We start from the raw sequence: 57671 nt of genomic DNA, 5'->3' as shown, positions 1-57671 counted from the left end.
AACAGCGAGCAGAGCACCAGTTCCTGCGGGGTGCCCGGGGCACGCCCCGCGCCCCCGGCGGGCAGCGCGGGGGCGGGCAGGGCCCGCTTGTCGAGTTTCCCGTTGGGTGTGGTCGGCAGCGCGTCGAGGTGCACGAAGGCCGAGGGCACCATGTAGTCGGGCAGCAGTCCCACGGCGTACGCGCGCAGCCGGGCGGGGTCCGTCGTGTCTCCCGTCTCCGGTACGACGTACGCCACCAGGCGCCGGTCCCCCGGCCGGTCCTCACGGACGACGACGGCTGCTCGCCGCACGTGCTCGTGGCGCAGGAGTGCGGCTTCGATCTCGCCGGGTTCGATGCGGAAGCCGCGCAGCTTGACCTGGTCGTCAGCACGGCCGACGAAGACCAGCTGACCGTCCGCGTCCCAGCGCACCAAGTCGCCCGTACGGTACATGCGCTCACCAGGCGCGAACGGGTCGGCCACGAAACGCTCCGCCGTCAGGGCCGGACGCTTCAGATAGCCGCGCGCCAGCGCCTCGCCGGAGACGTAGAGCTCGCCCACAACGCCCCGGGGGACCAGGCGCAGATGCGAGTCCAGGACGTACAGGCGCGTGTTCCACACCGGACGGCCGATCGGGACCGTGCCGCCCTCCGCGCCCGCACCGGTACCGAAGGTGACCTGGATGGTCGTCTCCGTCGGACCGTACAGATTGACCGGCCGCAGACCCCACACGTCCACCACCGACGCGGCCAGCGAGGACCTCAGGGGCTCGCCACCCGCGAACACCCGCCGCAGAGACGCCACTTCACGCGCCTGCGGCACCTCCAGCACCGCCGCGAGCAGAGTGGGCACGAACTGCGCCACCGTCACCTCATGCTCCCGCATGAAGCCGACGAGCCGTTCCGGCTCCTTGGCCACCTCATCAGAAGCCACCACCACCGCGGCCCCCGACACCAATGGCAACCACGACTCCCACACCGCCGCGTCAAAGCCCGGGGACGTACGAGCCAACACACGGTCCCCAGCCCCGACACCGAACTCGGCCCGCATCCACAGCATGTGGTTCACCGCAGCGTCCTGCGACACCACCACACCCTTCGGACGACCCGTCGAACCCGAGGTGTAAATCACGTAGGCGCCGTCCCCGCCGGAAACCGCGGGGGCCTCGGCATGCGCTGCCTGTTCGTGGTCCACGACGACGTGGGTGAACTCAGGCGGCACGAGGTCCGCCGTCTCCTCCGCCACGACGACCGCGACCGGTCGTGCCTCCTCAAGGACTCCAGCGATGCGCTCCGGGGGCAGGCCCGCGTCCAGCGGCAACCACGCCGCACCGGACAACGCCACACCCACCTGCGCCACCACCCAGCCCACCGAACGCGGCACCACCACACCCACGACCGAGCCGACACCGGCGCCGCTCGCCACGAGCCGCGCGGCCAAGGCACTGGCTCGGGACCACAACTCCCCATAGGACAGCGTGGTTTCACCATCCGCGACAGCCACCGCGTCAGGGTGCGCGGCGGTCCGCTCCCGCAGCAGCGACAGCAGCGTCGCCCCTTCCGGAGTCTCGGTCGCGGTCCCGGCGCCCCAGGCGGCCAGGCGGTCGCGCTCGTCGTCCGCGAGCAGTTCCACGTCGCTCACGCGGGCCTCGGGCTCCGTCACCGCACCGGCCAGGAAGCGCCCGAAGGAGTCGGCGAGGAACCGCGCCGTGGCGGGGTCGAACAGGTCGGCGGAGTACTCCAGCTCGCCGTCCAGGTCCTGCCCCAGCGTGAGGGAGAGGTCGAACTTGGCGGCTGTGGCGGCGACGGGTTCGGGGCGGGCGGTGAGGCCGTCGAGTTCGGTGTGCGGCAGCTCTGTGTTCTGGAGGGTGAGCATGACCTGGAAGAGCGGGTGACGGGCCATGGACCGGACCGGGTTGAGGGCCTCCACGAGGCGCTCGAAGGGCAGGTCCTGGTGGGCGTACGCGCTCAGGTCGCGGTCACGGACGCGCTCCAGCAGGGTGTGGAACGTGGGGTCGCCCGAGACGTCGGTGCGCAGGACCAGGGTGTTCACGAAGAAGCCCACCAGGTCATGGGTGGCTTCGTCGGTGCGCCCGGCGACTGGCGTGCCCACCGGGATGTCGTCGCCGCAGCCGAGGGCGGTCAGCCATCCGGCCAGTGCGGCCTGGAGCACCATGAAGACGCTGGTGTGCGTCTGCCGCGCCAGCTCTGTCACGCCTTCGCGCACCTCGGCCTCGACGCGCAGCGGCACGCTGCCGCCGCGGCCCGTGGACCGGGCGGGTCGCGGCCGGTCGGCGGGCAGGGCGAGCTCTCCCGGGAGGCCGTCCAACGCCTCGGTCCAGTAGGCGAGTTGGCGTGCGGCCAGGCTGTCGGCGTCGTTCTCGTCGCCGAGCAGTGCGCGCTGCCACAGGGTGTAGTCGGCGTACTGCACGGGCAGTTCGGGCCACTCGGGGGCCGTGGCCGTGCGGCGGGCCGCGTAGGCGGTGGTGAGGTCGCGGACGAGCGGGGCCGTGGACCAGCCGTCGGTGACGATGTGGTGCAGGACGAGCAGCAGGACGTGCTCGTCGGCCGCGAGCCGGAAGACGATGGCGCGCAGCGGCGGCCGCTCGGTGATGTCGAAGGTGGCCCCGGCCTCCCGCGCCAGGGCGGCGTGCAGGGCCTCCTCGTCGCCGCGTACGTCCGTGAGGCGCACCTCCAAGGACGTCGCGTCCGCCGCCCGGACGACCTGGTGCGGCTCGCCCCCGGACTCGGGGAAGACGGTCCGCAGGCTCTCGTGCCGGGCCACGACGTCGGCGAGCGCCCCGCGGAGCGCGTCGAGGTCGAGGGTGCCGGTCAGGCGCAGCGCCATCGGCACGTTGTAGGTGGGCGTGGGTCCCGTGAAGGCCTCCAGGAACCACAGGCGCTGCTGGGCGAAGGAGAGCGGGAGGCGCTCGGGGCGCGCGGCGGGGAGCAGGGCGGGGCGCCCGGGCTCGTGCCGCTCGTCCAGGGCCGTGGCGAGCGCGGCGACGGTGGGCGCCTCGAAGAGCGTCCGCAGCGGCATCTCCGTACCGAGGACGGTACGGATCCGGCTCGCCAGGCGGGTGGCGAGCAGCGAGTGGCCGCCGAGCGCGAAGAAGCTGTCGTCGATGCCGACCCCCGGCACGCCGAGGACCTCGGCGAACAGGCCGCACAGGATCTCCTCGCGGGGCGAGCGCGGGGCGCGCCCGGCCTCGGTGGGCGCGAACTCCGGCTCGGGCAGGGCCTTGCGGTTGACCTTGCCGTTGGGCATCAGGGGCAGCGCGTCTAGGGCCATGAACGCGGACGGCACCATGTAGTCGGGCAGGCTCGCCGCGAGGCGCTCGCGCAGGGCGGCCACGCGGTCGGGGGTGCCGACGGCGTAGGCCACGAGCCGCTTGTCCCCCGCCTCGTCCTGGTGCAGGCGTACGACGGCCTTGCCGATGCCGGGCTCCGCCTCGATCGCGGCCTCGATCTCGCCGAGTTCGATGCGGAAGCCGCGCAGCTTGACCTGGTCGTCGGCGCGGCCGAGGAACACGAGCTGGCCGTCGGCGCCCCAGCGCACCAGGTCACCGGTGCGGTACATGCGCTCGCCCGTGGCGAACGGGTCGGCCACGAAGCGCTCCGCCGTCAGGCCCGGGCGCTTCAGATAGCCGCGCGCGAGGCCGGTGCCGGAGACGTACAGCTCGCCGACGACGCCCGGCGGGACCAGCCGCAGGCCCTGGTCGAGGACGTAGACGCGCTTGTTCCAGATGGGGCGGCCGATGGGCGGGATCGTGGGGTCGGCGATCGGGTCGCTCATCGACGCGCAGACCGTCGCCTCGGTCGGACCGTACGAGTTGATCATGCGGCGGTCGCGGTACCAGCGCCGGACCAGGGCGGGCGAGCTGGCCTCGCCGCCGACGATCAGGGTGCCGCCCTCGGGCAGCGACCCTTCGGGCATGACGGCGAGTCCCGCGGGCGGCAGGTCGATGTGGGTGATGCCCTGCTCGGCGACGAGCTCGACGAGCGGGTCGCCCGGCATCATGCGCTCCAGCGGGGCGATGACCACGCGGGCGCCGCTGAGCAGCGCGGACCACACCTCGGAGACGTGGCTGTCGAAGCTGAGCGAGGAGAACTGCAGGACGCGGCTCTCCGGCTTGGTCGCGTACCACTCGACCTTGGACCAGCCGAGGCTGGGCAGGCCCGCGTGCGGCACGACGACGCCCTTGGGCCGTCCTGTGGAGCCCGAGGTGTAGATCAGGTAGGCGGGGTGGTGCGCGCGCAGCGGCGCGGCCCGGTCGGCGTCGTCCAGGTCGGTGGTGGCGTATCCGGCGAGTTCCGCGCGCAGGGCGGGCGCGTCGAGGACGACCGCGGCGCGCCCGTCGAGCGGCAACCGCCCGGCCACCTCGGACACGGTGACGACGAGCGCCGGGTCGGCGTCGTCGAGCATGTACGCGATGCGGTCGGCCGGGTACTCGGGGTCGACGGGCAGATAGGCGGCGCCGGACTTCAGGACGGCGAGGAGCGTCACGAGCATCCGCTCGCTGCGCGGCATCGCCATGGCGACGAACCGCTCCGGGCCCGCGCCGCGGGCCACGAGGAGCCGGGCGAGGCGGTTCACTTCGGCGTTCAGCGTCGCGTACGACAGCTCCGTGCCTTCGTAGGCCACGGCCACGGAGTCCGGGGAGCGGCGCACCTGGTCCTGGAGGAGTTCGTGGATGAGCCCGTCCGGGATGTCCCGGCGGGTGTCGTTCCACCGTTTCAGGAGCAGGTCGCGCTCGGCGGGTGTGGTGAGGTCGTGGTCGGCAACGCGCCGGTCGGGTGCGGTGCACACGGCCGTCAGGAACGCGGCGAGCCGGTCCGCGAACGCCTGGGCCGTGCCGTGGTCGTACAGGTCGGCGGAGTAGTCGACCGAGCCCGTGATGCCTCCAGGCGCGCCGTCGGTGAAGGTCTCCCCCACGTCCACGGAGAGGTCGAACTTGGCGCCACCGCGCGACAGTTGCTCGGCGGTGACGCGCAGGCCGGGGAGGTCCATCGCGGGCAGGTCGGTGTTCTGGAAGGCCAGCATCACCTGGAACAGCGGGTGACGGCCCAGCGAGCGCACCGGGTTCAGGACCTCCACCAGGCGCTCGAACGGCACGTCCTGCTGCGCGAACGCCGCCAGATCCACCTCCCGCACACGACCGAGCAGCTCACGGAACGTCGGATCACCCGACACATCGGTACGCAACACCAACGTGTTCACGAAGAAACCGACCGCGTCCTCAAGAGCTTCATCCGTACGGCCCGCCACCGGCGAACCGATCGGCACGTCGTCCCCCGCACCCAGACGGGCGAGGAGGGCGGCGAGCGCCGCCTGGAGGACCATGAAGACGCTGGTACCGCTGTCCTGGGCGAGCCGCGCGAGGCGCGCGTGCACGTCGGCGTCGACGGCGAAGGGCACGCTGCCGCCCCGGTCGCTGCCCGCGTTCGGGCGTACGCGGTCGCCAGGCAGGGTCACTTCCTCCGGGAGTCCCGCCAACGCGGTCTCCCAGTACGCGATCTGGCGCGCGAGGACGCTGTCGGCATCGCTCTCGTCGCCGAGCAGTGCGCGCTGCCACAGGGCGTAGTCCGCGTACTGCACGGGCAGCGGCCGCCATACCGGAGCCCGGCCCTCGGCACGGGCCGCGTACGCCGTCGACACGTCCCGGGCCAGCGGCGCCAACGACCAGCCGTCGCCCGCCACATGGTGCAGGACGAGGAGCAGGACGTGGCTGTCCGCCGCGACCGAGAACAGCACGGCCCGCAGCGGCAGTTCCGTCGCGAGGTCGAAGCCTTCCTGGACGGCGGTGCGCAGTGCTCCCGCGAGGGCGTCCTCGGTGATGTCCGTGAGGGTGAGCGGCACCGTCGCGGCCGTGGTGGCACGCACCACCTGCTCCGGTTCGCCGTCCCGCTCGGGGAAGACGGTGCGCAGGCTCTCGTGCCGCTCCATGACGTCGGCGAGCGCGGCACGCAGCGCCTCGCGGTCGAGGCGGCCCGTCAGGCGCAGCGCCAGCGGCATGTTGTACGCGCCGCTGTCCGGCTCCAGGCGGTTGAGGAACCACAGGCGGCGCTGGGCGTACGAGAGCGGGAGGTGCTCGGGCCGTGCTCCCGGGAGCAGGGCGGGGCGGTCCTCCAAGGCGGCCTGGTCCAGGGCTGCCTGCTCCAGGGCTGCCGCGAGGGCGGCCACGGTCGGCGCCTCGAAGAGCGTCCGCAGCGGCATCTCCACGCCGACGGCGGTACGGACGCGGCTGGCGAGCCGGGTCGCGAGCAGCGAGTGCCCGCCCAGGGCGAAGAAGTTGTCGTCCACGCCCACACGCTGCTCGTCCAGGCCGAGCACGTCCGCGAACAGGGCGCGCAACAGCTCCTCGCGCGGTGTCGCGGGCGCCCGGCCCTCCTGGTCCGGGGCGAACTCGGGCGCGGGCAGGGCCTTCCGGTTCACCTTGCCGTTGGGCAGCAGCGGGAAGGCGTCGAGGGCCACGACGAGCGACGGCAGCATGTACTCCGGCAGCGTCCGGGCCAGCGCCGCGCGCAGCCCGGCCGTGGCGTCCGCCGCGCCGACGGCGTACGCGACGAGGTGCTGCTCCCCCGCAGGCGTCGAGTGCGGCGCCACGACGGCGCGGGACACACCGTCCAGGGCCTCGATGGCGGCTTCGATCTCACCGGGTTCGATGCGGAAGCCACGCAGCTTGACCTGGTCGTCGGCACGGCCGAGGAAGACCAGGTGCCCGTCCGCGTCCCAGCGCACCAAGTCGCCCGTACGGTACATGCGCTCACCCGTGGTGAACGGGTCGGCCACGAAACGCTCCGCCGTGAGACCGGGGCGCTTGAGGTAGCCGTGCGCCAACGCCTCACCCGAGACGTACAGCTCACCGACAACACCCTGCGGGACCAGACGCAGATGCGCGTCCAGCACGTACAGGCGTGTGTTCCACACCGGACGGCCGATCGGCACCGTGCCACCTGCGACGCCCGTACCGGTACCGAAGGTGACCTGGATGGTCGTCTCCGTCGGCCCGTACAGGTTGACCGGCGACACACCCCACACGTCCACCGCAGCAGCAGCCAGCGACGACCGCAGCGGCTCACCACCGGCGAACACCCGCCGCAACGACGCCACTTCACCCGCCTGCGGCACCTCAAGCACCGCCGCGAGCAGCGTCGGCACGAACTGCGCCACCGTCACCTCATGCTCCCGCATGAACCTGACGAGCCGCTCCGGCTCCTTGGCCACCCCATCCGACGCCACGACCACCGCAGCCCCCGACACCAACGGCAGCCACGACTCCCACACCGCCGCATCAAACCCCGGCGACGTACGAGCAAGGACCCGATCCCCGGCCCCCACACCGAACTCGGCCCGCATCCACACCATGTGGTTCACCGCACCGCGCTGCGACACCACCACACCCTTGGGCCGACCCGTCGACCCCGACGTGTAGATCACGTACGCGCCGTCCTCACCCGACACGGCGGGAAGCTCGGCACCACCCATCCGCTCGTGGTCCAGGACGACATGGGTGAGCCCCGGCGGCACAAGACCCGCCGTCTCCTCCACCACAACCACCGCGACCGGCCGCGCCTCGCCAAGAACCCCAGCGATGCGTTCCGCAGGCAGCCCCGCGTCCAACGGCAACCACGCCGCACCGGACAAGGCGATACCCACCTGCGCCACCACCCAGCTCGCCGAGCGCGGCACCACCACACCCACAACGGACCCGGCACCGGCGCCGGACGCCGTGAGCCGCGCAGCCAAAGCACCCGCCTCAGCCCACAACTCGGCATACGACAGCGCGGACTCACCATCCACCACAGCCACCGCGTCAGGCTGCGCCACAACCTGCTCCCGCAGCAGCGACACCAGTGTCGCCTCCTCCGGGACAGCCACCTGGCTGCCCTGCCCGGCGACGAGCGCGTCGCTGCGTTCGCCGTCCGTGAGGAGCTCGAACATGCCGAGGCGGCGGTCGGCGTCCTGGGCGGCGGCCGTCAGGAACGTCGTGAGCCGGTCGGCGATGCCCTGGGCCGTCGTTCGGTCGAAGAGGTCGGTGGCGAAGTCGATGGTGCCTTCGAGGCCCGCGGCGGCGCCGTCCTCGTCGTGGCGTTCCCGCAGGTTGACCATGAGGTCGAACTTCGCGGCGACCGGTGCGCCCGGCCCTTCCTCGACGCGCAGGCCGGGGAGGTCCACGACGGGCAGTTCGGTGTTCTGGAAGGCCAGCATCACCTGGAACAGCGGGTGACGCCCCAGCGAGCGCACCGGGTTCAGGACCTCCACCAGGCGCTCGAACGGCACGTCCTGCTGCGCGAACGCCGCCAGATCCACCTCCCGCACACGACCGAGCAGCTCACGGAACGTCGGATCACCCGACACATCGGTGCGCAGCACCAACGTGTTCACGAAGAAGCCGACCGCGTCCTCAAGCGCTTCGTCCGTACGGCCCGCCACCGGCGAACCGATCGGCACGTCGTCCCCGGCACCCAGGCGCGAGAGCAGCCCCGCGAGGGCGGCCCGCACCACCATGAAGACGCTCGTCCCGCTCGCGCGCGCGAGGTCCACGAGCTGCGCGTGGGCGTCGGCGTCCACCGTGAAGGGCACGGTGTCGGCGCGGTGGCTGGGGCGGGCGGGGCGGGGCCGGTCGACGGGAAGCGCGAGCTCTTCCGGGAGGTCTGCCAACGCGTCGCGCCAGTACGCGACTTGGCGGGCGAGGAGGCTGTCGGGGTCGCTCTCGTCGCCGAGCAGCTCCTGCTGCCACAGCGCGTAGTCCGCGTACTGCACCGGCAGCGGCTCCCACCCAGGTGCCCGGCCCTCGGCGCGGGCCGCGTACGCCACCGACACGTCCCGCGCCAGCGGCGCCAACGACCAGCCGTCGCCCGCCACATGGTGCAGGACGAGGATCAGGACGTGGCTGTCCGGTCCGGTCGCGCACAGGCGGGCGTACACGGGCAGGTCGGTGGCGAGGTCGAAGCGGTGGCGGGCGGCCTCGGCGAGGTCCGCCGCCAGGTCGGCCTCGGCGCACTCGCGTACGTCGAAGGGCACGGTCGCGCGGGCCGGGTCCAGGACCACTTGGTGCGGTTCGCCGTCGCTCTCGGCGAAGACGGTACGCAGGCTCTCGTGGCGTTCGACGACGTCGGCGAGCGCGGCGCGCAGGGCCGCGCGGTCGAGGCGGCCCGTCAGGCGCAGCGCGAAGGGCATGTTGTAGGCGTCGCCGCCGGGCTCCAGGCGGTCGAGGAACCACAGGCGGCGCTGGCCGACGGAGAGCGGGAGGCGCTCGGGGCGCGGGGTCACGGCGCGTACGGCAGGCCGGGTCCCGGTGGCGCCCTGGCGCGCGCGGGCGGCGAGGCCCGCGACCGTCGGGGTGTCGAAGACGGCGCGCAGCGGCAGTTCGACGTCCAGGGCGGCGCGGATGCGGCTGATCACGCGGGTGGCGAGCAGGGAGTGGCCGCCGAGGGCGAAGAAGTCGTCGTCGGCGCCGACCCGCTCCAGGCCGAGGACCTCGGCGAAGATGCCGCAGAGGGCTTCCTCGGTGGCGTTCGCGGGGGCCCGGCCCGTGCTCGCCGCGGTGAACTCGGGGGCGGGCAGGGCCTTGCGGTCCAGCTTGCCGCTGGGGGTCAGGGGCACGGCGTCGACGGCGATGACGGCCGACGGGACCATGTAGTCGGGGAGCGCGGCGGCCGCGTGGGCGCGCAGCGCGGCCTCGTCGCCGGGGCCGTCCCCGTGCACGTACGCGACGAGGAGCTCGTCGCCCGCGGCGCGCTCGTGGACGACGACGGTCGCCCAGGACACGCCGGGGGCGGTGGCGAGCACGGCCGCTATCTCGTCGAGTTCGACGCGCAGCCCGCGCAGTTTGACCTGGTGGTCGGCGCGGCCGACGAAGACGAGGTGGCCGTGGCGGTTCCAGCGGACGAGGTCGCCGGTGCGGTACATGCGCGCGCCGTCCGCGAACGGGCTCGCCACGAAGCGCTCGGCGGTCAGGCCGGGGCGGCCCGCGTAGCCGCGGGCGAGCTGGTCGCCCGCGAGGTACAGCTCCCCGGTGACGCCGGGCGGCACGGGGCGCAGGGTGCGGTCGAGGACGTACACCTGGGTGTTCCACACGGGGCGGCCGATGGGGACGGTGCCGCCGGTCTCGTCGGGGGACGCGCGGTGGTAGGTGACGTCGACGGCGGCCTCGGTCGGGCCGTACAGGTTGTGCAGCTCGGCGCCGAGAACGTCGTGGAAGCGGGCGGCGAGGTCGGCGGGCAGGGCCTCGCCGCTGCACACCACGTGGCGCAGGCTCGCGCAGTCGGCGGCGGCCGGTTCGTCGACGAAGGCGTGCAGCATGGACGGCACGAAGTGGGTCATGGTGACGCCGTGGCGCCGGATGGTCGCGGCGATCCGGGCGGGGTCGCGGTGGGCGCCGGGCTCGGCCATGACGAGGGCCGCGCCGGAGAGCAGCGGCAGGAAGAACTCCCACACGGACACGTCGAAGCTCGACGGCGTCTTCTGCAGGATGCGGTCGGCGGCGCCCACGTCGTACGCGGCGCGCATCCACAGGAGCCGGTTGACGATGGCGTCGTGCGGGACGGCGACGCCCTTGGGGCGGCCCGTGGAGCCTGAGGTGTAGATCATGTACGCGGCGTTGCGGGGCCGCAGGGGGGCGGTGCGCTCGGCGTCGCTCAGGTCGTGGTCGGCGTACTGCTCCAGCTGGGCGCGCAGGGCGGGGTCGTCGAGGACGAGGGGTGCGGGTGTCCGCGGGAGCTGGGGGGCCAGGTCGGCGGTGGTGAGGACGGCGACGGGGGCCGCGTCGGCCAGCATGTACGCGATGCGGTCGGCCGGGTAGTCGGGGTCGACGGGCACGTAGGCCGCGCCGGACTTGAGGACGGCGAGGAGGGCCACCATCAGCTCGACGGAGCGGGGCACGGCGAGCGCGACGGTCGTCTCGGGTCCGGCGCCCAGGGCGACGAGGTGGCGCGCCAGCCGGTGGGACCGCGCGGAGAGCTCCCGGTAGGTGAGGGTCTCGTCGCCGAAGACCAGGGCGGGGGCGTCCGGGGTGCGGGCGGCCTGCTCCTCGATGACGGACACCAGGGTGGTGGCGGGGACCTCGCGCGCGGTGTCGTTCACGTCGGCGAGGACGCGGCGGTCCGCCGGTGTGGCGATGTCGTGCCGGGCGAGCGGCAGGTCCGGCGCGGCGCACACCGCGGCCAGGAAGGCGGCGAGCCGGTCCGCGAACGCCTGGACCGTCTCGCGGTCGTACAGGTCGGCGGAGTAGTCGACGCAGCCCGTGATGCCGCCGGGCGCGCCCGCCGTGAAGCTCTCGCCCACCTCGACGTGCAGGTCGAACTTGGCGCCGCCGCGCGGGAGTTCCTCGGGGGCGACGCGCAGGCCCGGAAGGTCCACGACGGGCAGGGTGGTGTTCTGGAAGGCCAGCATGACCTGGAAGAGCGGGTGGCGGCCGCGCGACCGTGCCGGGTTCAGGGCCTCGACCAGGCGCTCGAACGGCACGTCCTGGTGCGCGAAGGCGGCCAGGTCCGCGGCGCGGACGCGGCCGAGGAGTTCGCGGAAGCTCGGGTCGCCGGACACGTCGGTGCGCAGCACCAGCGTGTTCACGAAGAAGCCGACCGCGTCCTCAAGGGCCTCCTCCGTGCGGCCCGCCATGGGGGAGCCGATCGGCACGTCCTCGCCCGCGCCGAGCCGGGCGAGGAGCGCGGCCAGGGCCGCCTGCACGACCATGAAGACGCTCGCCCCGCTCTCCTGGGCGAGCCCCGCGAGGCGCGCGTGCACGGCGGCGTCCACGGCGAAGGGCACGCTGCCGGAGCGCTCGCTGCTCACGGCGGGCCGCGTCCGGTCGCCCGGCAGGCCCGCCTCGTCCGGCAGCTCGGCGAGGGCGCCGCGCCAGTAGGCGATCTGGCGGGCCATCAGGCTGTCCGGGTCGCTGTCGTCGCCGAGCAGCTCCTGCTGCCACAGCGCGTAGTCCGCGTACTGCACCGGCAGCGGTTCCCAGCCGGGCGCCCGGCCCTCGGCGCGGGCCGCGTACGCCACCGACACGTCCCGGGCCAGCGGCGCCATCGACCAGCCGTCACCGGCCACGTGGTGCAGGACCATCAGCAGGACGTGGCTGTCGGGCGTGACCGAGAACAGCTCCACGCGCAGCGGCAGGTCGGTGGCCAGGTCGAAGCGGTGGCCCGCCGCGGTGGTGAGGGCTGCTTGCAGCTCGTCCTCGGAGCAGGAGCGTTCGACGATGTCGAGGCGCACCTTGTCCATGCGCAGGATGCGCTGGCGCGGTTCGCCGTCGCGCTCGGGGAAGACGGTGCGCAGGCTCTCGTGGCGTTCGACGACGTCGGTGAGCGCGGCGCGCAGCGCCTCGCGGTCGAGGCGGCCGGTGAGGCGCAGCGCCAGCGGCATGTTGTACAGCGCCGTGCCGTCCTGGAGGCGGTTGAGGAACCACAGGCGGCGCTGGGCGTAGGACAGCGGGATCATTCGTCCTCCTCGGGACGGCGCATGCGGCGCAGGACGGGGCGGCTCGGGCGGCCCTGCTCCGTGGTGGTGCTTGCTGCGGTGGCGGCGGCCCGCGCGAGGCGGGCCACCGTGGGGTTCTCGAACAGGGCGCCGAGCGGCAGGTCCACGCCGAGGGCGGCGCGGACGCGGCTGATCACGCGGGTGGCGAGCAGGGAGTGGCCGCCGAGGACGAAGAAGTCGTCGTCGACGCCGACCCGCTCCAGGCCGAGGACCTCGGCGACGATGCCCGCGAGGGTCTCCTCGCGGTGGTCGCGCGGGGCCCGGTAGGCGGTGTGCTCGTCCGCGCGGACGTCGGGCGCGGGCAGCGCGGACCGGTCGAGCTTGCCGCTCGGGGTGAGCGGCAGCGCGTCCAGGGTGATCAGGTGCGCGGGCACCATGTAGCCGGGCAGGGCGCGGGCGGCGTGCTCGCGCAGCGCGCCGGGGAGAGCGGCGTCCGGGGTGCCCTCGGGGACGACGTACGCGACCAGGCGCAGGTCCCCGGCGGGGCCCTCGGCGGCGGTGGCGACGCAGTGGGCCACGGCGGGGTGCGCGGCCAGGACGGACTCGACCTCGCCGAGCTCGATGCGGAAGCCGCGGATCTTCACCTGCTGGTCGGAGCGGCCGAGGTAGGCGAGCTGGCCGTCAGCGGTCCAGCGCACCAGGTCGCCGGTGCGGTACAGGCGGGCGCCGGGCGTGAACGGGCTGGCCACGAAGCGTTCCGCGGTGAGCGCGGGGCGCCGCAGATAGCCGCGGGCGAGCCCGGCGCCCGCGAGGTACAGCTCGCCCGCGACGCCCGGCGGCACCGGGCGCAGCCGCGCGTCGAGGACGTACACCTGGGTGTTGCGCACAGGACGACCGATCAGCGGGGTCTGGGCGCCCTCGCTGTCGGCGTGCCAGGCGGTGGCGTAGACGGTGGCCTCGGTCGGCCCGTAGATGTTGGCGATCCGGCTGCCGGGGACGGCGGCGCGGAGGTCGGCCACGGCCTGCGCGGAGAGGGCCTCGCCCGCGAGGGCGACGGTGTCGGCGGTGACCTTGCCCGCGGCCCCGCCGAGGACGCCCGCGAAGGCCGAGGGCACACCGCTGAGCAGCGTGCCGTCCCAGCGCGGCCGTTCGCCGATGACGAGCAGGTCCCGGACGATCTCGACACGGCCGCCGCAGGCCAGCGGGCCGAACAGCTCGAAGACGGAGACGTCGAAGTTGAGGGACGTGGCGCACAGCGTTTTCGCGAGCCGCTCGGGGCCGAACTCCTCGGCCGCCCACAGCGCGAGGTTCACGGCGTTGGCGTGCGGTACGACGACGCCCTTGGGCCTGCCGGTGGAGCCGGAGGTGTAGATGGCGTAGGCCGGGTGGCCGGGGCGCAGCGGGGCACGGCGTTCGGCGTCGGTGAGCGGGGCGGCGGGGCGCGCGGCGACGGCGGCGGCCGTCAGCGGGTCGTCGAGGACCAGGCGCGGCACCTCGGCCGTGGCGGGCGCGGTGGCCGCCGTGGTGACGAGGAGCGCCGGGCGGGCGTCGCCCAGGATGTGGGCGATCCGGTCGGCGGGGTAGGCCGGGTCCACCGGGACGTAGGCGGCGCCCGCCTTGAGCACGGCGAGGACGGCGACCAGGGTCTCGGCGGTGCGGGGCAGCGCGAGGGCGACGAAGTCCTCGGGTCCCGCGCCCCGTTCGACGAGGTGGCGGGCGAGCCGGTTGGCCCGCTCGTCGAGCTCCCGGTAGGTCAGGGTGGTGTCCGCCGCGAGGACCGCCTCGGCGTCCGGGGTGCGGGCCGCCTGCGCCTCCACGAGGGCGTGCAGCGTGGTGGGCGGGGTGGGGCGGGCCGTGGCGTTCCAGCCCTCGACGATCAGGGTGTGCTGCTCGGGCGCGAGCACCGGGGCGGCGCCGACGGGGCGGTCCGGTGCGGCCGCGGCCGCCTCCAGGAGGCGTGCGAACGACGCGGCCAGGCCCTCGACGGTGGCGGCGTCGAACAGGTCCGTGGCGTACTCCACCTCGCCCTCGATGCCGAGGGCGGTGCCGTCGTCGGCGTACCGCTCGGTGAGGCTGAAGGCGAGGTCGAACTTGGCGGAGGCGGCACCGGCCCGCTCGACCGTCGCGTCCAGCCCCGCGAGGCCGACCTCGGCCGCGGTGGTGTTCTGGAACGTCAGCATCGTCTGGAACAGCGGGTGGCGGGCCATGGACCGGGCCGGGTTGAGCTGCTCCACCAGGTGCTCGAAGGGCACGTCCTGGTGCGCGAACGCCGCGAGGTCCGCCTCCTTCACACGGGCGAGGAGCTCACGGAAGGTCGGGTCGCCCGACACGTCGGTGCGCAGCACGAGGGTGTTCACGAAGAAGCCGACGAGGTCGTCGAGCGCGACGTCGGTGCGCCCGGCCACGGAGGTGCCGAGCACGATGTCGGTGCCCGCGCCCCACCGCGCCAGGAGTGCGGCGAGCCCGGCCTGGACGGCCATGAAGGGGCTGGCGCCGCCGTCGCGGGCGAGGCGCGCCAGGGCGGCGTGGGTGTCGGGGCCGAGCCGCACGGGCACGGTCGCGCCCCGGTGGCTCGCGGTGCGCGGGCGCAGCCGGTCGTAAGGCAGCTGGAGCTCGTCGGGGGCCCCGGCCAGCTGGGTGCGCCAGAACGCGGTCTGCCGCGCGGCCGGGCTGTGCGGGTCCGCCACGTCACCGAGCAGTTCACGCTGCCACAGGGCGTAGTCGGCGTACTGCACGGGCAGCGGCTCCCACCCGGGTGCCCGGCCCTCGGTGCGGGCCGCGTACGCGAGGGAGATGTCCCGGGCGAGCGGGCGCATGGACCAGCCGTCGGCGGCGATGTGGTGCACGACGAGCAGCAGGACGTGTTCGTCGGCGTCGACGCCGAACAGGTGGGCGCGCAGCGGGAGTTCGTCCGTGAGGTCGAACTTGCGGGCGATGGCGGCGGCCAGCTCGTCGTCCAGGCGGGCGCGCGGGCAGTCGCGGACCTCCGGCTCGACGGGCGCGGCGGGGCGCACGAGCTGGTGCGGTTCGCCGTCGGTCTCCGGGAAGACGGTACGCAGGCTCTCGTGCCGTGCCACGACGTCGGTGAGGGCCGCCCGGAGCGCCGCGCGGTCGAGGGGGCCGCGCACGCGCACGGCGAGCGGCATGTGGTAGGCGGCGGAGCCCTCTTCCAGGCGGTTGAGGAACCACAGGCGGCGCTGGGCGTACGACAGGGGCACGGCCGCGGGCCGGTCCGTGGCGGTCAGCGGCGGCCTGGTGTCACCCGCCGTGGCGGCGATGCGGGCCGCGAGCCCGGCCACGGTGGGCTGCTCGAACAGGTCCTTGATCTGCACCTCGGTACCGAGTTCGGCGCGGATGCGGCTGGTGAGCCGGGTGGCGAGCAGGGAGTGCCCGCCGAGGTCGAGGAAGCTGTCGTCGATGCCGACCCGCTCCACGCCGAGCACGTCGGCGAAGAGCGCGCACAGCGCGGCCTCCCGCTCGGTGCGCGGCGCGCGGCTGCTCGCGGCGGCCTCGAAGCCGGGACGCGGCAGCGCCTTGCGGTCGAGCTTGCCGCTGGGCGTCAGCGGCCAGTGGTCGAGGGTGAGGAACGCCGAGGGCACCATGTGGGCGGGCAGCTCGGCGGCGAGGTGGGCGCGCAGCGCTTCACCGCCCGGGGACGGGGACGACGTGGACGGCGACGGCGACGGGGGCGCTTCGGCGGGCAGGACGTACGCCACGAGCCTGCCGTCGACGACGGCCACGGCCGCCTGGCCGACCGCGGGGTGTGCGCTCAGGGCGGCCTCGATCTCGCCGAGTTCGACGCGCTGGCCGCGGATCTTGACCTGGTGGTCGGAGCGCCCGGCGTAGCGCACGCGGCCTGCGGCATCCCACGATCCGAGGTCGCCGGTGCGGTACATGCGGGTGCCGGGCGGGCCGTAGGGGTCGGCCACGAAGCGTTCGGCGGTCAGGGCGCGCCGGTCCAGGTAGCCGCGGGCGAGCTGGCTGCCCGCGAGGTAGAGCTCGCCGGTGACGCCCGGGGGCACCGGGCGCAGGGCCGCGTCCAGGACGCGGATCTGGGTGTTCCAGACGGGGCGGCCGATCGGCACGGTGCGCGGTACGTCCTGCTGGGGGCAGGTCCAGTGGGTGACGTCGACGGCGGCCTCGGTCGGCCCGTACAGGTTGTGCAGCGGGGCGTCGGAGATCTTCCGGAAGTCCTCGACGAGGTCGGCGGGCAGGGCCTCGCCGCTGCTGAAGACGCGGCGCAGGCGCGTGCGGCCCCGGGCGGCGGGCTCGTCGGCGTAGGCCCGCAGCATCGACGGCACGAAGTGCACGGTGGTGACGCCGGTGTCCTGGATGAGCCGGGCCAGGAGCGCGGGTTCGCGGTGTGCTCCGGGCGGCGCGACGACGATCGAGGCGCCGCTGATCAGCGGCCAGAAGAACTCCCACACCGAGACGTCGAAGCCCGACGGGGTCTTCTGGAGCACCCGGTCGGTGGCGTCGAGGCCGTACTGGTGCTGCATCCACAGGAGGCGGTTGACGATCGCCGCGTGCTCCACGACCACGCCCTTGGGGCGGCCGGTGGAACCGGAGGTGTAGATGACGTACGCGGGGGTGCGTCCGGTCGGCCGCCGCGTGTCCGGATCGGTGTCGGGGCAGGACCGCACGCGCGCCATGACGTCGTCGCTGTCCAGGGCGAGGGCCGGGACGTGGCAGGGCAGGCCGGGGGCGAGCGCGGTGCTCGTCAGGACGAGGTCGGGCGCGGCGTCGCTGAGGATCTGCGCGGTGCGCGACGCGGGGTGGTCCGGGTCGAGCGGCACATAGGCCGCGCCGGTCTTGACGATGGCGAGCAGCGCGAGGACGAGGTCGGGCGAGCGCTCCAGGGCGACGCCGACCTTCGTCTCCGGGCGGGCTCCGCGCTCGCGCAGGTGGTGGGCGAGGCGGTTGGCGCGCGCGTTGAGTTCGGCGTACGTCCAGGTCGTGTCGGCGTGGTGGAGGGCGGGCGCGTCGGGGGTGCGGGCGGCCTGCTCCTCGACGAGGGCGGGCAGGGTGGTGTCGGGCACCGGGTGCGCGGTCGCGTTCCACCCGGTGAGGACCTGGGCGCGCTCCTCCGGGGCGAGCAGGTCGAGGCGGGCGAGCGGGGTGTCCAGGTCGCCGGCCAGGGCTTCGAGGAGCCGGTGCAGGCGCTGGCCGATGCGTTCGGCCTCCTCGCGGCCGAGCACGTCCGGGCGGTGGTCGAGGGCGATGCGCAGCCGCCCGCCGTCGTGGTGGCCGGGCAGCACGACCAGGCGCAGCGGGTAGTGCGCGCCGTCGTGCACGGTGACGTCGGTGACGGCGAGCCCGCCGCCGGGCAGCCGCAGCGCCGCCATGTCCACCGGGTAGTTCTCGAAGACCAGGCAGGTGTCGAAGAGGGCGCCGAGGCCGGTCGCGGTGTGCAGGTCGGTGAGGGCGACGTGGTGGTGCGGGGTGAGCGCCGACTGCTCGGCCTGCACCGCGCCGAGCAGCTGGGCGGCGGTCGTGCCCGGCGTGGGGCGCACCCGGACCGGCACGGTGTTGATGAGCAGGCCGACGACGTCCTCGGCGCCCGGCAGGTCGGCGGGGCGGCCGGAGACGGTGGCGCCGAAGAGCACGTCGTCGCGCCCGGTGAGCGCGCCGAGGAGGATGCCCCAGGCGCCCTGCACCAGGGTGTTCAGGGTCAGGCCCCGGCCGCGCGCGGCGGCGAGGAGGCGCTGGGTGAGGTCGGCGGAGAAGTCGAGGGACACCCGCTCGGGCCGCCGCGGCAGGTCGGCGCCCGCACCGGCGGCGAGGAGGGTGGGTTCGTCGACTCCGGCGAGCGCGTCCGTCCAGGCGCGCAGCGTCTCGTCGTGGTCCTGGCGGGCGAGCCAGCCGAGGTGGTCGCGGAAGGGCCGCACCGCGGGCAGCGCGCCCGCGCCCTGCGTGTACAGCGTGAACAGCTCGCTCATCAGGAGCGAGGTGGACCAGCCGTCGAGGACCACGTGGTGGTTCATGAGGACGAGGACGTGCCGGTCGGCGGCGAGCCGCAGCAGGCCGAAGCGGACGAGGCGGGGCGTCGAGACGTCGAAGCGCGCGGCCCGGTCCGCGGCCAGGAGCTCGTCGAGCCTGCCGCGCTGGGCCGCCGGGCCCAGGTCGCCGAGGTCCGTCTCCCGCCAGTCCAGGGGCACGTCACGGGCCACGACCTGCGTCCAGGTGCCGTCGTCGCCGCGCTGCCGGAACGCGCTGCGCAGCGCCGGGTGGCGGCGCACCAGCTCGTGCGCGGCGGCGCGCAGCGCCGCGGCGTCGAGGGGACCGGAGAGCTCGAAGGCGAACTGCGCGGTGTACACGTCGGCACCAGAGGTGTCGTACAGCGCGTGGAACAGGAGCCCTTCCTGGAAGGGCGTGACGGGCAGGACGTCCTCGACGCCGCCGTAGGCGGGCGTGAACTCCGCCTCCAGAGCGTCGATGTCGGGCTGTGTCAGGGCGACGAGGTCCAGGTCGGACGGTGTGTGCCCGCCCGCTCCCGGGTTCCGCGCATGCCGTACGAGGGTCTCCAGGGCCCGCTGCCAGGTGTCCGCGAGCGCTGCGACCTCGGGCGCGTCGAAGAGGTCGCCGGGCCAGCGCCAGACCACGCTCAGCTCGTCGCCTTCGCCGTCGCCGGTCTCGCGGGCGATGACCTCGATCTCCAGGGCGTGGGCGAGCGGCATCCGCGGGTCGGCGCCGCCGCGGAGTCCGTCGGCGTCGAGGGTCCAGGCGAGGTCGCCCGTGTCGCCGGTGCCGCCGGTGCCGAGACCGGACGTACGGCCGAGGTAGTTGAAGCCGATCTGCGCGTGCGGGCGCGCGCCGAGCACGGCGGCGGTGTCGGCGTTGAGGTAGCGCAGCAGGCCGTAGCCCAGGCCGTGGTGGGGCAGGGCGCGCAGGTGCTCCTTGACGGATTTGATGAGGTCGCCCGCGGCCGCTCCCCCGGTCCACGCGCTCTTGAGGTCGTCCGGCGCGTCCAGGCGGACCGGGTACAGGGAGGTGAACCAGCCGACGGTGCCGGTCAAGTCGCCCCCGAAGGCCTCCGTCTCGCGGCCGTGCCCCTCGACGTCGACGCGGACCGGGCCCGTGGCGCGGCCGGTGGCGCCCCGCCAGTCGGTGACGGCGAGCGCGAGGCCCGCGAGGAGGACGTCGGTGGTGCCCGCGTGGAAGGCGGCGGGCACGGACGTGAGCAGCGGGCCCGTCAGGTCGGCGGGCAGGGTGCGGGTCAGGTGGGCCTCGGTGGCCACGGTGTCGTGGGCCCGGTCCAGGGGGCGGCGGCCGAGCGGCTGTTCGTCGTCGCCGAGGATGTCCTGCCACAGGGCGAGTTCGGCGGTGTGCTCCGGCGCGTGGGCGAGGCGTACGGCCTGCTCGGCCCACTCCTTGAGCGGGGTGGTCAGCGGGGCGGGCTCCGGGGCGGCGCCCCGCGCCTCGGCCTCGTAGGCGGCGACGAGTTCGGGCACCAGGATGCGCCAGGAGACGCCGTCGACACACAGGTGGTGCAGGACGAGCACGAGGCGGCCCGGCGCGTCGGGGCCGCGGTCGCACCACACCGCTTCGACCAGGGCGCCGTCGCGGGGCGCGAGGCAGCGCGCGGCCCGCTCGCGCTGGTCGTCGGCGAACGCGCGCAGGGCGTCGCCGTCCAGGTGCGCGGCGTCGACGCGCGTGACGCACTCCTTGGCGGACACCGTGTCGCGCGGGGCCACGGCCAGCTGCCAGGCGCCGTCCTCGTCGGTGAGCCGCAGGCGCAGCGCGTCGTGCCGGTCGAGCAGGTGCTGCACGGCGCGGACCAGCGCCTGTTCGTCGAGGTCCGCCGGGACGCCGAGGACCGCCGACTGGTGGAACGCGTCGATGGGGCCGCCGCGTTCGCGCAGCCACTCGACGATGGGCGTGGCGGGCACGGGGCCGGTGCCCGCGTCCGGGTCGCGCTCGACCGCGGCCGTCTCCTCGGTGCGGCAGACGCGGGCGAGGGCGGCGACGGTGCGGTGCGTGAAGACGTCGCGCGGCGTGAACACCAGGCCCGCGGCGCGCGCCCGGCTGGCGAGCTGGATCGCCATGATGCTGTCGCCACCGGCCTCGAAGAAGCCCTCGTCGACGCCGACGGACTCGACGCCGAGCACCTGCGCGTACAGGGCGCACAGCGCCGTCTCGGCGGGGGTGGCCGGGGCCCGCCCGGTCTCGGCGGTGGTGAAGACGGGCTCGGGCAGCGCCCTGCGGTCGACCTTGCCGTTGTGGGTGAGCGGCAGCGTGTCCAGGGTGACGAAGGCGGCGGGCACCATGTACGAGGGCAGGTCGCGGGCGGCGTACGCGCGCAGGTCGTCGACGTCGAAGTCGCGGGCAGCGGCCTCTCCGCGGGTCTCCTCGCCTGCCTCCGCCGCGGCCTCCTCGGCGACGACGTAGGCGACGATGCGCTTGTCGCCGCGCGGGCCCGTGCGGATGTCCACGGCGGCGTGGGCGACGCGCGGGTGCGCGGCGAGGGCGGACTCGATCTCGCCCGGTTCGATGCGGAAGCCCCGGATCTTGACCTGGTCGTCGGCGCGGCCGACGAACTCCAGGTCCCCGTCGGCGTTCCAGCGCACCAGGTCGCCGGTGCGGTACATGCGCGTACCGTCGGCGGCGAAGGGGTCGGCGACGAAGCGCTCGGCGGTCTTGCCCGCCTGCCGGACGTATCCGCGCGCCAGGCCGATGCCACCGGCGTACAGCTCACCGACGCGGCCCGGCGGCACGGGCCTGAGGCCGTCGTCGAGGACGTAGGCGCGCATGCCCTGGAAGGGGCGGCCGATGGGCATGGGGTCGGGCACCTCGGCGTGCGGGGGCAGCCGGTGGTAGGTGATGAAGGTGGTGGCCTCGGCCGGGCCGTAGCCGTCGACGACGGTGAGGTCCGGGCAGGCCTCGCGGACGCGGCGCACGGTCGCCGCGGGCACGACGTCGCCGCCCGCCCACAGCTCGGTGAGCCCGTCGAGGCAGCCGGGGTCCTCCTCGGCGACGAGCCGGAAAAGACCAGCCGTCAGCCACAGCGAGGTGACGCGGTGCCGGGCGAGGGTGGCGCCCAGGGTGGGGATGTCCATTTCGCCGGGGGGTGCGACGACGACTTCACCGCCGCCGAGGAGCGGGACCCACACCTCGTACGTCGCGGCGTCGAAGGCGGCCGGTGAGTGGAGGAGCACGCGCTGCTGCGCGCCGCCGCGCCAGACGCTGTCGAGGGCGAGCCCGAGGATGTCCTCGTGCGTGATGGCAACGCCCTTCGCGGCGCCGGTCGAGCCGGAGGTGTACATGACGTACGCCAGCTGCGCGGGGCGGCAGACGACGTCGGGTTCGTCGACGGGCTGTCCGGCGCGGGTGGCGGGGTCGTCGACGACGACGGCGGGCACACCGAGCTCGCGGGCCCGCTCGACGGTCGTGCGGTCGCACAGCACCAGGGGCGCGCCGGTGTCCTGCGTCATGGTGCGCAGGCGCTGGTCGGGGTGGCGCAGGTCCACGGGGACGTAGCAGCCGCCCGCCTTCACGATGGCGAGCGTGGACACGACGAGGTCGACGGTGCGCTCCTGGAGCACGACGACGGGGGTCTCGTCGCGGACGCCGAGCGCGATGAGGCGGTGCGCCAACTGGTTGGCGCGCTCGTGGAGTTCGCGGTAGGTCAGGCGCTCGTCGTCGCCGGTGACGGCGGTCGCGTCGGGGGTGCGCTGGACCTGGGCGGTGAAGCGCTCGGTGAGGGTGGTGGCTGTGGGGTCCTCGCGGTGCGGGGTGCTGGCGCCGCCGGTCAGGACGTGGCGGCGCTCGGCAGGCGTGAGCAGTTCGGTGCGGCCGACGGTGGCGGCCGGGTCGGCGGCGGCCGCGCTCAGGAAGGACAGCAGGCGCTGCTGGTGTCCGGTCGCCTCGTCGGGCGTGTACGAGGCGGCGTTGGCCTCGACTTCGAAGAGGATGCCGTCGCCGCCGTGGTCCTGCACGACGACCGAGAGGTCCTCGGCGGGCCCGGCGAGATAGGTCTGGGCGCCGACGGCGTCGCCGAAGCGCAGCCCGCCGCCGAACGGCAGGATGTTGACCTGCGTGGTGAACAGGGCGTCGGTGGTGCCGAGGTCGGCGCGCATCTCCTCGGAGAGGTAGCGCTGGTGGCGCAGGGCGCGCTTGGCCTCGGCGGACGCCTGCCGCACGAGGTCGGTCCAGGCGGCGCCGGGGTCGACCTCCAGGCGCAGCGGCACGACGTTGGAGACCATGCCGGGCGTGGCGCGCAGGGCCGCGTTGGTGCGCGCGGTCACGGGCAGGCCGAGCACGACGTCCCGCTCCCCCGTCATCCGGTGCAGATATCCGGCGGTGGCGGCGATGGCCAGGGCGGGCAGGGCGCTGCGGGCCGTGCGCGCGGCCTGCCGCACGGTGTCCGCGGCCGCGGGGCCGATGCGTCCGACGCGGCGCGTCGTGCTGCCCGCGGGGGCGACGGGACGGCCGGAGAGCGCGAGGGGCTTCGGCAGGTCGCGCAGCCGCTCCGCCCAGTAGGCGCGGTCGTCGTCGTACGCCGCCGAGGCGCGGTAGTCCGCGTCCTGCGCGAGGAGCTCGGACAGCGTCCCGAAGGTGCGGTCCTTCGGCTCCTCGGCGCGGGCGAGAGCCGTGTAGATGTCGGCCGCGCGGCCGCTGATGAGGGCGCCGGAGTAGCCGTCGGTGACGAGGTGGTTCCCCTGGAGGTAGAGCAGGTGCCACTCCGGGGAGAGCCGGAGCACGGCGACCGTGAACAGCGGCCCCGCCACCAGGTCGACCGGGCGTTCCACGGACTCCCGCATCCACCGCTCGGCGGCCTCGCGCGGCAGCAGTTCGCCGCTGAGGTCGACGTAGGGCAACTCCCAGTCGTCGGGGCGCTCGCGCCGGATCTGCACGGCGGTGGCGCCGCTCTCCTCGAACCGCACGCCGAGCGCCTCGGTCTCCGCGATCGCCTGCCGTGCGGCCTTAAGGAGCAGCTCGGGCGTCAACGGCCCCCGGATATCGGTGTATTGGGCGACGTTGTACGCGCTGCTCACCGAATCCAGCTGCTGCGCGAGCCACACGCCGCGCTGCGCGCGCGAAAGCGGCGAACGGTCCAGGCCAAGCATGACTAGCTCCCCCGTAATTCCTTTGCGGCCCGCTCGTCCCGACACGGACCCCATTGCTGTGCAGACGCGGTTATGCGTACGCCCGATAGAGCGGGCGCATGAATGCTCAACCAATCATTGGGCAATTGGCTAAACGCAGGCGAAGGCGGCGACGACAGCGACGGGAACCGCTACTGCCGTACCATGCCACGCCGTGTTCAAGAAGCCGCGGTTTCCGTTTCCCGGACCAGGCTCAACGGGCGCATGTCGGCCCAGTTCTCCTCGACATGGGCGAGGCAGGCCTGGCGGGCGTCCGGCCCGAACCGCGCCTCCCAGCCTGCGGGGACCTCGATCGTCGCAGGCCAGAGCGAGTACTGACCCTCATCGTTCACCAGGACCAGGTACTGGGCGTCATCGTCTTCAAATGGATTGCTCACACTGCACCTCTCGGCATGCACGGAGAGGGACGCGGGCGGGAACACACCTGTCCAAACACACAGCAAGCCGCGCCTGAACAGACAGCAGGCAGCGGTCATTTACTTCATGCCAGAGCGGCGAAATCCCCCGTAAGCGGCCGTCGCACACGATGGTGACGGCTCCGCACATCCCCCAAGTTCTGTTACTCAAGCGCCCGTTACGGGTCGCTCGACCAGCCTGCACTTCCCCCGTTCTCGGCGGCGATGATCACACTACGTGGGACGCGAATCAAGTTCAACCGTGACTGGCATCACGAAACACCCGGTACACATGGGTGAGTTAACTGGGAGAAGAGTGGGTACAGGAACCGTTAAATCCAGGAAATGACAATTGACGGCTCATGGGCGGCTGCGGTAGCGGGCCGCCCTTGGCGGTGACCTTCCCCCCCCTTGTGCACGCCCTAGTCGGCCCTAGTCGAAGGCCATCCCCAGGAGCTGGGCCCGGGAGGCCACGCCGAGTTTGGGGAAGGCCTTGTAGAGGTGGTAGCCGACGGTGCGGGGGCTGAGGAAGAGGCGGGCGCCGATCTCTCCGTTGCTCAGGCCTTGGGCCGCCAGGCGTACGACCTGCTGTTCGCGTGCGGTGAGGGCGGGGTGGTCGGAGGTTCTGGCGGGGGCGGCCGCCTGGGCGGAGCGGTCGCCCGCCGCGGCCAGTTCCATACGGGCCAGCCGGGCCCAGGGCCGGGCGCCGATCCGGCGGAGCTGGATCTCGGCGAGGCGCAGTTGTTCGCGGGCGAGCTTGATGCGGCGGTCGCGGCGCAGGCGTTCGCCGTACAGGAGGCGGGTGCGGCCCGTCTCGAAGGGTGAGGTGTCGGCCTTGTCGAGGGCGGCGGTGAAGAGCTCCTCGGCGCGCTCGCCCTGGGCGAGCAGGGCCTGGCAGCGCAGCCGGGCCGCGAGCAGGTGCGGTCCGTCGTGCGGCTGTGGGCCGCCCAGGCGGCGCATCGCCTTCTCCGCACGCTGGTGCTGGCCCGCCCGGGTGGTGGCCTCCACGTAGTCGGGCAGGACCAGGCGGCGCAGCATGAAGTGTTCGGCCGAGCCGCCCGGCGCGCAGACTTCGCCGAGGACCTGCGCGGCGTGACCGGGGCGGCGCTCGGCCAGGCCGTTGAGGCCGAGCGCCCAGTGAGCGAGCGTGACCGCGCTGGCGATGCGGCGCGGCACGGCGACGTCGAGGGACTCCCGGGCCAGGCGCAGGCAGCGGGCGCTGTCGCCCTGGGCGGCGGCCATCCAGGCGAGCATGGCGCGCAGATGGCTCGCGGCGCCGAGCTGGCCGGTCTCCCGCGCCAGGGTGAGCGCCTCGCTGCCGTTGGCGGTGGCATCGGGCCAGGGGCCGGTCACCAGTTGGAGGGCGACGAGGGGGGCCAGGGACATGGGCAGGGCGCCGATCGCGCCGTGGCGGCGCAGGGTGTCCACGGCCCGCTCCAGGTCGTCGCGCCAGGGCAGGGTGACGTTCAGGAGGTGGGGCAGGAACGTCGGGGGCCATACCCAGGGGTGGGGGTCGTCGGGGTCGAGCCAGGTCTCGGGGATGCGGGCGCCGCGTACATCCGCGCCGCCGTCGGCGCCGTCCGCACTCGCGGGCGTGGGCACAGTCGCAGTCGTGGCCGTGGCCGTGGTCGTGGAATCTGCGGCGAGACCGCTGAGGTAGCGCAGGTGGCAGCCGAAGGCGTCGCGGGCACCGCGTGCTGCGACGGCATGCGGCGCGGTGGCGTCGGCTTCAGGCACGCGTGGAGCGGTGAGGCCCGCACCAGGCACGCGCGGCACGGTAGCGTCCGCCTCAGGCACGCGTGACGCAGTGACGCCCACTCCAGGCACGCGCGGCGCAGTGACGTCTCCTCCGGCACCACCTGTCGCGGTGGCGTCCGCTTCAGCACCGCCTGTCGCGGTGGCACCCGCACCGGCACCGTGGACCGTGACGTCCGCTTCAGCACCGTCTTTCACGACGGCACCCTCACCGGCCCCGGCACCGGCCCCGGCACCGGCAGCGCCAGCCGCTCCAGCGACACCTGCCACAGTGCCGTCCCGCACAAGGGCGCCCCGCGCAAAGGTCTCCGCCGCGGCCGCTGTGTCCGCCGCGGCCAGCTCGTCCAGAAGCCCCGCGATGTGCGCCAGGCGCCCGGGGTCGTCCGCGACCCACGCGGAGCGGGCGGCCATGGCCAGGGACTCGCGGGCGAGGTGCGGGTCGGTGTCCTGGACCAGCGCGGCGCCTTCGAGGAGGATCGCGCAGGCTCTGGACGGGTCGCTGGAGGCGTGCGCGATGGCGCCGCGCACCTGCATGAGGCGAGCGCGCAGGGCGGGTTGGTCGGCCAGCGGCTCGGCCTCGGTGAGCAGGGCGTGGGCCTGACCGGCCTCGGCGGCGGTCCAGGCGCAGTCGGCGGCGTCGATCAGCAGGCGGGCGCGCAGGCCATTGGAGGGTGCCAGGTCGGCGGCGCGGCGCAGCGCCTTGGTGGCGGTGGCGACGCCGCCGCTGCCCCGCACCCGGTCGGCGAGTTCGGCGAGGAGGTGGCAGACCTGCGCGTCGGGGCCCATCGCGGCGGCGGCCCGGTGCCAGACGTGCCGGTCGTCACCGGGGTCGAGGGCCTCGGCCAGGGCGATGTGGGCGGCGCGGCGGCCGCTGAGGGGGGTGCCCTGGTAGAAGGCGGAGCGGACCAGGGGGTGGCGGAAGCGCAGGCGCTGCTGGTCGAGGTCGAGCAGCCCGGCGCTCTCCGCGGCGCCCAGCTCGTCCATGGCCCGGTCGGTGTCCTTGGCGGCGCGCAGGACGACGGCCAGGTCGCCGTCGCCCTCGGTCGCGGCAAGGACGAGGGCGTTGCCGGGGCGGGTGAGGACGCCGTTGACGCGGTGCCGGTAGAGGCGCTGGAGGCGTTCGGTGAGCGGGAGCTCCTCGGGCAGGACCGCGGCGCCGTCGAGCTGGGGGCGGCTGAGGGCACGCGGGAGTTCGGCCAGGGCCAGGGGGTTGCCGTCGGCCTCGCGCAGGAGCCGGTCGCGGATGGCGGGGGCGGCTTCCGGCAGGTGGTGGGTGAGCAGGGCGCGAGCGGCCGCGGTGTCCAGGGGGCCCACGCGCAGTTCGGGCAGACCCGGCGCGGAGAAGGGGCGGGAGCCGTCGCGTACGGCGAAGACGATCCCCACGGCTTCCTCGCCCAGGCGGCGGGCGACGAAGAGGAGGGCGTCCGTGGAGGAGGTGTCGAGCCATTGGGCGTCGTCGATCAGGAGGAGCACCGGGCCGCTCTGGGAGGCCTCCGACAGGAGGGTCAGCGCGGCGAGGGCGACCAGGAACCGGTCGGCGGGGGCGCTCTGGAGGCCGAAGGCCGCACGCAGGGCGGCGCTCTGGGGCGGCGGAAGCCGGTCCACGTCGGGGAGCAGGGGCAACAGGAGCTGGTGCAGGGCGGCGAAGGAGAGCTCCGTCTCGCTCTCGACGCCGATCGCGGTCAGGACCGTGGCCTCCGGCTTCAAGGAGTGCCGCAGGTGCTGCAGCAGCGCGCTCTTGCCGATCCCGGCCGGCCCCCGTACGACGACCGACGCGCTGTGCCCCTCGGTCAACGCGGCGGCGACGCGCGCAAGTTCGTACTGTTCCCGCTCCCGACCGACGAACATGCCAGATTGCCCTCCGCTGTGACCGCCCCCGTCGACTGATGCATTGACTGATGCTCCGCGGTCTATCCCGCCCGGCATGACGGATGGCCGGAGGTTTATGCCGCGGTGTTGCAGAATTCCTGCCCCCTTCGCCGTGCGGAGAGGCTCGTCGTCCGACAGATGCCCGGGCACCCCCTCCCGGCGGAGAGTGGCTGCCGAGGCCGGGCGCCGGTGCTCTGCACAGGGCAACGGCGGGGCCACACAAGGCTGTTCTCACAAGGAATGCACGCCTGGGCATGGGTGGACATATGTCGGTATCTGAAATTGGTTCGCAACACGTTCAGCAGCAGGAGGAGGTGTCGCAGTGCGGGCAGTCCGGCCCGTTCGAAGTCGTGGACGGCTGTCTTGATCCCGTCGCCGTCCTGGCGGCGGTGCGCACGGTCATCGCCGGTCAGACCTGGCTCAGGGAACCGGCCCGGCTGTTCGAGGAGGGGCCCGGCCGGTGCGCGGTGCGCGTGGAGGGCACCGTCCTGACGGTGCGCAGCGCTCCCCTGCCCGCCGGACCGCCGGGAACGCTCGACGCCGTGGCGTCCGCGGCGGGCGGGCACCGGGTGCTCGTGTCGGCGTCCGGGCCGCTGCCGCCGCGCGCGCAGTCGGTGTTCGCCGCGCTCGTGGAGGAGCTGGAGCGGAGCGCGCGGTGCTACACGCAGGCCGAGGCCGACTCGATCGTGGCGGCGATGCCGCTGCTCGGACGCTATGACGCTCCCGAGCCCGCCTTCGCCGACTGGGCGTTGATCTTCCGCGACCACTACGTGGAGAACAGCGTGGGCCTGCTGCTCGCCATGGAGCGGGCCGGGATCGCCCCCGAGTGGATCTACGCCCTGTCCAAGGGCGACCGTACGCTGCACCGCGACCGGGTGCACGCGTGGTTCCTGCACCGCGGCTACGCCAGCGACGTCCTGGACAACTCGGTGATCAACGGGACGGCGGACGAGGCCGCCCGGGCCGAGGCACTGGCCGTCGACGCCCGTGTGGAGGACTTCATCCGCCGGGCGCACGCCGTCGGCCGCAAGGTCCTCGTCATCGACGACGGCGGGCTGCTCGCCCAGGGCCGCGGCAGCGACAACGGTCTCGTCGAGCCGGTGGACGCGGCCATCGAACTGACCGTCAGCGGTCTCAAGCGCATCCAGGACGCGCCGGGCCGACTGGCCGTGCCCGTCCTGAACATGGCCCGCTCGCAGCTCAAGTCGCGCCTCGGCTACAACGAGATCGCCGACTCCTGCGTGCGTCGGCTGCGCGCCATCGTGCCCGGGGAGAAGTTCATCGGCCGCCATGTGCTCGTCCTCGGCTACGGCACGCTCGGCAACCGGGTGGCGCACGCCCTGCGCGCGCTCGGCTGTCGCGTCCATGTCGTGGATACCGACATCCTGGCGCTCATCACGGCCGCCGAGGACGGTTTCGAGACGCACCGCACCATCGCCGAGGCGCTCACCGACCACCGTCCCTTCCTCGTCATCGGCAGCAGCGGCGGCACGGCGGTCACCGAGCGGGACGTCCCACTGCTCGCCGACGGCACGCTCCTCGCCGGTTTCGCGACCAAGGACTTCAGCGTGCTCAGCGAGGGCCGCTGCGGCGCGACGTCGACGCCCGTCCCCTACGTGGGCGTACGCCACCATCTGCCGCACGGCGCGACGGTCACGCTCCTCGGCGACGGCCGCTCGCTCAACCTGTACGAGTACGAGGGCATCGCCAACCGCGGGTACGACGCCTACCGGGCCGGAACCCTGCTCGCGGCCAAGCGCCTGTGCCGGGACGTGGACTCCTTCGCCCCGGGGGTGCACCTCGACGTCGTCGACGAACTCATCGACGAAGCCGGTCTCTTCCCCGCGTACTACGACTGCTACCTGCGCGAAGGGCGCCCCGCGGGCACCGGACCCACCGACACCACGACGCCGGGGGGAGACGCGTATGTCCGGTAGGACGCATGTGTGCGTCGTCGGCTACGGCGTCGCGGGACAACTGCACCACCGGCTGCTCGGCGGGCTCGGCGTGCGCGTCTCGGTCGTCGACCCGGCCGCCCACCGCCTCTCGCCCTCCCTGCCCGCCTTCACCCGCATCGAGGACGTGCCGCGCCGGACACCGGTCGACGTCTGGTCGGTGTGCACGCCCACCGCCGCGCACGTGGAGACGGTCGCCGCCGTCCTGGACCGGGACCCACGCGCCCGCCTCCTCGTCGAGAAGCCGGTGTGCCGCTCCTGGGAGGCCGCCGACCTGGCCGCGCTGCTCGCCAAGTACGACGAGAGCCGCCTGGTCGTCATGAACCAGTACGCGCACGCCGCCGCACCCGGCATCCTCAAGGCCGCGCGCAAGGAGTGGGCACCGGGCCACCCGATCGACGCCGTGCGGATCGCCTTCGGCAAGGACCGGCGCGCGGACATCGCCTCGGGCCGCTTCGTCGACCGCGACTACGGCGTGTTCGGCTACGAGTGGCTGCACATGCTCGCCCTGCTCGGCACGGTCCTGCCGCCCGGCGTGCACGACCGCTACCTGGCGACCGACCCCGGCGCCCACGACCTCGCGGTCGCCCACGACCCGGAGCTGACGAGCGTCGCGGCCCACGACAGGACCCGCCCGCAGGACGGGCCGACCGTGGAGCTGTACTCGACGATCGTCGGCCCGCAGGCCGGGCCCGGCTGCCCCGTGCCCGGCTGGTGCCCGCGGACGCCCCCGGGTGCCGAGAGCAGGCAGCGCCTCGTCCGCGTCGACGCGGGCCCGGTGTCCTTCAGCCTCGAACTGGACCCGGTCGCCCTGCCCGGCGGCACTCCCCTGCCGCGCAACATGCACCGCCTGACCATGCGACGGGCCGAGGGCGCCCGCGAGTGGCTCATCCACGACTCGCCCATGGAGAACGCCCTGCGCTGGGCCCTGTCCACGCTCTTCGCCCCGGGTGCGCACCCCGCGCCCGACCTGCGTGGCCTCACCCGCATCGGTCGGCTCGCGGCCCGAGCGCGCGCCCAGGAACAGCTGCCCGTCGGGGCTTCGTCACCGGCGGCGCCCCGAATCCCCACCGTGGAAGTGAAACCGTCATGAGCAGCGTCTGCCTCGTCATCCCCAGCAACCCCTTCGACCGGTACTTCATCCAACTCCCCCTGGACGCGGTGACCGCCGCCGGCCACCTGCGGGCCGCGGGCCACTGTGTGACCATCTGGGACCAGCGCCTCCAGGACGCCCCGGCCGACCCGGGCCCGTTCGACGTCCTGGTCGTCTACAGCGCCATCGCGGACCGGGCCCAGTGCTACCCCTTGGACCTCGGTCCGGTGCGGGCGGCCGTGGAGCGGGCCGTCGCCCGCTTCCCCGCGGCCCGTACGGTCGCGGTCGGCCCGCACGGCACCCAGCTGCCCGAGTCCACCCGCGCCGACCTGGCCGTGGACCACGTGGCCGTCGGCGAGACCGACTCGGCGACCGTCGGCGCCGTCGCCGACCTGCTCGCGGGCGTCGACGACCGGATCCTGTGCGACCGGAGCTCGCCGCACAACCTGCTCGACTCCCCGGCCCCGCGCCCGAAGCCCTACCCGGCCCTCCCCTTGGACTCCTCCCCCTTCCCCGCCTTCGACCTGGTGCCCACCGCCGACTACACCGCCGAGGTCATCTCCGGCGGCCTGCCGCTGCCCGGCCCGTGCGGAATGGTCCTGGCCGCCCGTGGCTGCACGTACGGCTGCACCTACTGCCACCTGCCGTTCGGCACCCGCATGCGCACCCAGCCCCTGGACCGGGTGGTCGCGGAGATCGACGCCCAGCAGGAAGCCGGCCTCAAGTTCGTGTTCTTCCTGGACTACGTCTTCGGCATCAACCGCACCTTCTACGGCGAGCTGTGCCGGCGCCTCGAGGGCCGTGACCTGGGCTGGGTGGGGCAGACCCGGGCGGAGATGGTGCTCAAGAGCGATGTGACGCAGTGGGCGCGGGCGGGCTGCCAGGGCATGTGGCTGGGCGCCGAGTCGCCCGCGGTCGCCGACACCGGCGTGCACAAGCGGGTCACCGAGGAGCAGATCAAGCAGGCCGTCCTGAAGCTGCGCGACGCGGGCATCGTGCCGTTCGCGTTCGTCCTCATGGGCCTGCCGGGCGACGAGGCGTGCATCTCGGGCCGCCTCGTCGACTGGGCCGCCGACCTGCCCGCCTGGTTCGGCATCAACCAGCTCTTCCTGCGGCCGGGCACCACGCTGTACGACCAGCTCGCGCCCGCCCACAACGGCGGCCGTACGCCGACGACCTGGCGCGAGGTGGAAGAGGTCACCCGGCACTACCGCGCCACCTACCCGACCGACCTGGACGCCCAGCAGCAGCGCCTGACCGCGCTGCCGAACTTCCTGGGCAACTCCATCGTCCCGACAGCGGGGTGAGGCACATGCTCCGCTTCGGCATCATCGGCTGCGGTGTGCTCGGCTCGTTCCTCGGGCGGCTGCTCACCCACGAGCGGGAGGGCCTGCCCGACGCCGCCCGCCTGATGGCGGTGGCCGGTCGTGATCCACAGCGCACCAAGGACACGGCCGCGGCCCTGCGCTGTGATCCGCTGACCGTCACCGACCTCCTGGCCAGGCCCGACATCGACGCCGTGGTGGTCTGCACGCCGAGCGGCACGCACGCCGACGTGGGCGTGTCGGCACTGCGCGCGGGCAAGCACGTCCTCGTGGAGAAGCCGGTCGACGTCACGCTCGACGCCGCCGACCGGCTGCTCGACGCGGCACGGGACAGCGGCCTGACCCTGGGGGTCGTCTCCCAGCACCGCTTCGACCCGGCCGTCCGCCTCGTCAAGTCCGCCGTGGACGAGGGCCGGTTCGGGAGGCTGACCTCCCTCGTCGTCGAGCTCCCGTGGTGGCGCGAGCAGTCGTACTACGCCTCCGGCTCCTGGCGCGGCACCCCGCGCCTGGACGGGGGTGGCGCGCTGATCAACCAGGCGGTGCACCTGGTGGACCTGGCCCAGCACCTGGCAGGACCGGTCGCGGAGGTCGCCGCGCACACCGGCCTCCTCGCCCACCACGACATCGATGTCGAGGACGTGGCGAGCGCCAGTCTGCGCTTCGCCGGGGGCGCCCTGGGGGTACTGCTCGCCACCACGGCCGCCTATCCGGGGCGCACCGCGCGCCTCGCGGTGCACGGGGACCGCGGCAGCGCGGTCATCGACAACGACGAACTGGTCTACTTCCACGCGGCCCGCAAGGGCGAACGGGCCTCCGCCTACGGCGCGTTCGGTGCGGGCAACCAGGTCGCCGACGTCCTGCCGCCGCGGCGGCCCGAGCCGCCGCGCGACCGGGGCGGTCTGCTCTACCAGCCGCACCGCGACCAGCTCGCCGACTTCTGCGCCGCCGTACGCGAGGGCCGCCCTCCGCTGGCCGACGGGCACGGCGCCCGCCGTGCCCTGGAGGTGGTGACCGCCGTCTACGCCTCGGCCCGCGCGGGCGCCCCCGTGCGCACCGGGCGCCCCTTACCGCCCCGCAGTTCATCCGCCCCCGAAGGGACCTCGCCGTGACCGAGAGCGCTGCCTCCGCCCCGCCCGCCTCCCGCTCCGCCCGGACCGTCGAGCGGCCCGTCACCGACGCCGAGCGCAAGGCCGCGCTCGCCGGGCTCTTCGACCGCAGCGCCCCCACCTACGAGCGGGTCGGCGTCAACCACTTCGCCGACCTCGGTCAACGGCTCGTCGCCCTCGCGGACGTGCTGCCCGGCGACCGGCTCCTCGACATCGGCTGCGGCACCGGCGCCGTCCTCGTCCCCGCGGCCCGGGCCACCGGCACCACCGGCAGCGCGGTCGGCGTCGACCTGTCACCCGGCATGGTCGCGCGCTCCCGTGCGGCGCTGCGCGAGGCGGGCCTCAGGCACGCCCACGCCGTGGTCGCGGACGCCGAGACGATCGACTGGAGCCCCCAGGAGGGCGTGGCCCCGCCCGCGAACGGCTCGGTGGACGTCGTCTTCGCCGGCATCTCCCTGTTCTTCCTGCCCCATCCGCGCCAAGCCGTGGCCCGCTACCGGGAGTTGCTCGGCCCCGGCGGTCGGCTCGCCCTGTCCTGGTGGGGGCGGCCCGACCCCCGCTGGGATCCGGTCTTCGCGGCCAGCGCTCCCTACGGGCGCGGCGGTTCCTCGCACGCCCTGCCCGAGGACAGCCCGTTCCGTTCGGTGGAGGCGCTGCACGCGATGCTGGAGGAGACCGGTTACGCCACGGCGGAGACCGTCGAGCAGTCGTGCGTGACCCGCTTCCGGGGGCCGCACCAGTGGTGGGACTGGGTCTGGTCCACCGCCGGGCGGATGTTCTGGGAGGGCGTGCCTGCCGAGTCGCGCGAGCGGGCCGAGGCGGCGGTCAACGCCGAGCTCGAGCGGCTGCGGGCCCCCGACGGAAGCCTGACCACCACGTCGGCGGTGCGCTTCACCGTCGCGCGGGCCCAGCGGGCGCCGGGTGCGGGGGCGATGCGGTGACGGGGGCCGGTGCGGTGACCGGGATCGGTGACGTGACCGGTGTCGCTGACGTGACCGGCGTCGCTGACGTAGTGCAGGCCGACGCCGCGCCGCGGGCCGCAGCGGCGCCGACGGCCGACGCACCCAGCCCGCTCTTCTCCGCGCGGTGGCTGCGGCGCGCCGCCCACCTGACGGCCGCCGAACCGCTGGACGAGGGCTCGGCGGTGCGCCTCGGCGTCTGCCTCACGGATGCTCCCGCCGGAACAGCCGAGCGCGTCCTCGTCCAGGCCGACCTGTCCACCGGGCAGCTGCGGTTCAGCAGCGGGGAGTGGGGCGAGCGGCCCGCTCTGGTGCTCACGCTGAGCGTCGCGGACGCCGCCGTGTTCCTCTTCGGTGACGGGGTGCGGCGGGTGCGGCTCTTCGAACGGGACGGGGTGCGCCTGGAGGGCGTGTTCCTGTTCGTCTTCTTCCTGGACCGGATGCTCCAGCAGGACCGGGCGGGCGTCCTGGCGCGGCTGCGCGCGGTGACCGCGGACCCGCCCCCGGCCGGGGATCCCGCGCCGCAGGGCCGCCGCCCGCACCCCGCGCCGGGACGGGCCGACACCGTGGAACAGGAGCAGGAGGGGCAGTCGTACGAGGAGGAGGACGAGGAAGAGGCCCGCCGCCGGGCCGCGGAGATCCTGCCGGGCACCCTGGCCGTCCTGCGCGCGGAGCTCGGCCGCAGCACACCGGGGGCCCAGCTCGCCGTCGTCCACCGCGCGTCGGGCACCCGCCTGTCGGTGGCCCTCGGCGACTGCCGCCCCGGTGTCCCCTTCACCCGTACCGCCCTGCCCATCTGGTACTGCTGCTCCAAGTCGGTGGGTGCCGTGGCGGTGGGGCAGCTGTGGGAGCGGGGCCTGCTCGATCCGCTGGCACCCGTCTCCGCGTATCTGCCGTGGTTCACCGGCGAGGGCCGGGAGAGCGTCACGCTGTACCAGCTCCTCACCCACACCTCGGCCGTGCCCATGGGCCTCGATCCGCTGCACGGCGTCATGGCCGCTCCCCTCGCCCTGCGCCGGGAACGGCTGCGCACGATGACGGTGCCGCCCGACGCCCGGCCGGGGGCCCGGATCGCGTACGCGCCGTGGTGGGCGTGGTTCCTGATCGCCGAGGTGGTCCGGACGCTCGACGGGCGCGACTACGAGCACTACCTCGCCGAGGAGGTCCTCGCGCCCTGCGGCATGGACGCCACCCGGGTCGTGCTCAGCCCGCCGGAGTACCGCGAGCTGGCCGACCGGCTGCCGCTCATCCACCTCTCGGGCGGCGGCGCCCCCATCCAGCCCACGCACTGGTACGCCACCGAGGCGTCCTGCACCCGGCCCATCCCGGGCCTCAACATCCGCGGCCCGATGTCCGATCTGGCGCTGTTCTTCGAGGCCTTGATGGACGGCGGGCAAGGCCGGACGGGTCGTGTGCTGCGCCCGCAGACGGTGATGGCGCTCACCGCGCGCCACCGGGTGGGTCTGGTCGACGCGTTCGGCAACGCGGACTGGGGCCTCGGCTTCCGCAACGAGTCCCACCACCTGGGGGAGATCTGCACGGCCTTCAGCCGTCATGCCTCGCTGCGTGCCTTCGGCCACTACGGCCTGTGGACCTCGTCTGCCTTCGCGGACCCCGACGCCGGACTCGTCGTGGCGCTGCACCTCAACGGCAAGACATGGCAGGAGGAACACCAGACACGCATGATCGCGATCGGTGACGCCCTCTACCGGGACCTGGACCTGACGTAGACCACCGGTTCACCTCTTTGACACGCCTCGCCTTGAACGGAGTTCCGCATGACTGACCCCACCACCCCCGGGCCCACCACGCCCGACCCCGCCAGGCCCGATTCCCCGCACGCCATCATCGACCTCGCCGTAGCCTTCTGGAAGTCGAAGGTCCTGCTGAGCGCCGTGGAACTGAAGGTCTTCGCCGCCCTGTCCGAACGCCCCTCGACGAGAGCGGAGTTGTCCGCCCGTCTCGGCATCACCGGGCGCGGCGGCGCCGACTTCCTCGACGCCCTGGTCTCCATGGGCCTGCTCGACCGGCGGGACGGCGTGTACCACAACTCCCCGCTCGCCGACCGGCACCTGGACCCGGCCAAGCCCGCCACCGACATCTCGGGCTATCTGGAGTTCCTCAACGCGGGCTTCCCCTGCTGGGCCGGTCTCACGGAGGGGCTGCGCACGGGCGGGCGGCTCGACTTCACCCGCGCCCTGGCGGCGTCCGGCAACTCCGGGGGTTCCGGTGCGGCGGCGCCCACCGAGGCCTCCCTCGTCGAGGCCGACGCCGACAGCGACACCTTCGGCGCGGCCTTCGCCGCGCCGGACCAGGTCACCGGCTTCCTGCGGGCGATGACCGGCTACAGCATGGGCGCCAACCACGCGCTCGCCGAGACCCACGACTGGCGGAACGTGCGCACGGTCGTGGACGTGGGCTGCGCCGAGGGGTCCCTCCTGGCCCAGATCCTCACCCGGCACGAGCACATCGAGGGCATCGGCTTCGACCTTCCCGTGGTCGAGGAGGGGTTCACGGCGCACACCAAGCAGCTCGGCATCACCGACCGGGTGCGCTTCGAGGGCGGCGACTTCTTCACCGACCCGCTGCCGACGGCGGACGCCCTCGTGATGGGGCACGTCCTGCACGACTGGGACCTGGGCATCAAGAAGATGCTGATCCGCAAGGCGTACGAGGCGCTGCCCGAGGGCGGTTCGCTGCTCATCTACGAGTCCCTCATCGACGACGACCGCAGGGACCGCACCACCGGCCTGCTGATCAGCCTGAACGTGTCGCTCGTCTCCGCCGGAGGCCTCGGCTACACGGGTGCCGACTGCCGGTCCTGGCTGGAGGAGGCCGGTTTCACCGACACCTCCGTACGCCATCTCGACGGCCCGGAGTACCTCGTCGTCGGCACCAAGACCGCCACGTGACGAGCAGGTCACGGGGCACGCGGCACGCAGCCAGCTGACTGGAGAAGCGCCGGGGCGGCGGGGGGGGTGGGCGCACGACCGGGTGGGCGCATGACCGGTTGCGCGCCCGCCGTCCACCGCCCCGCCGCTTCCCGCGCGCCACGTGACGCTTGCCGCTTGCCGCCCTCGATCGGGAGCACACGCGTACTCATGAATCCCCTGAACCTGCCGAGCCGGACCGTCGGCCAGCACGGGCCGCTTCCCGACTTCCTGTCCACCGCGAACGGCGTGGCGGACATCGCGCCCGTCGTCGCCCCCACGGGCGACCGCGTCTGGCTGGTCACCGCCTTCGACCTGGGCCGCGCGGTCCTCACCGACGAGCGGTTCAGCCGCACTGCGGCCGTCGCCCCCGAGGCCCCGGCCCTCCACCCGATGCGCCCGGCCCCGGCGGCCCTGACCAGTCTCGACCCACCGCGGCACACCCGGCTGCGGCGCCTGGTGAACCGTCCGTTCACGCCTCGGGCCGTGGCCGGTCTGGAGGAGGGCATCCGGCGGCAGGCCCGCCGTCTCCTGGCCGGGCGGGACCGGATCGACCTCGTCGCGCAGTACGCGATGCCGCTGTCGGCCGCCACGATCTGCCGCGTCCTGGGCGTACCCGAGGCCGAGCACGCCCGGTTCGCCGGTCTCGCGGACCGCGCGCTGGGCGTCACCTCCGGGACCTTCGAGGAACAGGGCCCGGCCCGCGACGCGCTGCGCGCCTACATCGGCGACCTCATCGACCGTGCCCGCCGCGACCCCGGCGAGCGAGTCCTCGGCACCCTCGCGACGGCGTACGACGAAGGCGGCGCACTGAGCCACGACGAGTTGACAGCGCTGGTCGAGCTGCTGCTCAACGCGGGCTACGAGACGTCCATCGGCCAGCTGGGCCTGGCCGTCGTCTCGCTGCTCGAACACCCCGAGCAGTGGCACCGCCTGGCGGCGGCGCCGCACCGCGCGGCGGCCGCGGCGGTGGAGGAGCTGCTGCGCCACGCACCGGTCGTTCCGATGAGCTTCACGCGCGTCGCACGGCAGGACGTACGGCTCGGGGCGGTCGTGGTACGGGCCGGGGAGGCGCTCGTGGTGTCGCTGCTGCACGCGAACTTCGACGCGCGTGCCCATCGCGACCCCGACCGTCTGGACCTCACCCGCTGCCCCGCCCGCCATCTGACGTTCGGCCACGGCGCCCACACCTGCCTGGGCGCCCAACTGGCGCGCACCCAGCTCCGCGTCGCCCTGGAGGAACTGGCCACGGCCGCCCCCGACCTCACTCCCCGCACCCCCCTGCCCTCCCTCCGCTGGCGCCAGCCCCAGGCGGTCGTCCGCGGCCCGCTCGCCCTACCCGTGAACCTGACCCCACCCCGGCCGGAGGCCTCTACCGGGCGACGGCACCCGTGACTGGAAGCCGAAGGCTGCGGGGACGGGCTCCGGGGGGTGATCAGGCTGGATGGTGATCAGGGACGGCGTTGAGCTCGATGTCGTGTTCGAGCAGGGCCTTCATCGCGCACAGAGCGGTGGTGAAGCCGCCGACCGTGTCGTTCACCCAGCGGACGGTGTCGTCCCCCGAGCCCTGGAAGCCGGTCTCGGTGGCCTCGACGAAGGTGGCCTGGGGCGTGCGCGGGGTGAACTTCAGCTCGACCGTGGTCGGCTGCTCGTAGTTGCCCCACTCGAAGCGGATCAGGCGCCCCTCCTGCACTTCCCGGACGCGGACGTCGGCTGATGCCCCGTAGGTCTCCCACTCCCAGCGCAATTGGGCCCCCTCGACCATGGGCCCGCTGCTCTTGCTGTACCAGAACCGGGAGGTGACCTTGGGATCGGCGAACGCCTGGAAGGCCTCTGCTGCGGGCCTGCGCACCAGCATGCAGGCGTACGCGGCAGGGGCGTGTGTGAGGTGTCGGTTCTCCGTAGACATGATCATTCTCCTCTGCGGGGTCGCGCCGGTGGGCGCGGACCATTACGGCTCGTCTGCGGCTCGGGAGTCCCGCTCCGCCGCCTCGGCGATGTGCTTGATGCGCGCCAGCCGCCGGTCCCAGTCCGCGGCGAGCGAGGCCATCCACTGCGCCGTCGCATCGAGCGCTGCGGGCCGCACCGTGTAGCGCACCTCGCGACCGATGCGACCGCCGGTCACCAGTCCGGCGCTGTCCAGGACTGCGAGGTGTTTGACCACGGCCTGACGCGAGACGGGAAGGTGTGCGGCGAGCGTCGTCGCGGTGGCCTCGCCCTGCGCGGCGAGCAGTTCGAGCAGTCGGCGCCGCGTCGGGTCGGCCAGAGCCGCCAGGACGGTGTCGACCGCCTCGACGGCGCCGCGGGGTTCGTCGGTCACGTGGTGGGCTGTTCGGCGCGCGACTTGAGCGCGTCGAGTTCCTGCTGCCAGCCGCCGGTGTTGTCCTGGACCGCCTTGCCGCGCAGCTCCTCAGGTCCGGCGAGGGCCGCGAAGCCGCTCTCGACCACGCGCAGCCGCGTCTTGCCGCCTTCCGGTGTCAGGATGAACTCCACGAGGGTGCTGTTGTCCTCGCGCAGCTCTTCTCCCGGGAACGCGCTGGCCCAGCGGTAGGCCAGGTAGGTCGGCGGCTCGATCTTCTCCACACGTACCGGGAAGTCGCCGTACTCCGGGTTCCTCGCCAGCATCGTCTCGCCTTCCCTGGCCACGGTGCCGGGCAGGCTCGCCTTGTCGGCCACCCAGAATCCGGGCTCGGCGACCAGGGACCAGACCCGCTCCAGAGACGCCTCGATCAGGGTTTCTCGTTCGATCCGGTCTTCGCTCACGAGGGGACTCCGTACGCTCCGACGCTGATGCAACTCCAGGGTTGCACGCCACTCCATGATGTGCAACCTGGCGGTTGCAGATCGATCGGGTTCGCCGTCTCGCTGTCCGCCCTGGAGTCCGTCCGGCACCGAACTCGCCATGCCCGCCATGGAGCCAAAGGCCCGCACCTCCACCTTCGAAGGCCGCGGGTCCGCCCGCAAGTACGGCAAGGCCTTCGGCGGCGCCGACATCACCGACGCAGCCCTGCTCTCCGTCCCCGCAGTCGGGATTCGGCCACCGCTGCCCGCACCTTCCTCAACACCTCTGCCCCCCCACCAGGCCCCATCCCTCGCCGACAGGTGCCCAGCAGCCTCCCCGCCCCGCCTCGGCTCCGAACCCGCGTGGAGCGGTCCCGCGGCTCCCCACCCTTGGGCTTCGGAGGGAGCCACGCCGGGCCCCAGATGGCGAGAACCCCGCAGCCCGGACCGACCGGGTCCACGCGCTGGAAGCACACGTGGACCAGCTCAAGCACGCCGTGCGCTCGCACGCGGTCATCGACCAGGCCATCGGCGTCGTCCTCACCGTCGGACGGCTGACACCCGAGGAGGCCTGGGACGTCCTGCGCGAGATGTCCATGCGCACCAACATCAAGCTGCGCACCGTGGCCGAGCACCTGCTGACCTGGGCCCAAGCCGGCGACCTGCCCTCGGCCCTGCACACCGAACTGGAACGTCAGCTGACCCTGCGCGAGACCATCGCGGCGAGGTAGCCGAACCGAGTAGCCGAGCGCACCTGGAGTCGGCGAACCAGGACCCGGTCGGCCAGGCGCATGGCCGACCGGTGGAGCCCACCGCCGCGGCATCGACGGACTCGACGCGGCGCTTTACTCGGCCGAGTCCCCGTCGACACGCCGGACGGCCGTCTTCACGTCTCGCTCAACCTCGCGCCGGGCCTGGAGACGATCGAGAAGGACCGCGACCGGCACGACCATCTCCGCGCCGAGCTCGTCGGCTAGGCGGCCGAGGTGATTTCCGCCTCGCCGAACAGCAGGGCGTAGCCGTTGGGGAGTTGGTGGAGGATGCGGGTGATCAGGTCGGGTCCGGCGTGGGCGGTGACGGCGGCGAAGACGGAGCCGGTGTCCCAGCGGGTGGTGGCCGGGGAGGCGCCGGTGCGGGCGGCGAGGTCCTTGACGAAGGCCCAGCCGGTCAGTGGCTGGGTGTCGGGGATCTGCGCGGTCAGCACACGTGCGGCCTCCAGGGGCAGGCAGGCGGCCAGATCGACGCGTTCGTCGCCGGTCAGCTGGCGTCCCAGCCCGGCGAGGACCAGGCGGACGGCGTCGTCGGCCCGCTCACGGGTGGGGTAGGCGCCCTCGTAGCGGACCTTCTCCAGCATCTGCTCGTACGCCGTCGAGTACGGCTGCTGCTGCTCAAGCGGTACGCGCACGTCGGAGATCACTGCGGTGCATGCCTTTCATGGAGCCGTGGGGGCGCCCGGTGCGGCACCCCGGTGGGGTGTCAGGTGGGCTGAGGGGTGACCGAAGACGAGGCCTCAGCCGATGGGAGAGCGGGAACAGGGGCTGCCCCATCAGGTCCTCGCCTGTCGTGTCGGCGATGGCGTGCAGCAGGGCGCTGACGTCCCAGGTCGCGGTCTGCTCGGTGCCGCCCGCGCGTCGGGCGACGATCCGCGCGCACGAACCGCGCGGTGGCTGTCGCTCGGCGCTCTGCGGCGGATCGAGCAGGGTCAGGGCAAAGCCTTCTGACAGGCGTGCCGCGAGCTGGGCGTGTGCGGCGCGGGCTGCGCGCTCGGTTTCCTCTCAAGTGCCGTCTGGCCGCGTTGCTGTACGCGGTCGAGGAGCGCCGCGTGTCACACGGCCAACCGGCCGCCACCCCATCCCCTTTTTGCGTCGGGCTGTCCATCACTGCGGATGCGGAGGACGGAGAGGGGGAGATATCCGTCCTCCGCACCCGTCCGGGCTGGTGTCAGCCGGAGATCTCCTTGTGGGCGGAGCCGACGCCGATGGAGATCTTGCGGGGCTTGGCGCGCTCGGCGATCGGGATGCGCAGGGTGAGCACCCCGGCGTCGTAGTCGGCCTGGATGTGCTCGGTGTCCAGGGCGTCGGCGAGCACGATCTGGCGGGAGAAGACCCCCAGCGGCCGCTCGGACAGCTCCACCTTCACGCCGTCGCCCTTGGCCACCGGCCGCCGCTCGGCGCCACCGACGCCGCCGAACTCATCAGCCCTCTGGACAACATGCGTACCTACCTCGACGCCCGCCACACTCATCTCGTCGAACGCCTGGACGCCCTCGACGACCGGCGCACGACAGCAGCCGACGACGACTGACCCCAAAGCAGGGGTAGCCCAGCCCGCTCGCGTCCATCCCCGACCGGAGCGACCAGGGCCGCTTCTCAGGGCCAGGGAAACGCGAGCGTCGCCGGATGCGCGAGCAGATTCTGTACGGTCACCACCTTGCGGTAGAGCGCGGGACGGTCCGGCACGCGGCCCAGGCAGCGGCGCAGCGCCCAGTTGGTGAGGCGGACCGAGGGGCGTTGCGTCTGGGGTCGCCAGGCTGCGTCCGAGCGGCTGGCGAGCAGCCACGGCACGCGGATGATGTCGGCGGCCGTGCGCTCGAAGCGGCGTGTGAGGCCGCGGCCCGGGTTCTGTGCGAGTAGGTCGCGCAGGGCCAGGGCTTCGAGCGCGGCGACAGTCAGGCCGTGTCCGTAGATCGGGTTGAGGGCGGCCACGGAGTCGCCCAGCGCGATGAGCCCGTCGGGCCAGTCGCGCATGTGGTGGTAGGGGTTCCAGTGGTTGTGCAGGCCGCCGTAGCGGTGGCTGCGGCCGAGCGGCGTGCAGGTTTTGATCACGTCCAGTGGGTGGGGGCTGCGCAGCGTCGCGGCGTACTCCTCGAAGCCGTCGGTGTCGTATGGGGGACGCACTTCGTCCGCTCCGATCAGGGTGAGGAGCACCCGGTCCTCCTCGACGCGCTGGATGAGGCAGCCGCGGCGGATCGTGGGGGCGTAGGTCATCTCGGTGGACATGTGCCAGTCCTGGTCGAGTGTGTCCTCGTAGACACGGGTGACGTAGGTGAGACCGGCGAAGACGTGGGCTCTTGCCGGGACGGGTCTGCCGCTACGGGTGAGCCAGTCGGTCAGCCGCGAGGTGCGGCCGGACGCGTCCACGACCAGCTCGCCGGGATGCGCCGCGCCCGTCGTATCGCGGACACCGGCGACACGGTTGTCGTGCCAGATCAGGTTGTTGACGGTGGCGGTGACCTGCCGCACAGGCGGCAGTGCGCCAACGCGCCGGTGCAGGAGGTCGTCCAGCAGTGCCCTGCTGCAGGCGAGGTGGTCCACTCCGACCGGTCCGGCCGGAGCCCAGCCGGAGGGGAACAGGATCCGGGTCCGTTCGCCGAAGTCGAAGGTGGCGGCTCCGCGTTCCCGCAGTTCGGCGCGGAGCCCGGGGAAGAGGGTCTCGAGGGCTTCCACGCCGCGGTGCAGCAGGCCATGGGGGTGGTGGAACTGCGGGACGCCTCGGCGGTGGGCGGCATTGGTCCGGGGGTCGCGTTCGATCACGGTGACCGTCGCGAAGTGCTCGGCGAGGGCACGTGCGGCGAGCAGTCCCGCGAACCCGCCGCCGATGACTACGGCACGGTCCCTGGTGTGTGGCATGCGCTCTCCCCGGGGCGGTCGTGGTGGACTGGTTGATCGTCACCGCAGGTGTGCGGGCAGGTCGGTGGCGGGTTCTCCGCCGAGCAGGGGGATGACGGCGTAGCTGACGACCAGGGCCAGGAAGCAGACCTGGGCGATGCCGATGACGGCCAGCGTGGCCGCCCACGGGCGCGCAGCGGGCGACAGGTCACCTGTCCCGCGCAGAACGGGTGCGCCCCGTTCGTGATGGAGGTGGTAGTGACAGATCAGGCCCGGGATCATGCCGTACACGAGCGCGGCGACCACCATCGCGTAGGTGGGGAGCTGATACCAGTGCCCGGCGAACAGGGTCAGCTCGGGCACCGCGGTGACGTAGACGTAGCCGCCGGTAAAGACCATGATCGGCTCCAGGGCCAGTTCGGCGGCCAGGGCCGTTCCGAAGGCGAGCAGGGCCAGGCGTGGTCCGGACAGCTGCGGCCGCCTGCGCGCTGCGGCCCCGAGTACCCAGACCGTCGGCAGGGTCCACATCATCACTTCGGCCAGCGCGAACCAGCCCACGAACAGCGGCACCGGGTGCGTGTCGGGGTCCGGGCCGTGCCAGCCGGGGATCGAGGAACCCCAGTCGGTGGTGCCGATCAGGTATTTGCTGTAACCAGCCGTCTGTGACGTGTAGTTGACGACCGGCATGAGCCAGAAGGCGCTCAGGTAGCCAAGCAGCACTCTCGTCTCGACGGTCAGGGCTCGCCGTCGGATGCTCCGGACTACGGGCCAGCTCACACTGGCCAGGACCCCTGCGATGCTCAGGATCTGGAACGCGTCCGCCACGACACGCCGTGTGGGGCTCAGTCCGTAGTCGCCGGAGGGGAACCAGCGTGCGTCGGTGACAGCCCAGCGCAGCATCACCCACGCCTCGGCAGCCAGGAACACGGTCCCGACCGCCGCCCAGACCATGACCGGGGAACACCAGGCCCGTGGGGCCGACGTGACGGGCACACGGGCGGCGCGTTCCGCATCCACCGGGGTCGCGCCGGGGGGCGGTTCCGGGACGGTCATCGCCGGACCGCCGACAGGTAGACCGAGTCCTGGGGTGTGAGGAGCCCCTTCATGAAGCGCCTCACGATGTTCGGGAACACCCAGGCGACGACCGGTCCGAACTCGCGGCGCAGCTGGTCGTTGCCCCGGGTGTCGTCCGCGAACTGCAGGCAGCTCTCGGCGTCGTACGCGTCGAAGCGGGTGAGCGACAGACCGGCCTCGTCCAGGGCGTCGCGCAGTTCGTCTCGGGTCGGGTACCAGCACAGGGAGCTGATGAGCGCCCGGTCCATGAAGCGGGAGAACGGCCGGACCCGGTAGGCGTCGAAGATGTGGAGCGGGGCCCCGGGTTTGAGCATGGCCGCCATGGCGCGCATTCCTTCCGCCTTGCGCGGCGGCGGGAAGTGCGGGATGACGCCCATCGCGGTGACGGCGTCCGCGCTTCCGGCCAGATCGCGGGTGGTGGCGGGGTCGAAGAGGTCCCCGACCCGGAAGGACACGCGGTCGGACAGGCCCAGCCGTTCGGCGATGCGGCGCCCGATCTCGGCCTGGTCGCGTTCGATGGTGAGGGACACGATCTCGACCTGCGGCAGCAGGTGCGCGATCCGGGCCCAGCCGTCGCTAAGGCCGGTGCCGACCTCGATGAGCCGGCCGTCCTTCGGCGCGCTCTCCACGGTCGGCTGCCAGCACCGGTCCACGGAGTTGACCTGGGAGAGGTGGATCCGCTGTCGAGGGTCGGGTACCTGCCGGATCTCAGCGGTGTAGGGGCCCCAGTTGAGCGCGAGCCAGATCATGGAGAACAGGCGGTTGTAGTAGAGGCGGTAAAGGTCAGGGACGGTGTCCTTCGCGCCCCCGCCGAGCAGCCGGGCCGCGGCCCGTAGGTCTCTCCGCTTACCTGTGCGCGGGGCGCGGCTGGTGCGGGAGGTGCGGTAGAAGTCGTGGAGCACCTCGTTGCGTACCGGCAGGAACGTCTCCAGGAACGTCGTCTGCCCTTCGACGCGGAGGAACCCCTCCGGGGCTTGTCGGGCGGGCTCCCGCGGCGTCCCCGGTGGCGTCTCCTGGCCTGTGCCGTATGCAGTCGTCATGTCCCTTCCCTTCATGAGCTCGCGATTGCCTGGTCCGCATCACGGCGTCGAAACTGTTGCGGCTGTCTGCGTCTCGATGAGGCTCAGGAGGAGGCGGCCGTAGCGGTCCCTCAGCGGCTCGCCCCCTGCGCCGACGTGAACCCCATGGACTCCAGGAGCGCCTCGGCCAGCGCCCCCGGGCTCGGCTTGACCCAGATGGTGCCCGGCGCGATCTCGCAGCGCAGCGCCTTGGCGAGCCGCTGCTGGAGCTGGACCGCGCCGAGGGAGTCCAGGCCGAGAACGACGAGGCTGGTGTGGGCGCCGATGTGGCGGGTCGTGCCGCCGAGCAGGTCGCGGACCTGGGCGACGATGAACTCGGTGAGGACGCGGTGGCATTCGGAGTCCGAGGCGGCTTGGTGGAGGTCGTCGAGGACAGGGGATCCGTCGGCCTCGGCGCTCGCCTGAATGCCGGTGAGGAGTTCTGTGTAGAGCGCCACTTCGCGCAGAGCGGGGTAGGGGGCGGTCCAGGCGGCCGCGTCGATGGGCGAGTAGGCGATTTGGTGGTGGCCCTCGGCGAGGATGCGGTCGAAGGCGTCGAGGCCGTCGGCCGGGTTGATCATGACGAAGCCGCGTTCGGCGAGGCGCTGTCCGCGCCCGACCTCGGACCAGGGACCCCAGTGGATGGCGGTGGCGGGCAAGCCGTCGGCGAGTCGGTGGGCGACCAGCGCGTCCAGGTAGGCGTTGGCGGCGGCGTACGCGCCCTGGCCGGGTGAGCCGAGCAGCGAGGCCACCGAGGAGTAGACGACGAAGAAGTCCAACTCAGCCTCCAGGGTGGCCTGGTGGAGCTGCCATGCACCCTCGGCCTTGCCGCGCCAGACCCGCTCGAGCAGCTCGTCCCCGATGTGCGCGATGGTGGCGTCCTCGACGACGCCGGCGGCGTGCACGATGCCGCGCAGCCTCCCGTCGGCGGCTTTCAGGGCGCGGTGGACGGTGCCCGGCTCGGCGATGTCGCCGAGGACCGTCGCGATGTGCGTGCCGTACGTGGTGCGCAGCGCTTCGAGGGTGCGCTCGGCGTCCGGGCCGGGTGGTGTACGGCCTGCCAGGACCAGGGTGCGGGCGCCGCGTTCGGCCAGGCGCCGCGCGGTGAGCAGGCCGAGGCCGCCGAAGCCGCCAGTGACCACGTAACTGCCGTCATGGCATGGGGCGTTGCTGGGGGGAGAAGTCGCTCCGGGGCCGGTGCGCACCCGGGCCACCGACCGTACCCCGTGCCGCCAGGCCACCTCGGTGACCGGCAGGGTGTCGTCGAGCAGATCCCCCAGGACGTCATCGAGCGGGGTGTCGCCCGCCACCTCCAGGCTCCCGGCCCGCAGTTCGGGGTGTTCGAAGGCGGCGACCCTCAGCAGTCCGCGCACGCCCGCGGCGGCCAGAGGGTGATCGCCACGCCACAGCACCCACAGGCGCGGGGGTGCCGTACGAGCGGTCAGGGTCTGCAGCACCGTCAGGGTGCGGCGTACGGCGGCGCGGGCACGGTCGGGCGTGCCCTGGGTGTCCGGGCCGTTGAGGACCAGTACCAGATGGGTCGCGGCGGCGCGGGTGTCGGCGGCCAGCGCCCGCTCCAGCTGCTTCGCGTCGAGCGAGGTGCCCGTCGGGTGAAGGAGCAGATGGCTTCCCGCCGACCGCTTGCCGAGCTTGGCGGCCAGGCGCTCGCCCCAGCGGGTGCCTTCGGGTGCCACGACGAGCCACTGCTGACCGGTGGACTCGGGGGCCTCGCCGACCGGGACGGGCTGCCAGGCCAGGTGGGCGAGCCGGTCGGCGTAGCGCTGTTCGGGCGGGGTGATGTTGGAAAGGCGCAGTGCGGTGATCTCGGCGACGACCGTGCCGTCGGCTGTGCTGAGCGTGCCCGACGCGGTGCAGGTCAGGTCGTCGGCCTCGTGCAAGGTCACCTCCGCATGCCGGGCGTGGCCGGTCGGCCCGTATACGCGGAGCGTGCCGAAGCCCGCCACCACGACGGGTCCCGGGCTGGTCGCGCAGTGGCCGAGCCAGGCCGCCACCGCTGTCTGTACGAACTCGTCGGCCAGCACCGGATGCAGCCGCAGGGCGTGTGCCGAGACGCGGGCGGTGTCCGCGATGCGCAGGGCGGAGACGGCGCGGGTGCGTCCCGGGTCGAGGCGGATGCGGTCGATGGCGGCGAAGGCCGGGCCGTGGAAGACGTTGTGGCGCTCGCGGAAGTGGCGGTGCAGGTCGGCCGGGGCGGACTCGGTCCACTCCGCGGTGGGGCCGTCCGCCGGGGCGCCCGGACGCCGCTCGTGGTCGGTGAGCGGGCGGATGGTGGCGCGGGCGTGCACGACCTGGCCCTCCGCGGTGCAGGTGAGCACCTGCCCGCGCACCACGCCGTCCTCCTCCACGAGCCGGGTGAACACCTGTGGCTCCGGTTCCAGGACGAGCGGCGCCTCGATCGTCACGTCTTCGATCGCGACCCGGTCGGTGGCGAAGACCTCGGCGCCCGCGGCCAGCAGCATCTCCGCGAAACCCGTGCCTGGCAGCACCGGCACACCGGCCACCTGGTGGTCGGCGAGCCAGGGCAGCCGGGACGCGGAGATCGGGGTCTGCCACAGGTGGCGGCCCGCCCGGTCGGGGTCGGCGACGTGGCCGCCGAGCAGCGGGTGCTGGCGGGCGGCGGGCAGGGTCGGCGCGATGAGGGCGTAGGGCTCAGTGGTGCCGCCGTGCCGGGTACGGTTCCAGTACGTGGTCGGCACGTCGGCGAGCTGCCCGTCGCCGTAGTGGCCGGCGAAGTCGATGCCGTCGAAGCCTGCACAGTGGGCGGTGGCCAGATGCGTCAGGAACGCCTCGGTGTCGTCGCTGCCGCGGCGCAGCGAGCCGATCGCGACCACGTCCTGGACGCCCTGCTCGGCGGCGGTCTCGGTGACGGGGCGGGCCGCCAGCGGGTGGGCGGTGCACTCGATGAACAGCCGGTGCCCGTCGGCCAGGGCGGCGGTCACGGCGCGTTGGAAGTGCACGGTGTCACGCTGGTTGTGCACCCAGTACGAGGCGTTCAGCGGGCCCGGATCGCGCGGGTCGTCGCTGACGGTGGAGTAGAAGGAGATGGCGCCCGGCCGGTTGTCAGGCAGCTCGGACAAGGCGGCGTGCAGCTCGTCGACGACCGGGTCGACCTGCGGGGAGTGCGAGGCCACGTCCACATCGACCATGCGGGCCACCACGCCGTTCTCGTTCCAGTACGCCACCAGGTCGCGCACCTGCTGCGCGTCACCGGAGATCACCGTGGTGCGCGGCGCGGTCAGCACGCCGAGCACGACCCCCACCGCGCCGAGTGCGTCGATGGCGGCCTGGGTCTCGGCGGCGCTCAGCATCACGGAGGCCATGGCGCCGTGCGCGATCCGGGCGAGCAGGGCGGCCCGGCGGCAGATCACCTTCGCCCCGTCCGCACGGCTGAGCACCCCGGCGACCACGGCGGCGACCACCTCGCCCAGGGACTGCCCGATCACCGCGGCCGGCCGCACCCCCCAGGAGCGCCACAGCTCGGCCAACGCCACCTGCACGCCGAACAGCGTCGGCTGGATGCGGTCGACGCCCACCAGCAGTTCGGGGCGCTCGATCGTCTCCCGCAGCGAGAAGCCGGACTCGGCTCCGATCAGCGGTTCGAGGGCGTCGACGGCGGCGGCGAACACCGGCTCGTCAGCGAGCAGGCCCTGGCCCATGCCCGCGTACTGGGAGCCCTGCCCGGTGAAGACGAAGACCGGGCCAGGATGGTCGGGAGGCAGCACCGGGACGCCGCTGACGGCACCCTCGGGCACGCCACCAGCCGCGAACTCCCGTGCTCGGGCGGCAAGTTGCCCGAGCCCGTCGGCGACGATGCCGAGCCGGTGCTCGGCATGGCGGCGGCGCAGCGCGAGGGTGTGGACGACGTCGGCCGCATCGGCCGGGGTACTCTCGCTGAAGTCGGCCAGCCGTCCGGCCGCCCCTGCCAGCGAGCCTTCCGAGGTCCCGGACAGCAGGAACAGGCGCTTTCCGACGACAGGCCGCGTCCCCCGGCGCGCGGGTCGGCGGCGCGGGGCGGGCGCGGCTTCGAGCACGATGTGCCCGTTGGTGCCGCTCACTCCGTAACTGCACACGGCCGCCAGGCGTCCCTTGCCCGGCACCGGCCAGCGGGTTAGCTCGGTCGGCACGAACAGCCGTGACTTCTCGGCTCGGTCGATGCCCGGATTCCAGTCGGTGAAGTTCCGGTTCGGCGGGACCACTCCGCGACGCAGGCTCTCCACCGCCTTGATGACCCCGGCCACACCGGAAACCGGCTCGGTGTGACCGATGTTCGTCTTCAGCGAACCGAGCGCACAGCGGCCCTGGCCGCTGCGTCCGTAGACCGCGTGGATGGACGCGTACTCGATCGGATCACCCACCGAAGTGCCCGGCCCGTGCGCTTCCACCAGCCCCACCTCACCCGGGTCGATGCGCGCCGATTCCACGGCGGCTGCGAAGAGCCGACGCTGCATCTCACCGGACGGGGCGGTCATCCTCGTTGCCTGGCCGTCGTTGTTGACCGCGCTGCCGCGGATCACGGCGAGGATCCGGTCGCCGCCGCGGCGCGCGTCAGCGAGCCGCTTGAGCAGCACGGCACCGGCGCCTTCGCCCCGCACGTACCCGTCCGCGCGGCCGTCGAAGGCGTGGCAGGCCCCGCGTCGCGACAGGAGTAACGGTGCCTCGAAGTAGTGCGTCTGCGGCGCCAGCATCAGCAGCACCCCGCCCGCGAGCGCCATGTCGCACTCACCGAGCGTGAGCGCTCCGCACGCGGTGTCCAGGGCCACCATGCTGGAGGAGCAGTGCGTGGAGACCACCATGACCGGGCCGCGGAGATCCATCGAGAACGCCACCCGGCCCGCGGTGCCCGCCGTGTAGTTCCCGAACAGGTACGGGCTGTTGGGCGCGTCCTGAACCGGACGTGCTTCCCGGAACAGATTGTCCGGCGCGTACGTCCCTACGTACACCCCGGTCCGCGAGCCCCGGATCCGGTCGACTGGAATGCCAGCGTGTTCAACTGCCTCCCAGGCGACCTCCATCATCACCCTGGACTGCGGGTCCACCCACTCCCGCTCGGCCGGGGCCACCGACAGCGCCTCCGGCTCCCAGGACCACACGTCCCCCTCGAGAAAGCAGCCGACGGCGGCCGACTCCCTCAGCTCCGGATCCTGCTGGGACGCGAGGGTCTCGGCGTCCCACCGGTCGGCGGGCACCGGACCGGCGGTCGAGCGGCCGTCGGCAGCCAACTGCCAGAGTTCATCAGGGGTGTTCACGCCGCCGGGGAGACGGCAGCCGATTCCCACCACCGCGATCGGGACCTCGTGGGACGCAGACATGCTGGGTCAACTCCCTTGCCGCTATTCGGCGATGGCGGTGCTGTAGGTGAACCGGAAGACGGGAGCCCGCAGGCCCTCGACGAGTTCGGTCGCACTCGTCCGCTCGAAGTGCTGGTGCCGTCCGTAGTAGGCCACGACCCAGCGCTCGGGAATCTCTTTCTGGTCGATCCGGCGGACCCGCCCCATGTCCTCGGGGCCGCCATCGGTCACGATGGTGATCACGGGGAGTACCTCCTTGGCTGCGCGTCAGGCACCGCAGCAGAGAACTCCCACCTCACCCCGCCGAATAAGGGTGTGCGGATGGCATACGCGAGCACGTCCCGCCCACCCGCACCTCCCCGCACACCCCGGCCGACCGCCTGCACACGTCGGGCCCCCACCGCACACCCCGTGTACGCCGTTCCCAGACCCCATGGCGATGCGGCCGACCGGGCAGCCCTCCTTCCGGCAAATCCGGAACTGCCCCGGAGAGCGTCGAGGCAGGGATGAAGAGCACGGCGAAGCGTGAACTCCACCGCAGGCCGCACGCGTCCCCGCGCACTGTGCGTCAGCCACCGCACAGGCCATGCTCCGCGACAACCGGAACCCGATGGCCGCACACTCCCCCGACCGGAAAGGAGGTGCGCACTCCCCCGCCCGAGGTGAACCCCGGGGCGTCCCCGAGCGCTGTGTGCATGACGCTCACGACACGGGCCTCACCCGCGCGCGCCCCCCGCGCGTACCGTTTCGCATGCGCCAACATCTGCCCTCGCCATGGCCTGCGCCTCCTTCCGCATGACCTGACACTCAGGCTGCGGCTGGCCTCGGGCACCGCTCCTCGCCGCGATGTCCGGGCCGCGGTCGGAGACTGTGTCGGCGCCCCGGCCGGTGTCAGGCCTTCTTGACCACGCTGGACTTGAGCTGCATGGGGCCGAATCCGTCGATCTTGCAGTCGATGTCGTGGCCGTCCACGCCGTCGACGAGGCGGATGTTGCGCACCTTGGTGCCCGCCTTGATGCCGGAGGGGCTGCCCTTGACCTTCAGCGTCTTGACCACCGTGACCGTGTCGCCGTCGGCGAGTACGTTCCCGACCGCGTCCCTGATCGCCGTGTCCGCGGTGGCCCGCGCCGGTTCGGTGGACGTCGGTGACCACTCGTGCCCGCATTCGGGACAGACCAGGAGCGCACCCATCTCGTAGGTGTACTCGCTGGAGCAGGTGGGGCAGGGCGGCAGGTTCTCAGGCATCGGCGCGGTCCTTTTCTGCTGGGGAGCCGCGCTTCATCGGGCGAGACGGGCGCTGGCACCGGGGCCTCCACCGCGTCGTCGAACCGCTCTCGCGGCCTTGGCGCTGCTCGGTTGGAACTTGGGATGTGTCTGGCCAGGATAGATCGACTAGCTGAATTGCGAAATTTTGCAATTCGTTAGATGGTGTGGTGGCCGTGCCCGTAGGTAGCCGCGGGCACGGCGTCATCACGTGTGGTTCTCGGGGAGAGGGTCCGTGTCCGTTCCGCTGTATCAGGCCAAGGCTGAGTTCTTCCGGATGCTCGGCCATCCCGTACGGATACGGGTGCTGGAGTTGCTGCAGGACGGGCCGATGCCCGTGCGTGACCTGCTGGCCGCGATAGAGGTGGAGCCGTCGACGCTGTCGCAGCAGCTGGCGGTGTTGCGCCGCTCGGGGATCGTGAGCTCGCGGCGTGAGGGGTCGACGGTGGTGTATGCCCTGGCCGGCGGGGATGTCGCCGAGCTGATGCGGGCCGCGCGCCGGATTCTGACCGAGATGCTGGCCGGGCGGTACGACCTGCTGGAGGAGTTGCGGGAGGCCGAGGTCGCAGCGCGGTGAGTGCTCTGCCGCGCCGGACCTGGGGCCTGGTCCGCTCGCTTCTCCCCGCAGGCACGGACGTCGCCGAGATGGGCCGCGGCCCGCGCCGGGACCTGCTCGCGGGTCTGACGGTGGCCATCGTGGCACTGCCGCTCGCGCTCGGTTTCGGGGTTTCCTCCGGGCTCGGTGCGCAGGCGGGCCTTGCCACCGCGGTGGTCGCCGGTGCGCTGGCCGCGCTGTTCGGCGGCTCGCGATTGCAGGTGTCCGGGCCGACGGGGGCGATGACCGTCGTCTTGGTGCCGATCACCGCCGAGCACGGGCCCGGCGGGGTCCTCACCGTCGGGCTGATCGCGGGCGTGCTGCTGGTGACCCTGGCGTTGCTGCGGGCCGGAAAGTACATGAGGTACGTACCCGCGCCCGTGGTGGAGGGCTTCACCCTCGGCATCGCGTGTGTGATCGGCCTACAGCAGATCCCGAACGCGCTGGGGGTGGCCGCGCCGGAAGGCGACCGGGTGCTGGTGGTGGCCTGGCGGGCGCTCGAGGCCTTCGCCAAGGCGCCGAACTGGACGGCCGTTGCCCTTGCCGCAGCGGTGGCCACGGTCATGCTGGCCGGGGCTCGCCTGCGGCCCACGATCCCCTTCTCGATCATCGCTGTCGTCAGCGCGACCCTGGTCGCGCAGCTTTTCGGCCTGGACGGGGCCAGGCCCATCGGGGCGCTGCCCTCCGGTCTGCCCGCCCCGTCGCTGGGCTTCCTCGATGTGTCGGCGCTGAGCTCGCTTCTCGCACCCGCGGTCGCGGTCGCCGCCCTGGCGGCTCTGGAGTCGTTGCTGTCCGCGTCGGTCGCCGACGGCATGACGTCCGGCCCCCGGCACGACCCGGACAAGGAGCTGTTCGGACAAGGCGTTGCCAACATGGCCGCCCCGCTGTTCGGCGGCGTGCCCGCGACCGGCGCCATCGCGCGGACCGCGGTCAATGTCCGCAGCGGCGCCGCCTCACGGCTGGCCGCGCTCACCCATGCCGCCGTCCTGGCCGTGATCGTGTTCGCTGCCGCCCCGCTGGTGTCGAAGATTCCGCTCGCGGCGCTGGCCGGGGTGCTGATCGCGACGGCTCTGCGCATGGTCGACGTCGTCTCGCTGAAGGCGATGGCGAAGGCGACCCGCTCCGATGCGCTGATCCTCGTCCTGACCGCCGCCGCCACGCTCGCGCTCGATCTGGTGTACGCGGTCGTCACCGGCCTCGCCGTCGCGGGCGTCCTCGCGCTGCGTGCCGTGGCCCGCCAGGCCCGCATGGCCCCAGTACCGCTGGAGCAGGCAGAGCGCCGCGCCGAGGAGGACGCGCTGCTCGCCGAGCACGTCGTCGCCTACCGCATCGACGGGCCGCTGTTCTTCGCCGCCGCGCACCGCCTCGTGCACGACCTGCACCAAGGGGCCGACGTACGCGTGGTCATCCTGCGCATGTCGAGGGTGTCCACGATGGATGCCACGGGCGCGCTCGCCCTCAAGGACGCGGTGCGGACGCTGAACCGGCGCGGCATCGTCGTGCTGGCCTCCGGGATCCGCTCCGAGCACCAGCAGGTCCTGAAGGCGGTTGGTGCCCTGGACCTGCTGCGACACGAGGGCCACGCGTACGCAACCGCCGACGAGGCTCTCGCCGGCGCCCGCGCCTGCCTGGAGCGCGCCGGGGTGCTGCCCGCCGTCCCCGCCCAGAACGCCCGCACCGACCGCTCCACTCATGAGGGATCCGTCCGATGAGCACAGCTCCCGCCCCGCGCCGTCTGGTCGAGGTCTCCGGCGCCGAGGCCCTCTACTTGCTGGAGGGCAGCCGCACCGGCCGCCTGGTCCACGTCCGCAACGACACCCCGGTCCTGCGCCCGGCGGCTCACGTGCTGGAGTACGGGCACCTGGTGGTCCGCGCACCCGTGCCACGACCGGCGCTGCCCGTCGGCGCCACGGTGACGTATCACGTGGACGAGATCCGCACCGAGCTCGGCACCGGCTGGAGCGTGAGTGCCAGCGGCCGCTTCGAGTTCGTCTCCGACCCCGATGAGCTGGCCCACTATCGGCGCACCCTGCCCGGCTGGACGCACGGCCCCCACGACACGCTCCTGCGCCTCAACCCGCAGACGGCGAGCGGGTTCCGGCTCACCCGCGCGGAGGCGTGATGGCCCGGTTGGCGCTGCCCCATCGACACGTACTGACCGTGCCCACCATCCCGTCCGCGGTGCGGGTAGCCCGGGAGACGGCCGAGCAGGTCCTGGGCGAATGGGGCATCAGCCGCCGCCACCCGGCTGTCGACCCGGCTCTGCTGATCCTCAGCGAACTGGTCACCAACGCCGTGCGGCACGCCGCCGCGGCCTCTCCCCACGTCACCGTTGTCTACGCGGCCGCCAAGGACACCTTCGCTTTCGCCGTCCACGACCGCCACCCCTACCAGCCCACCCTGCACGGCGCGGGCACCGGCGACCGCAGCAGCGGCCTGGCCACCGTCGTCGAACTCACCCTCTCCCTGGCGGGAACAGCAGTGGTGCGCCAGGACGCCGACGGAGGCGGCAAGAGCATCTGGATCACCCTGCCCCTGTGATCCGTGCCCGTGCCCCTGACCCGTACCCGTGATCCGCACCCGTCACCCGCACACGTGACCCGCACACGTGACCCGCACACGCGGCCGCGCATGAAAGGCAGTTGATGACGACCATGACCATCGAGTGGCGCTACACCGTCGAGCCGGACCTCGCCGTCCTGTCCGTCTCCGGCCACCTGGGCCAGGAAGCCTCCCGCCGTTTCACCGGTGCGGTCGGCTGGGTGCTCGCCCGCGGCACGGGGCCGGTCATCGTCGACTGCGCAGAACTGCGCGGCTGGTCCGTCCAGGGCCAGCTCGCCCTGGCCGAGGCGGCACGTCGCCTCGCGGAGCACGGGCGCCGCCTTGAACTGGCGGCCATCCCCGCCGACGGCTCCCTGGTCCCGGTCGGCGACTGCCCGCCCGTCCCCGTCCACTGCGACCTGACGGCAGCGCTGGCCGCACACCGGACGCAGCGGCAGACGGTGACCGGCGAACCGGAGGAGCAGCGGCAGGAGTGGCGCACCGGCGGCTGGTCCGGCTGAACAGGGGCAGCAGGCTTGGCGCAGTCGCCGACTCCGCCAAGCCGCATCCTCCCGAACACGCGCTCACCAGGTGCTGACCTGCCGGGCCGACCACCGGCGCGGTGAACTTGCGGTGCCCCACGAGCGGGTCCTGCCAGCGGCCAGGCAGCCCGCGCGAGTCCGTCCGGGCCAGGACGGTCGAGTACGGACTGTCCGTGCCCTGCGCACTCGGGATCCCGCTCCCTCCGCCTTCCGACTTGCTAATGTCAGCAATTCTTGAGGTCATCATTCCGGTGGCCAGGGGCCAGGATGGTCCCATGCTGATGATTTCTGGGCGGAAGCGATGCGCGGAGCACTCACAGGGACGGCTCGGCCAGCCGGTCGCCTGCGCGCAGGACGGGAGGCCGGTTCGGTGAGCAGGCCGCTGTACCAACTCAAGGCGGAGTTCTTCAAGACGCTCGGGCACCCCGTGCGGATCAGGGTTCTTGAACTACTGAGCGTGCGTGAGCACGCAGTCGCGGAGATGCTGCCGGAGGTGGGCGTCGAGCCGGCGCATCTCTCCCAGCAGCTGGCCGTGCTCCGGCGCGCGAATCTGGTCGTGACCCGCAAGGAGGGCTCGACCGTCTACTACTCGCTGACGAGTCCGCATGTCGCGGAGCTGCTGAAGGTGGCACGCACCATCCTGTCGGGGGTGCTGGCCAGTCAGGCCGGGCTACTCGCCGACCTGCAGACCGCCGCGGCGGAAACGGAACCCCCGTCGTAACCAGACCTTCGCCCCGGCGGGCGCCCGGTGCTCGACTCGCGCCGGGGCTGCCCGCGCCGCGGGGAGGGCACCCGTCGCCCTACGCCGCGCGAGTTCGTGTCGCCCAAGGGAGCGTGGCGTCGGATCGACGCCGGTTTTCGTCCAGTCGGCCCTGGCGGGCGAGGAGAGACCGGCCATACGGCGCTGGTAACCCGCTGGAGCGGCTGGGCAAGGTCGCGTGGCAGGCCCTGATGCCTGATGGGTTTCACCGCGATCGCGGTCGGCGTGGTCGCGTTGGTGTGGCCGGGCCGGACGCTGCTGGTGCTGGGCGTGCTGTTCGGCATACCTGTTGATCAGCGGCGTGGTGGAGATCGTGGCCGCGTTCGGCGCCCTCGTCAGCGCCGGGATGCGCGTCCTGCTCGTCGTCACCGGCGCGCTGTCGATGGCCCTGGGCCTGCTGGCGGCCGCGGGCGGCGTCATCGTCCTCTCCTGGCCCATCGGCTCCATCGTCACTCTGGCGGTCTTCACCGGCATCTGGCTGATCGCGGTCGCCCTGACCGAGGTGATCCGCGTTCACCCTGCGGAGCCTGGTGCGCTCGGCCGGTGGCTCCAGGCGGCACGCAACCGCCGTCGCCTGACTGCGGGACGGGCACGCCGAGGGCGATCTGGCCATGACCACGGCGCCCGTCCGTTCCCCCGGCCCTGGTGGCGGACGCGAGCGCCGTCGAAGGTCTGGGAGCCATCGGCACCCCTCTAACACCGGCAGCAAAGACAGGCACCGCGGAGGAGCAGGGCCTTGTCAGCGCCCGCGACGCACCGCCCGCACCCCCACCATGAGGACAGAGGCGAGCAACAGTACGAGGAGGAGGCCGACGAAGGGCCAGGGATCCGTCGATGCCCAGGCCGAAGCGCTGCCGACCAGCGGCAGCGAAGCCACGGTCATCGCTCCGGTCTCACGCAGCCCGAAGGTTCGCCGACGCCAGGCGAGCACGACCGCCGCGGCGGCGAGGACGAGGACCGGCCAGGCGCCGTAGTCCGTGGTCACGCCGAAGGTCCCGGTCTCCACCACGACGACGGGGAACCATCCGACGCCTGCCACCGCTCCGGCGATGGCTGACAGTTCCCTGCCGGGACGCCGGTCCCCCGGACAGGCCAGTACGACGACGGTGGTCAGCAGCACCGTCAGCGGAGTGACGAACCCTCCGTCGGTCACTTGCGGGGCGAACACCGACTGGACAGCTTGCCCCATGAGCCCGCACGCGGCCGCGATCACCCCCCGAACCCACCGTCCGCACAGGGCGACGATC

General features: G+C 73.3%; 31 protein-coding genes and 1 pseudogene (2 of these 32 running past the window's edge). 16 read left to right on the top strand and 16 right to left on the bottom strand.

Annotated elements, in window-relative coordinates; all coding sequences use genetic code 11:
• The 4 genes from ACIG3E_RS22475 to ACIG3E_RS22460 form a co-directional block, all read right to left on the bottom strand.
• Window positions 1-12422: the 5' portion of an amino acid adenylation domain-containing protein gene (locus tag ACIG3E_RS22475; protein WP_399619190.1), read on the bottom strand. Its footprint begins 1000 nt before the window's first position; only the first 12422 of its 13422 coding nucleotides appear in the window; the start codon lies at window positions 12420-12422; its stop codon lies beyond the left edge, outside the window.
• Window positions 12419-23467 carry an amino acid adenylation domain-containing protein gene (locus tag ACIG3E_RS22470; protein ID WP_399619188.1) on the bottom strand — a complete coding sequence of 3683 codons (11049 nt, stop codon included), beginning with the start codon at window positions 23465-23467 and terminating at the stop codon, window positions 12419-12421. Before ACIG3E_RS22470 ends, ACIG3E_RS22475 begins: the two co-directional genes overlap by 4 nt.
• A gap of 197 nt (window positions 23468-23664) precedes the next feature.
• Window positions 23665-23883 (bottom strand): MbtH family protein, encoded by a 219-nt coding sequence (locus ACIG3E_RS22465; protein ID WP_399619186.1) that lies wholly within the window; start codon window positions 23881-23883, stop codon window positions 23665-23667.
• Window positions 23884-24333: 450 nt separating this feature from the next.
• Window positions 24334-27504, bottom strand: coding sequence for an AAA family ATPase (locus ACIG3E_RS22460; RefSeq protein ID WP_399619183.1), 3171 nt, complete (start codon window positions 27502-27504; stop codon window positions 24334-24336).
• A gap of 335 nt (window positions 27505-27839) precedes the next feature.
• Between ACIG3E_RS22460 and ACIG3E_RS22455 the strand changes: the two genes are divergently transcribed.
• The 8 genes from ACIG3E_RS22455 to ACIG3E_RS22420 all read left to right on the top strand — a co-directional run bounded on the left by ACIG3E_RS22455 (window position 27840) and on the right by ACIG3E_RS22420 (window position 38288).
• Window positions 27840-29462 carry a hypothetical protein gene (locus ACIG3E_RS22455; RefSeq protein WP_399619181.1) on the top strand — a complete coding sequence of 541 codons (1623 nt, stop codon included), beginning with the start codon at window positions 27840-27842 and terminating at the stop codon, window positions 29460-29462.
• Window positions 29452-30573 carry a Gfo/Idh/MocA family oxidoreductase gene (locus ACIG3E_RS22450; protein WP_399619178.1) on the top strand — a complete coding sequence of 374 codons (1122 nt, stop codon included), beginning with the start codon at window positions 29452-29454 and terminating at the stop codon, window positions 30571-30573. The genes ACIG3E_RS22455 and ACIG3E_RS22450 overlap by 11 nt, the downstream gene beginning before the upstream one ends.
• Window positions 30570-31880: a B12-binding domain-containing radical SAM protein gene (locus tag ACIG3E_RS22445; protein ID WP_399619175.1), complete on the top strand. Its 1311-nt coding sequence runs from the start codon at window positions 30570-30572 to the stop codon at window positions 31878-31880. The genes ACIG3E_RS22450 and ACIG3E_RS22445 overlap by 4 nt, the downstream gene beginning before the upstream one ends.
• Before the next feature lie 5 nt (window positions 31881-31885).
• Window positions 31886-33007: a Gfo/Idh/MocA family protein gene (locus ACIG3E_RS22440; protein ID WP_399619172.1), complete on the top strand. Its 1122-nt coding sequence runs from the start codon at window positions 31886-31888 to the stop codon at window positions 33005-33007.
• Entirely contained in the window at window positions 33004-33945 is a 942-nt protein-coding gene (locus tag ACIG3E_RS22435) for a class I SAM-dependent methyltransferase (protein ID WP_399619169.1), read from the top strand. Before ACIG3E_RS22440 ends, ACIG3E_RS22435 begins: the two co-directional genes overlap by 4 nt.
• Before the next feature lie 32 nt (window positions 33946-33977).
• A complete protein-coding gene (locus ACIG3E_RS22430) occupies window positions 33978-35693 on the top strand; it encodes a serine hydrolase domain-containing protein (RefSeq protein ID WP_399619166.1) in 1716 nt (571 codons plus the stop codon).
• A gap of 48 nt (window positions 35694-35741) precedes the next feature.
• Window positions 35742-36875, top strand: a complete 1134-nt coding sequence (locus ACIG3E_RS22425; RefSeq protein ID WP_399619163.1) for a methyltransferase — start codon at window positions 35742-35744, stop codon at window positions 36873-36875.
• Window positions 36876-37064: 189 nt separating this feature from the next.
• Window positions 37065-38288, top strand: a complete 1224-nt coding sequence (locus ACIG3E_RS22420) for a cytochrome P450 (protein ID WP_399619160.1) — start codon at window positions 37065-37067, stop codon at window positions 38286-38288.
• 40 nt (window positions 38289-38328) lie between these two features.
• On the opposite strand, the gene ACIG3E_RS22415 is transcribed toward ACIG3E_RS22420, so the two are convergent.
• The 3 genes from ACIG3E_RS22415 to ACIG3E_RS22405 are packed head-to-tail and all read right to left on the bottom strand — an operon-like array spanning window position 38329 to window position 39656.
• Window positions 38329-38802, bottom strand: coding sequence for an SRPBCC family protein (locus ACIG3E_RS22415; RefSeq protein ID WP_399619157.1), 474 nt, complete (start codon window positions 38800-38802; stop codon window positions 38329-38331).
• A 42-nt stretch (window positions 38803-38844) separates the two neighbouring features.
• The gene (locus ACIG3E_RS22410) at window positions 38845-39213 is read right to left on the bottom strand and encodes an ArsR/SmtB family transcription factor (RefSeq protein WP_399619154.1); all 369 of its coding nucleotides are present in this window, start codon (window positions 39211-39213) and stop codon (window positions 38845-38847) included.
• Window positions 39210-39656: an SRPBCC domain-containing protein gene (locus tag ACIG3E_RS22405; RefSeq protein WP_399619151.1), complete on the bottom strand. Its 447-nt coding sequence runs from the start codon at window positions 39654-39656 to the stop codon at window positions 39210-39212. Before ACIG3E_RS22405 ends, ACIG3E_RS22410 begins: the two co-directional genes overlap by 4 nt.
• A gap of 494 nt (window positions 39657-40150) precedes the next feature.
• On the opposite strand from ACIG3E_RS22405, the gene ACIG3E_RS22400 reads away from it, so the two are divergent.
• On the top strand, window positions 40151-40405 hold the full coding sequence (locus ACIG3E_RS22400; protein WP_399619149.1) for an ANTAR domain-containing protein: 255 nt from the start codon (window positions 40151-40153) through the stop codon (window positions 40403-40405).
• A 242-nt stretch (window positions 40406-40647) separates the two neighbouring features.
• Here ACIG3E_RS22400 and ACIG3E_RS22395 read toward each other — a convergent pair whose 3' ends face one another.
• The 8 genes and pseudogenes from ACIG3E_RS22395 to ACIG3E_RS22360 form a co-directional block, all read right to left on the bottom strand.
• On the bottom strand, window positions 40648-41091 hold the full coding sequence (locus ACIG3E_RS22395; RefSeq protein WP_399619146.1) for a DUF2267 domain-containing protein: 444 nt from the start codon (window positions 41089-41091) through the stop codon (window positions 40648-40650).
• 524 nt (window positions 41092-41615) lie between these two features.
• A pseudogene (locus tag ACIG3E_RS22390) lies at window positions 41616-41846 on the bottom strand (Hsp20/alpha crystallin family protein); the annotation flags it as partial.
• A 197-nt stretch (window positions 41847-42043) separates the two neighbouring features.
• On the bottom strand, window positions 42044-43303 hold the full coding sequence (locus ACIG3E_RS22385; protein WP_399619143.1) for an NAD(P)/FAD-dependent oxidoreductase: 1260 nt from the start codon (window positions 43301-43303) through the stop codon (window positions 42044-42046).
• Window positions 43304-43342: 39 nt separating this feature from the next.
• Entirely contained in the window at window positions 43343-44233 is an 891-nt protein-coding gene (locus ACIG3E_RS22380) for a spirocyclase AveC family protein (protein WP_399619141.1), read from the bottom strand.
• A 98-nt stretch (window positions 44234-44331) separates the two neighbouring features.
• Window positions 44332-45396, bottom strand: coding sequence for an SAM-dependent methyltransferase (locus ACIG3E_RS22375; protein ID WP_399619138.1), 1065 nt, complete (start codon window positions 45394-45396; stop codon window positions 44332-44334).
• 110 nt (window positions 45397-45506) lie between these two features.
• The gene (locus ACIG3E_RS22370) at window positions 45507-50744 is read right to left on the bottom strand and encodes a type I polyketide synthase (protein WP_399619135.1); all 5238 of its coding nucleotides are present in this window, start codon (window positions 50742-50744) and stop codon (window positions 45507-45509) included.
• A 21-nt stretch (window positions 50745-50765) separates the two neighbouring features.
• Window positions 50766-50966: a DUF5988 family protein gene (locus ACIG3E_RS22365; RefSeq protein ID WP_399619132.1), complete on the bottom strand. Its 201-nt coding sequence runs from the start codon at window positions 50964-50966 to the stop codon at window positions 50766-50768.
• Between the two features lie 648 nt (window positions 50967-51614).
• The gene (locus tag ACIG3E_RS22360; protein WP_399619129.1) at window positions 51615-51968 is read right to left on the bottom strand and encodes a zinc ribbon domain-containing protein YjdM; all 354 of its coding nucleotides are present in this window, start codon (window positions 51966-51968) and stop codon (window positions 51615-51617) included.
• Between the two features lie 253 nt (window positions 51969-52221).
• Between ACIG3E_RS22360 and ACIG3E_RS22355 the strand changes: the two genes are divergently transcribed.
• The 7 genes from ACIG3E_RS22355 to ACIG3E_RS22325 all read left to right on the top strand — a co-directional run bounded on the left by ACIG3E_RS22355 (window position 52222) and on the right by ACIG3E_RS22325 (window position 57121).
• The gene (locus ACIG3E_RS22355; RefSeq protein WP_366794411.1) at window positions 52222-52563 is read left to right on the top strand and encodes a metalloregulator ArsR/SmtB family transcription factor; all 342 of its coding nucleotides are present in this window, start codon (window positions 52222-52224) and stop codon (window positions 52561-52563) included.
• A 68-nt stretch (window positions 52564-52631) separates the two neighbouring features.
• Window positions 52632-54293, top strand: a complete 1662-nt coding sequence (locus ACIG3E_RS22350; protein WP_399619842.1) for a SulP family inorganic anion transporter — start codon at window positions 52632-52634, stop codon at window positions 54291-54293.
• Entirely contained in the window at window positions 54290-54703 is a 414-nt protein-coding gene (locus tag ACIG3E_RS22345; protein ID WP_399619127.1) for a pyridoxamine 5'-phosphate oxidase family protein, read from the top strand. Before ACIG3E_RS22350 ends, ACIG3E_RS22345 begins: the two co-directional genes overlap by 4 nt.
• Complete coding sequence (locus ACIG3E_RS22340; RefSeq protein WP_399619125.1) at window positions 54703-55122, top strand: ATP-binding protein; 420 nt, start codon at window positions 54703-54705, stop codon at window positions 55120-55122. Before ACIG3E_RS22345 ends, ACIG3E_RS22340 begins: the two co-directional genes overlap by 1 nt.
• Window positions 55123-55235: 113 nt before the next feature.
• Window positions 55236-55643 carry an STAS domain-containing protein gene (locus ACIG3E_RS22335; protein WP_399619839.1) on the top strand — a complete coding sequence of 136 codons (408 nt, stop codon included), beginning with the start codon at window positions 55236-55238 and terminating at the stop codon, window positions 55641-55643.
• Between the two features lie 391 nt (window positions 55644-56034).
• Window positions 56035-56385, top strand: coding sequence for a metalloregulator ArsR/SmtB family transcription factor (locus ACIG3E_RS22330; protein WP_138957429.1), 351 nt, complete (start codon window positions 56035-56037; stop codon window positions 56383-56385).
• A 340-nt stretch (window positions 56386-56725) separates the two neighbouring features.
• Complete coding sequence (locus ACIG3E_RS22325) at window positions 56726-57121, top strand: hypothetical protein (protein WP_399619121.1); 396 nt, start codon at window positions 56726-56728, stop codon at window positions 57119-57121.
• 42 nt (window positions 57122-57163) lie between these two features.
• Here the strand turns inward: ACIG3E_RS22325 and ACIG3E_RS22320 are convergent, their stop codons facing one another.
• A protein-coding gene (locus ACIG3E_RS22320; protein ID WP_399619119.1) for a hypothetical protein crosses the window boundary here: on the bottom strand, window positions 57164-57671 show its 3' portion. Its footprint extends 368 nt past the window's final position; only the last 508 of its 876 coding nucleotides appear in the window; its start codon lies beyond the right edge, outside the window — the gene reads right to left on this strand; it ends in the stop codon at window positions 57164-57166.

Origin of the sequence: Streptomyces sp. NPDC053474, assembly GCF_044544845.1 — a bacterium.
In the GTDB taxonomy this organism is placed as follows: Bacteria; Actinomycetota; Actinomycetes; order Streptomycetales; family Streptomycetaceae; genus Streptomyces.
The sequence above is the reverse complement of the archived record's forward strand: the minus strand, read 5'-3'. Positions and strand labels throughout refer to the sequence as shown.

What these genes read in the sequence shown, in the direction of transcription:
- ACIG3E_RS22460 (WP_399619183.1), bottom strand. Translation starts at nt 27,504, where the DNA reads ATGTTCGTCGGTCGGGAGCGGGAACAGTACGAACTTGCGCGCGTCGCC.
- ACIG3E_RS22420 (WP_399619160.1), top strand. Translation starts at nt 37,065, where the DNA reads ATGAATCCCCTGAACCTGCCGAGCCGGACCGTCGGCCAGCACGGGCCG.
- ACIG3E_RS22350 (WP_399619842.1), top strand. Translation starts at nt 52,632, where the DNA reads ATGGGCCGCGGCCCGCGCCGGGACCTGCTCGCGGGTCTGACGGTGGCC.
- ACIG3E_RS22385 (WP_399619143.1), bottom strand. Translation starts at nt 43,303, where the DNA reads ATGCCACACACCAGGGACCGTGCCGTAGTCATCGGCGGCGGGTTCGCG.
- ACIG3E_RS22370 (WP_399619135.1), bottom strand. Translation starts at nt 50,744, where the DNA reads ATGTCTGCGTCCCACGAGGTCCCGATCGCGGTGGTGGGAATCGGCTGC.
- ACIG3E_RS22440 (WP_399619172.1), top strand. Translation starts at nt 31,886, where the DNA reads ATGCTCCGCTTCGGCATCATCGGCTGCGGTGTGCTCGGCTCGTTCCTC.
- ACIG3E_RS22415 (WP_399619157.1), bottom strand. Translation starts at nt 38,802, where the DNA reads ATGTCTACGGAGAACCGACACCTCACACACGCCCCTGCCGCGTACGCC.
- ACIG3E_RS22445 (WP_399619175.1), top strand. Translation starts at nt 30,570, where the DNA reads ATGAGCAGCGTCTGCCTCGTCATCCCCAGCAACCCCTTCGACCGGTAC.
- ACIG3E_RS22450 (WP_399619178.1), top strand. Translation starts at nt 29,452, where the DNA reads ATGTCCGGTAGGACGCATGTGTGCGTCGTCGGCTACGGCGTCGCGGGA.
- ACIG3E_RS22345 (WP_399619127.1), top strand. Translation starts at nt 54,290, where the DNA reads ATGAGCACAGCTCCCGCCCCGCGCCGTCTGGTCGAGGTCTCCGGCGCC.
- ACIG3E_RS22380 (WP_399619141.1), bottom strand. Translation starts at nt 44,233, where the DNA reads ATGGTCTGGGCGGCGGTCGGGACCGTGTTCCTGGCTGCCGAGGCGTGG.
- ACIG3E_RS22360 (WP_399619129.1), bottom strand. Translation starts at nt 51,968, where the DNA reads ATGCCTGAGAACCTGCCGCCCTGCCCCACCTGCTCCAGCGAGTACACC.
- ACIG3E_RS22335 (WP_399619839.1), top strand. Translation starts at nt 55,236, where the DNA reads ATGACCATCGAGTGGCGCTACACCGTCGAGCCGGACCTCGCCGTCCTG.
- ACIG3E_RS22425 (WP_399619163.1), top strand. Translation starts at nt 35,742, where the DNA reads ATGACTGACCCCACCACCCCCGGGCCCACCACGCCCGACCCCGCCAGG.
- ACIG3E_RS22470 (WP_399619188.1), bottom strand. Translation starts at nt 23,467, where the DNA reads ATGCTTGGCCTGGACCGTTCGCCGCTTTCGCGCGCGCAGCGCGGCGTG.
- ACIG3E_RS22375 (WP_399619138.1), bottom strand. Translation starts at nt 45,396, where the DNA reads ATGACGACTGCATACGGCACAGGCCAGGAGACGCCACCGGGGACGCCG.
- ACIG3E_RS22340 (WP_399619125.1), top strand. Translation starts at nt 54,703, where the DNA reads ATGGCCCGGTTGGCGCTGCCCCATCGACACGTACTGACCGTGCCCACC.